We start from the raw sequence: 57,671 nt of genomic DNA, 5'->3' as shown, positions 1-57,671 counted from the left end.
ATAAGAAAACTGACTACTAAAATAGTGCAATAGAAAGCTGGATAGTGAGTACAACATGAGTAAATGCAACAGGTATAATGAAAAGGATACCTCTCCTAAGAACAAACAAATGCGACTACTAAGTATTTTCTTTAAATACACTGAATTTAAGGCACAAATTAATAGCAAGAAAACTCCCGGGGTATAATAAAATTCATAGTAAGAATCAACCTTTAAGAAATTCAATTTTTAATAACCATATAAGCTTGTGGGCACACCAAATTGTTCCCGCCAAGGAAATGATCCAAAAATAATGCTAACAGAAAAATCACTTCTATGAAGATCACTTAATAGTAGACCCAAGAAAAAAGAAAGGTAGTAACTGTTCCAGAAAAAAAATAAAAAAACAAAGGATATATAATATAATGAAGTCTTGTTTTTCTAAATACAAGCATAAATGTATAAATTATAATTGAACCGAAAAACTCATATTTCAAATTCCACAAAATCAAATTATAATTTTGTTTACCCTGAAAGACAACTCCATACAATGCTTTTTTTGACGCTTGAAAGAAATCTGTATATTCCTTTTAACCAACCAAGTGAATTTGTTATTTCATTTGCATGTGAATTATAAAATAATCCTAGAGCAAGAAAGCAGAATGCTAATAAAATTGAGCCTGCTATGGGAATGTTCAAGCGAATGTATCTTTTTATACTGGACAGTGAAAAGTTCTTGTCGAAAAATCGACGCATAGAAAAATAACCCAATTGAGCGAATTATGGTATCCTTTAGTTCTCACACGAAAGGAATAATCGCCAAATGGGTTACAACAAGCAGTTTGCCCTATTTGTAGGCGATTGAACATACCAATGCTCAAATATATGAACAATCTATTACTTCCCTTCCGTTCGTGCTTCTCCAGACAAGCCACGTTCGAATGGTTTGTTGTTATCGTTGTGGGTTTCATGCTACGTTCCGACCATTTGGGTGTGACTTCCTTGATTCGGGATCTCTCGCTGAATAGTCGCTGCTACGAGATCCTAATTCACTTCTTCCGTTCGTCCGCTGGTCCAACTCGTCGCTTCGGCAGAGATGGCTTCAGGTCGTGCGACAGCATGCGCCTTTGCTGTTGATTCAGAATCGCGTGGTCCTCGTGGGGGACGGCATGAAACAAGCCAAGGAAGGCCGCCGGATGCCAGGGGTCAAGAAACTCCATCAGGAATCCGAAAATATCTCCAAGGGTGACTAAGTCCAAGGGCTAAGGTAAGACGCCGTCCCATGTCGTTCAGATGATTGAACAAGGCTTCGAGGCTGCGGAAGGTTTTGGTCAAGCGCTGCTGCTCCTGGATCGTTACTTCTTGTCGGTTCCAGCCTTAGAACAGTTGAAGTCTTGCCACCAAGCTTCCGAAGCCCGCATGCACCTGGTAAGGAAAGCCAAATCTAATGCGTTCGCCTACGAACTCCCCCCTGCGAAGAAGCCCGGGCGTGGCCGACTGCCGAAAAACGGCCCTGCGGTCAAACTCAAGGAGTTATTCGTGACTCGCGCTGCCGAATTTCAAACCACAACCCTTGTGCTGTACGGCAAAGAAGAGACGGTTCAATTTCTGTGCCTGGAGCTGCTTTGGGGCCAGGGCTTGTATCAGGAATTGCGCTTTGTACTGGTGGTGCATGAGGGCCGCCGCTCCATTTTGGTTAGTACCGATTTGAGCCTGGCGGCCCCCGACATTATCCGCTTGTACGGTTATCGCTTCAAAATTGAGTGTACATTTCGTGAAATGAAGCAAGTCACTCACGCCTTTGGCTACCGCTTCTGGAGCAAGTCCATGCCGAAGTTGAACCGGTTTTTGAAAAAAGAGGAAACACATCCGCTCGAAGCCGTAAAAAACGAACAGAACCGGCAGCGCATCCAGAAAACGATCCAGGAGATCGAAGGCTTTGTGATGTGCCAGTGCATTTCGATGGGACTGCTTCAGTTGATCGCCTTGCGTTTTTCAGGCCGAACATTGGGGTTGTTTTTCCGCTATCTACGAACGCCCTCCCATGCTGTGGTCTCAGAGGCCAACGTTGCCGCTTATTTACGCAAGTCTATTTTTCGCCTGTTTGCTCAAAATCCTCACTTATCCATAACGAAAATAATTAAATTCTAAACAGGAAAATGCTGATGTGGAGCACGATTCGTTGGTTTCTTAGCGCTATAGAACTTTTGACTGTCCAGTTTTTATAATATTCCCTAAGAAATCATTGAATTTATAGTTCTCAACACCCCAATATTTGTAACTCAAAACAAAGCCACTAAGTATGAAAAAAATAAAAACAGCAAAGCTTCCATTATAAAAGACATTTAACGGTGATCCAGACACGAATAGCTCGAAAGAATTATACACATCACTCGTATTTCCTGTATGCAGGGCTGGGAAGAAACTTAGAGTATAATGAGAAAATACAACTACTAATGCAGCCACACCACGGAGGCCATTTAAATAAAGCAGTTTGCTATCGGACATTTCGGCCTCCAGTAATTAATAATATAACAAAATTTCTATTCATCCCTTCATTATCCTGATACTATTTATCAAGATTATCCAAAATATCATTCAAACCACTCTCGATACTATATTGTGGAGACCATCCTAATTCCCTTAACTTGCCATTATCTAAATAACTATGTAGAATATCTCCTTTTCTTGGACGTTCATATTTAGGAGAAATGTTAGTATTTAAACCTTTATTCATTAAGTCATAAAGGTTATTTAAAGAAACTCCACTACCTGTACTTACATTAAACACTTCATTGTCACCATTATTTATTACAAACAAATTTGCATTAACAATATCCTTCACATAAATGAAATCTCTAGTTTGTTCACCATCACCAAAGAATATTGGAACTTCTTTATTGAGCAGTCGGTCCAAGAATATTGCTATTACACCGCCTTCACCTGTAGAATCTTGTCTCTTCCCATATACGTTAGCATAACGTAGTATGGTGAAAGAAAGTTCCTTAGTGCTGCAGAAAGTTTTTATATATTGCTCAGGAGTATGTTTCGATATTCCGTAATATGATACAGGACGGATTGGATGCTCCTCATCTATTGGTAGATAATTAGGGTTACCATAAGCGGCAGCTGAGGACGCATAGATTATTTTCTTTACACCTGCATTGCTACAGTATTCGAGAAGTTTTATAGTACCTAGTATGTTGGTTGTAGCATCATCAATAGGATTAAACATAGATTTTTGTACACTTACTTGAGCTGCATGATGGAAAACTATTTCGGGTTGGAACTCAATTATTAATCGTTCTGCTTCTGATGTCATAAAATCCACTTCACAAAAATAAGCAGATTTATTTAAATTCGTGATTAACCCGGTCGATAAATTATCAATTACCATAACTTCATGACCATTACTTATCAATTCATCTACTATATGTGACCCAATAAACCCACAACCGCCGGTTACTAATATTTTCATAGTTATCCACCCTTATTATTTATTACGATTCGACAATACTATTCTTCTAAAAAAGGATAATGCTATTAGTAAACTTATAGAAAGTAGAGCGATAGAAATTATATATGCTATTAACTTTGGTAAGTTACTTTTCAATCTATTCGATTTTGTTATTCTAATAATTTCCTCAGAAGGAGTCTTAGAGTTCAGATTAATTGTATGAGGAACTCCATTATTTATTTCAACCTTACCAGACCATTCATGCTTCCCGAAGATTAGTTGGACATCCTTCTTGAAAGATAGATTTAACATTTGAGGATTGTGGTTGCCACCAGTGGATACAATAGATCCCTCTTTATAAATCCATCCATTTGAAACATTAATTTTCTGAATATTAATATCATTATCATCAATAATGATTCTCTTTAACCAAACCTCATTTCTATTAGTTTGAATAGTTGTACTTTTGGGGTTCAAGGTTATACTTGTATATTTCATTGGGTCAAAGAAGCTTTGTGGAATAATTACAATTAGAGTGAAAAAACTAATTAAAACAACTAAAAGTAATTTAAGTACTTTTTTAAAAGTTTGATTATTCGTCATAGAGTTTATACTTTTTCTTATTAAGTAACCAATAACAAAAAAACTAAAAACAATAAGATAACTATAAACAAAGATAATATACCCGATCTCTTTATTGTGAATTGGTATAAATATCTCACTAAACGAATAAGAAAATAAAAGAGCTAACAATAACGTTGCTGTTTTTTTGATTTTCGCCTTCATTCTTGTAACAACTCCAGTTTTTATTTAAACCACCTATTCAGATTCAACTTCAAAAACAGTTTTATAAGTAATTTCCCCTTTTTGGTGTTAAAAATTCTCATCAATTCATACTTTAGATTATTATCGATCTCCTGGTCCTGTGAATACCCCAATTCAGGGTATGAGACAGCAGGGTTATTCCACATATACCCGGGACCATTCATATAGAGCAAATTAAATATCTCATTCCCGTACTGCTTATAAATTTCTATATGAAACTGGCTTATCTTATAATATAGATCATTTACAATTTCCCGATTGAATTGTCTAGACATTGAATTATTCCGAATCCGATAATAAACCAGTGCTTCAGGTATACTGATCCCCGCACATCCATTTTCACTCATATTTATCCACGACTCATGATCTTCCATGCCCTTTTCCATTTCCAATTTGTTAATCCCATACTTTAAAAAATGTTCTTTTTTAATTACCGCAAAAGCACTAAGCATATTGGTCAACAAAAGTAACGGGAGTTCAGTGTCAAAAGTAACCCAAACGTCCTCTCGTAAACCAAAGAAACGCACCCACGAGTAAACAAAAGAAACATTTCTATAACTTTCAAGGATTGTAATACATCTTTGGTAATATTCAGGTGCGATCAAATCATCTGAATCTAAGAAAGTTATAAAATCACTCTTTGCAGCATGAGCCCCAACATTACGGGCATTAGAAAGTCCTCCATTAGTAATATGAAGAACTCTTACAAAAGGCATCGACGATTCAATTTTCCGCAACACATCGATACTTTCTACATCATCACTACCATCATTTACAATGATAATTTCTATTTCATTGTAAGTACTCTCAGTTACACTGTGAATAGTCTCTAATATCATTGACCCCATATTGTAAAACGGGATAATTACAGATAGCCCACCCTTTTCATCTATCCCAATATTCTTCCACTTCATAGAGGGAATGCTTGAGTTAATTGGATATTCTACATTTTGATTTCTTATATTTTTCTCGATATAACGGTCCAAATCTATCTTGACATCATTATCCTTCTCAATGTAAAGCACATTCATTGATTTCTGTAGTACATCACGTACTGTTCTATCCCACGTCAAGATAAAATGCGACGCATCAATTGAGAATTGATTCTTTCTGTTCACCCAATATTCTGGAAATCTATATAAACTAGCGTTAAAGGAAGAAGGGTTTATTGAATTTTGTATTGTAACTATAGTTGCTGTAATTAATGCAGGATGTTTACACCAAAAATTTTGCACCAGAAAATACGGAAGTGCTCTATTATTATTATTGATTAGGATACATACTGGTTCTTTGTTGAATTTCCGCTGTTCGATAATAGTATTAGATAAATTTAAAGAACAAGAAAAGTCTTCGTTTAATTCTATATCTGATGGAATTAAATTAGAAAACACAACCATATCCTTTGAATCAAACCATTTTCTCTTCAAAACACCATCTTGTACAAATATTTTATGGGCATGCTCACACAGCCAGTCTTCAAATGGTTGTGGTAACTTTTGGCTCAATCTACTTTCAATATACCAAATTTCCATTTAAACACCGCCATAATATTAGAATCTTCTTTTAAACTCTCTATGCAAACGCTCTAGCACCTTAACCAGCATTTTCCCTCTTCTCCCACTAACTGCATCAACTTTATATTTGAGTCGCTGGTATATTTTTCTCGCAGCATCATGATTTTGTTGTCCCATGTTGGAATAAATCGAAGAATTGGAATGAATTAGGTAAGGATATAACACATAAGGATTCCATTCATTATTTCGTGTTGAATAATGAGTGCTGTAAATGTATTGTTCTTCTTTGACATTAAGGATTCCCGCTTCACCTTGTGTAATATATTCCTTTGGTAGAATATAGCCTGTCATTCGGAGAAACCTTTTTTCGCCTAATTCTTTTAATCTGATATCGTATATATCTCTAAGAGATTTACTAAACTCATCAAGCCTAAAAACAGCTCTTGTTAATCTATTATAGTCACTATAAGTATTAGGTTCTAGTAGGCTATACTGTTCATAATGATCAGTGTTTTTATATTGTGCACCCACATATTGTACAGAATCATTTGCATCTAAGATATCTAAAGATGCTGTGATGTATTCAGTATCAATAAAATCATTAGCATAACAAGTTAGGATGTATTTATTTACTGGCAGTAAATCATCAGAATTGCCATCAATCTTTGAAGCATATCTTAGTTTTCCAAGATAATGAACCGGCGTACCATAAGAATTATTTTTAAGAATATAACTTTTATCTTTATCCACCCTTGGGTGAGTCATTAATGAAATGGATCGCTGCTCACTAATTTCCCCTTCATCCAAAATTATTATAGATAACTTACTCTCCTCTAATACTTTTACCTTATCAGCAGGCTGATTAAAAGCAAACAAGCCCTCATAAATAACATTGAATTCCTGATTGTTAATCACCCTATAAGGTATACTAATGCGATGCCTTATTTCGTCATTATCCAACAAACATTCCATTTGTTTAACGAGGTCACTAGATGTACCATGATATAACAATGCATTTTTTTGATGGTTAAAATAATCTCTAAAAGCAGGAATATCATTAGCAATTATTGGAACCCCAACATTATATAATTCATGGATACTATAACAAAAAGATTCAACATAGTTTGGAAAAACAGCAAATCGTACATTTACCAATAGTTGTTCTAATTCCTTATGATTAAGTTGTCCTGTAAAAACAAACCTATGTTTCAAATGATTTGGTATCCGCAAAAGAAGTTGTTCTTTGTAGGGTTTTCCATTTAAATCCAATCCATCATATCCAATAAGATAAAAAACACTATCATTTTCAGGTCGTTTTATCATCAATGCTATTGCAGCATCAACAAAAAGATCCACTCCTTTTAACTGAAATATACGTCCGTAAAATATAACATTTTTCTGATTCTCATAAGTATTATATTTCACATCATCCCACAATTCTACGGGAGGAGGAGAAACAACAACTCTTTCCGGATTTACAGCGTAACGCTGAATATATATTTCCCCCCAAGAATTAGACGGTACCAGTAAAACATCAGCATCTTGCATAACTTCTTTTTCCATTTGATACATTTGAAGTTTATTTAAATCAAAACTATTAGGTACCTGTTCTAGATCCATTAAGTCAATTGTGCAATGTGCTCTTGCTGCAAGAACAGTTTTTGAAAATAAACCCTCAAATCGTTTTGCTTTAACTGAGAAATAGCCGATACCTACATAATCAAAAAATTCAATGTAATCTATTTGCTGGAGGAGACTTAACTTATTGAGCCCTCTAAAAAAACGGTAACTTTTTTGCAAAAATACATTAGAAAATTTTTCTCCATAAGCTTCATCTTGTATCCACTCAGACAAACATATTATTCTTAAATTATCGCTATTTGGTAGACTCGGCTGAAAATCCTTAGTAAATAATTCACATTCATGTTTTGGCATATCTAATAGTAGAACTACCCGGTTATCTGAGTTTTTAAGCAACTGGTGCATAGCATTATAAATGAATACACCGCACCCACCGGCATTAATGGGGTAAAGTTCATAGGAAGTAAAGACATATGTTCTAACCATATATTATTTCTCCTCAAGAAATCTTTGGACACTTGACTCTGATTCAATATCATTCTCCGCTTTCCACACACCATACAAATCCATTATTTCCCTCTTATTTTTCAGTGCGTACTCAGCTTTCTTAGCAATTTCAATTGGATCATCAGGTCTATTAACAATGAGATAATCTTTCAAAGGGCTACCCTCAAAATAATGATGATTCGGCCCTGTTAAACAAGGAATGCCTAAGTTCATACTCTCCAATGGAAGTAGAGGAGCACATTCAGAAAACGTTACATAAAAGTTGATATCGTTAGATGCCAGAGCAGCTAAAAGCTCCTCCCTAGGAACTGCCACGTCAGCCCCCTCCATCTTCACATTTAATTGCTGAGCAAAAGACTTCATTCTATTATTATATGGAATGGCATTTATACTCGCATTTTTAATTAGACTTACTGCTGCAATTTGAGTATATGCATTTTTATTCCAAGTATTTCCTGATGCATATATACCAATTCTCACATCTTCACCACGAATTATTTCTTTATTTTTCAGAAAATTGAAATTTTCATCTTTCACAGTATTCTTCACAAAGAAACTTGGAAATCCATTGTCTTCATACAGATCAGCCATACTTTTCTTTGCAAATCCCCAACCACTTACTATACCTTCATTACAGAGTTGAATAATCTCTTGGTACCGACTCCATGAGTAGTCTTCATACATATGAGTTGTATTGCCATGCCAGTAAATTTTTATTTGTATGGTAGAGTCTACACTCTTAATGTATTTCGCTAAATCATAATAACCAATAGCAAAACCACTAAAAATAATCACTTTTGGTTTACGTTTACTAATTAAATTCCCTATATCCATTATTTCATTTGCATCAAATAACTCTTTAATGGGGAGCGTAAACGGAAATAGTTCTTGAGTAGAATGCGAGACTCCTAACCATTCGGGCTGATGAATGGCAACACTCGTCCCTTCAGGAATCAGTGCCAGTTTATTCTCAAGAAAATTATAACGGCTATTACTTCTCTCGCTTTGCTTATTACTAGGCCAGGTCACTTCATTAGTGCTATTCGCCTTATCATATTGTTTTTTAGATTTCATACGATGTTTGCGGATAATATTAAGCATCTTTCTAACTGGCTTCGAAAGTCTATAAACACGGTCTAAACTTCGTAACTTGGTAATAGATCTCCATGCAAGCGAAGACTCTATTTCGTATAGTCGAGACTCTAAAAGGACTTTATATGAGTTTAAATGTGTTACTTCCATAAATTTACTTTCAAGTTCCTCGGTTTGAGAATTAAAACTTAATGAGAGACTCTGATAAAGTTGGTTTAACTCGGAGTACTTACTACTAAGTTTATTCTTTTCGTCATTAAGTAAATAAATTTCTGATGTTTGTTCATCTATCCTTTTCTTATTTTTATCATTCTCATTTTTTTCACTTAATAATTCTTGTTCTAAAAAAGTCAATTCTCTTTGCATTTGGGATTCTTTCTCTATTCGTTCCTTTAACTCTAGTCCCCTCCAACCTATTTCACCTTCAAATTTCGCTATAGTTGGTCGAATCTTATCATCCATTAATTGAAGGCGTGAGAACATCACTTTATTCTCTATATCATCTACACTCCAACTGTCTGATAATTTTATATAGTATATATCTTGTTCAGAGGCCACTTTTGTTAATACTGAACAAAGTAAATTCAATTTCGAGTAATCATGGACTAATGAGTGCTGCCAACATCCATTATGGTCCATAAACTTCAATTCTGAACTTTCAGTAAAGTTATTTTCGAAATGAATAACTCCATGTTTGGCAACTCGAATAAGTTCCAATAATATTCCCTCTATATCAGCAGGATTAATATGAATAAGTACAGATACTGTATAAACAAAATCAAAATAATTATCAGGGTAAGGAAGCTTCGTTCTCGGCTCAATTAGGGTAATATTTTTTATTAAATCCTGCTTATGAGAGAGTCGATTCTTTAAACTCTCTAACATTGTAGGGCTTTGATCAACCCCATAGACTTCTATATTGGGTATATCACTCAAATAATCCACATGTCTTCCAAATCCTACTCCGAACTCTAAAACTTTAGTATCTTTAGGCATTTTAGAGAAAATATGTGTCAAAACCACTTCCTGAATTCCATATAGAGGTTGTAATGAACGTCTTTTCTCAACCTCATCCGCCCATCCCATTCCATTATTTTGCCACCATGCTTCATTTTCGAATACGTTATTCTTCATATAATCCACCCTCTGTTTCAATTCTAATTGGAACATGAACCTTATAATGAACAGGCCGATCAATTTTCCTTATAACCTCGAAAGAACTAGCTCCATCAATTTGCTCAAATAAAAAAACGTCAGAATAGTCACGATCCGTTACACTATTTACAGCAACCGATACGGAATAACTACCTTGTCTAAGCCATATAGGAAAATTAAATTTCACTATTTTTTTTTCATGTTTTTCTAAAGAAATTAAAATAACATGTTCATCAAACATGGTTGTTCCAAATAAATCTATCCCTGTGATGTCCCTGATTAAAAAGGATACATTGATATCTTGCACTTTTTCTTTAGAGTACAAAGAACATATCAAAGAGGCTTGCTCACCAAATTCATACGCTTTAGTTGGTTCTCCAAGTTGATTGGCCATGTATACATCTCTAAAGGATACAAGTCCTGAACCATATCTGAACCCTGAATTTAATTGAATATTAGGAACTTCTTCTGTACTTTCATTATTTTGAAATGAATCATTACTGTTGTATTGATTCATTTCATCTCGAATCATGGCCAGATAATGATTCGTAATCTTTTCCGAAGTTCCTTCATCTACTAAATTCCCATGTGATATTAGTATTGCCGAATGACACATCGACTTTATTGCATCCACAGAATGACTAACAAACAGCAAGCTGACCCCGTTATCTTTTAGTTGGCGCATTTTAGAAACACATTTTGCTTGAAATGCAGCATCTCCAACCGCCAGAATCTCATCAATAATTAATATGTCGGGTTCCATATGAATAGCTACAGAGAAAGCTAATCTAGCAAACATACCACTAGAATAGGTCTTAACTGGTTGGTCAATATGCTCTCCAATATCTGCAAAACTTTCTATTTCAGAGAACTTTCCCTCTATAGTTTCTCTGCTAATCCCAAACATAGTAGCATTCAAATAAACATTCTCCCTACCTGTAAATTCAGGATTAAAACCAGAGCCCAACTCGAGAAGTGCAACAACTTTCCCGAATACCTCTACTGTCCCTGTAGTCGGAGTTACTGTCCCAGCAATAATCTGCAATAAGGTAGACTTCCCTGAACCATTTTTCCCTACAATTCCTACTGTGTCTCCTTTTTTAACCTCAAACGTTATGGAATTAAGTGCAGAAAATGCTTGATGTCTTTTCTGTTTTTTTGAAATATTAAAGAGATCCTTCAATCTATCAGCAGGTGTATTATACATTTTGTACACTTTAGATACGTTACTCACTTTTATTGCGACTTCATCAAATGACATCTGCAAATCCCTTCCTTAAATAATTGAAAATCGTTAGTCCAAGAATAAAAATAATAAACGAAATAAAAAATGATGTTATATAACTCGAAATTGAAAATAACTCCCCGTTTATGAATACATCTCTAAAGTGATTAATTATTGGAGCAATGGGATTCAAATGAATTAAGAACCTAAACCTTGCTGGAAGTGAATCAGCGGAATAAAATATTGGTGACATATAAAATAGAATATTCACAAGGAGACCTACTACATAAACTAAGTCTTTTATATATATACCAAACGCTGCAACAATCAGAGCAAATCCAAGTGACAGAAGCATAATTGGAATTAAAACCAAAGGAACGAATATAAGAGTCCAGTTAGGCGTATTTAAAAAAAGTAATTTCCCCAGTATTAAAAGTCCAACTGAAAAAAAACTGTTAATTACAGTGGAAAGAACTATACTAGTAGGAAGTATCTCAATCGGAATTACAACCTTTTTTATATAGTTTGCACTTTGACCTAATAGACTTACAGACCGGTTAACTGATTCAGAGAAAATTTGAAATGGGACAAGTCCTGCGAAAATCATCATAGTGTAGAGCATTTTTCCATCTTGCTGAATTGATGAGCTCCCCCATTTCGATTTAAATACACTAACAAAAATAAAACTATACACTCCCAACATTAATAGAGGAGATAGTAATGCCCATATTACACCAAGGAGTGACCCTTTATATCTTTGTTGAAAATCTCTTTTTGTAAACTCAAAGAGTAAATCTTTTGATTTAAATAGACTTACCAGGTAGTTCTGTGTCCTTTTATAAAAATTCATTTTCATCGCCTTATCTTTTTTTGATTTTTATAACTCCAATGAATTAATAATTTATTGTTAGTTATTGTTGAAACATATTATATCACCTCAAAATCCCGCTATACGCTATATGCGTATCTAATCTGAAAGGCTGTTACTTAAGATAATAAACCAGCTAGCTCTGTCATTGTACTATATGCTAAAATATTGACGTACCTACAGGAAAAGGAGATTATAACGTGTCGAAACCAGTATACGGTAAAAATGCTGCTCAGTCGAGAAATGTTGAAAAGATATCCAGCCCGGTGTGGGCATTGGTTGTTGCTTTCATTATGTTTTTGGTGTGGACCCCGTTTCAAGTAGGATTGTTTAATGGACAGCAGATTGATTTTGAAAGGCCGATCTACGTAGCGTCGTTGCTCAGCGGCCTGCTGCTGCTAGTCTGGATGGGCTTGTTCTATAAGAAGTTCAAGCTGGAGGAGCAGAGCGACTTGCTGGCTGTGGCTTCGATATTGCTGCCCATAACATATGCGCTATCGTTATTTGGTGCGGTTTCACATTATATGGCGATGAACATGCTCTTTGTTCAGAGTATGTATATTGCAATATTCATTATAGCGTTATATCTCTTGAAGCAAAAGCAACTAAATGTTGTCATTCAAAATGCCGTACTGGCGATTGCTTATTTCATTGTGGGCTTTGGACTGGTGAACTGGCTGGGCGGCTCGAAATTTGCCGCTGCGCTGGTGGGATGGTTCTCGAGCACAGTGCGCGGCGGTAAATACTTGGATGCGGTAATGACAGACTCGAACGGTCTGCGGCTTACGTCTGTTTTCCAATATGCGAATACATATGCAGCCTTTCTGATGGCATTTTTATTCGTAGCCGTTTTTGCTTTGGTTCGTTCTAAAAAATGGTACGGTACACTGACTCACGGATTTATGCTCGTGCCTATCATCGTGTCCCTGCTGCTAACCTTGTCCCGCGGCGGACTTGTCATGCTGCCCGTGGTTTTTATATTGTTGCTGTTATCCTTGAAGCCTACTAAGCAGATTCTCTGGATCATCCACCTTGGTATTGCCGGAGTTGCCTCCTTGGCCATTGCCAGCCCTCTGACGAATATCGGCACAGAGCTGAGCACCGCCTTCACTTCTGCCGCTGCATTTAAAGGCTGGGCTTATCTGATAGGAGCCTCCGCTGTTGTTGCCGGACTCGGCTGGGTAGTTCAACGTTTTGTGGCACCTTGGCTGGAGAACAAGCTCGGGGGCTGGGAATCCCGCAAGCTTTCGGGGATGTGGCTTCCGATGCTGTCCGTAGTGCTGGTCGCCGTTATTGCTTTTCTGCTGATCGGAACAAGTGTGCGCAGCATTCTGCCTGCCAATATGGAAACGCGTCTGGAGAACATCAACTTCAAGCAGCACAGTGTACTGGAGCGGATCACTTTCTACAAGGATGCTATGAAGGTCGTTAAGGATTATCCGATTATTGGCGCCGGGGGCGGCGGCTGGGCTTCGCTCTATGAGCACTACCAGAACAACCCGTATACAAGCCGTCAGGTGCACAACTTCTTCCTGCAATATTTGATTGAAGTCGGCATTGTCGGATTCATTGTGTTCATGGGCTTTATTGGCTATATCTTCTATAAATATGTGCGTGGATATCTCAAACGTGACAAAGATGAATTTCATAATGGATTCTTTTTCTACATCATTGCATTATCAATTCTTCTCCACAGCTTACTGGACTTTAACCTTAGCTATGCCTTTATGGGGATTCTAGTCTTTATCGGTCTTGCCGGAATGGGCGTTACAATGGACAGCAAGCCGCTGCGCCGCAACTGGAATAAAACAGGCATGCGTTTCGGTTACCTTGGAATCCTGGCGGTGGGCACAGTCTTCATGCTGTTCCTGTCGATCACAGCCATCAGCTCCAGCAGTTCGGCCATGAAGTTCAAACAAATCATGGGCGTGAGCCAGTCCTATGAGGAGCTTAAAGCACCTTTGATTGCAACCTTAAAGGACCGTCCGTATCATCCGGAAGCCGTCATCTACCTCTCTTCTATGGATCAGCAGGTGTACGGCCAGACCAAAGATGAGCAATACCTTAACGAAGATTACAGTATATTATCTCGTGCGCTAAAAGACGAGCCTTACAATAAGGATATATTAAAGCAATTAGCCGCTTATTATGATTTGAAGGGTCAGAGCGACCTCGCGTTCGCCATCTACCGGGATAATGCGGATAAGTTCAACTGGGATATTAAATGGTACGATGAGCTCATCAGACGTGCCCAGACTTTGGCAAGCGCCGCGAATGCCCAGAAAGACAAAACCAAAACTCAGGAATACGTGACAACAGGACTGAATGCATACAAGCATGTGACTGACGGTGTAGAACATCTGAAAACCCTGCCTAAAGAGCAGTTGCAAGGACGTCCGTTCTCGGTAACGCCAAGCATTGCCCTGAATGCCGGTAAACTTCAGGTACTAAATGGACAAAATGATGAAGCTGCGGCAACCTTAAAGCTTGGACTTGGCGACAATTATGCGGATGTCTTGAGCAGCGGCAACCTTTGGGATACGAATTGGTACAGTTCATTCATTGCCCGCTCTTATGATCTGGCTCAGCAAGCTTTCACACAGCAGGATGTTGACGGTAAAACAGCGTATCTGGATGCTGGCCTTAATGCTTATAATCAGGTCCTTGGAGACTTGAAAAGCCAGTCGCTCGCTGTCACTCCGGCGATTGTGCTGAATACAGGCAAAATCCAGCTAATGGCGGGTCAGATCCAGGCAGCCTCAGAGACCTTGAAGGCTGGACTGAGCGATAATTATAGTGATGCCACTAACCGCGAGATTGCCCGTTGGTACCTGGCAGCATTAAAGAAAGCTAACCTTGATCAGGATCAACCGATCTATGACAAGCTGATTGCTGCAGACGCTGCAGAAGCCGCGAAGATTGACGAAATTGTAAATACGCAGTACTAGACAATTTTGGAGTATAAACACAAACGGGTGTCGTCCTTAACTGAGGACAACACCCGTTTTTTCGTGTACTTTTGATATGCATAATTAAAGAGCGCTCTGCTGACTGAGTTCAGCGGAGCGCTCTTTTGAATATAAGAGATATATGTGTGCGGATTAGTTCGCCGCTTTCTGTGCTTCGCTGCTGATTACCTCTTTGAGGTAGTCTAGCAGGCCATCTTTAAGTTCTTCATGCTGAAGCGCATAGTGGATGGTTGTCTGGATGAAGCCCATTTTCTCGCCGACGTCATGACGTTTGCCTTCGAAATCGTAAGCAATGATCCGCTCCACTTCGCTTAAGCGAGCGATTGCATCCGTAAGCTGAATTTCCCCGCCTACACCTACCTGCTGTTCGCCAAGCATGTCGAAGATTCGCGGAGTCAGAATATAGCGGCCCAGAATCGCGAGATTGGACGGAGCCTCTTCTCTCTTCGGCTTTTCCACCAGACGGTTGGCTTTGTAGACCCTCTCGGCCAGCTCCGTGCCATCTACCAGACCATACCGTGAGACCTCGTCCCAGGGCACCGGCTGAACGCCGACAATGGAAGACTTGTATTGTTCATAGACTTCAATCATCTGCTTAAGGCAGGGCTTGTCTGCTTGGACGATATCATCTCCCAGCAGGACGGCAAACGGCTCATTTCCGATGAATTTGCGGGCACACCAGATGGCATGTCCGAGGCCTCTCGGTTCCTTTTGACGGATATAGTGTATGTCGGCCATTTCAGAGGATTTACGGACAGATTCCAGAAGCCCCCATTTTTGTTTCTCGGCCAAGTTAAACTCCAGCTCAAACGAATTGTCAAAATGGTCTTCAATTGCACGTTTGCCTTTCCCGGTTACAATAATGATATCCTCAATGCCGGAAGCAACAGCCTCTTCAACAATATATTGGATCGTTGGCTTATCTACTATGGGCAGCATTTCTTTGGGCATTGCTTTGGTCGCAGGCAGGAAGCGGGTGCCGAGACCGGCAGCGGGAATAATAGCCTTACGGATCTTCATGACATGACTCCTTCTATAATTTTCTCTTCAAATCCTGTTCAGACCTATTAGGAAAATAACATAATTACTTTAATTATAGCAGTTATGGGGGATTATTGGCAGTGAGGCTCTAGTGAATGCTGGAAAAAAAGGACCAGTGTGCCGGGAGTTTGTCTCTATCAACAAAACTCTCCTGACTCACTGGCCCTGAATTGATTCTTTAGGTTATTTGGCGTTTACCAATTGTCCGCGCGTTACTCCAAGCTGGTTGGTGGCCTTCAGGCTTTTCCATACCTGTGTGCCGGAAATTTCTCCGCGCAGTGCACGGCTGTAGAGGCTGATGACCTCTGCCACCTGCTCTGGCGTTTCTTCCAGAAACTCGACACGGAATGAGGAAACGCCCAGCTCGCGGAAATTGTTCAGGTATTCCGCGCCGGACTGCTCAACCGCATTGTAGACAGTGTTGCGGCAGCCTTCGTCCACGCGGACAGGATGCGACATGCCAATCCGGTCCTGGAGGGAAGCGCGCTGCTCCTCGCAGGGACGTCCGCAGTTGGTGTAGTCTGTGCCTTCGCTCATGAAGGTACAATAGACACAATGCTCTGTATGGAACATCGGCAAGTGCTGATGAATCACGACCTCCATGCGCGAAGTGTCGCTGCGTTCCAGGAGGTCAACCATCTGCTGGATGTTCAGATCGTAAGAAGGCGTGATTCTATCGCAGCCTGCCTCCAGGAACAGATCCACCGCTCTGTGATTGGCGATATTCAGCGAGAAATCGCCGATCAGGCGCGGATGCACAGCATCCGGCTGTTCCATGCGGCGCTTCAGGTAGTAATAAAGCGCGCCTGTGTTGCGCACCAGGACAGCATCCGGCTGCAAGCGCAGAATGTTGGCGTGGTAGCCGTTCTCGCCGGGCATATGAATGCGCGGCGTGGCCAGCGCGATGCTGGCCCCAGCAGCCCGTACAGCGTCCACCGCTGCCGGGAACTGCTTGATGAACTCGAAGTCGGCGTAAATGCTGGTTACGCCGGCCTCGAGGGCAGCCTGCACCTGCGGCAGGCTGCGGCACAGCGCGGTGAGCTCCGCTTCACCGCGAACGCCGGCGCCGCTGCGGGCAGCGCCGCCGTAGACCGCTACCTCCCGTTTCACGTATACGGGAGGTTTCGGGCGCTCGCCCGCAAGCAGTTCCACCGCGCGGCGGCGGATGCTGTTCAGCTCGCGCATAGGCACGATCACGTCGCCTTCCAGATGCGACTCCAATGCCTCAAGCTGGAACATGGTCCCGCCCAGGCGGCCGAATTGTTCTTCCAGCAGGGCGGCATCCATCGGACGCTTCTGCGCGGTCTCCAGCAGCAGCTCCGAATCCACACGGACGGTGACGTTCTTCTGCACGTCCGTCCACCAGGTGGCCAGCGGCTCTCCTGCGCGGCCCTCCACCTTGACCTGCACCGGGAATACCCGGTACGGCTTCTCGGTTTCGTAGGTCTGACGCAGCGTCTTGTCAAGCGCAGGGTCATTCGTCTTCCAGATGCGGTCGCCGACATGCAGACGGCGCAGGTCAACGTCATTTCTGCCCGGCACAATGTCGATAATCCAGCCTTCTCCGGCTTCGCCTTCCAGCTTCACGCCTTTGCGGCGCAGATCGTAGACGCGTCCGCCTTCTTCTTTTTGGGTCGGATCGCCCGCATCGAACACAATGCCGTCCCCCCGCTTAAGCGGGGCATGGATACGGCAGACCACGCCATCGCGGAGAATCTGTTCGACCGTTCCCATGTAGACGCCCCGGCTTTTCGGAAAGGTCCCGTCAACCAGCTTCTTATTGTTCGTTCCCTCCAGAAAGCCGTGCGTGAAGCCGCGTGAGAAGCTCTGCTGCAGCTCGCGTAAATCCTCCTTGGAGGTCTTGGACCAGTTCCCGTCAAAATACCGGTCAATCGCCTTACGGTATTTGCCGACCACATTCGCTACATATTCGGGGCTTTTGAGACGGCCTTCGATTTTGAAGGAGGTGACTCCCGCCTCGATCAGCTCCGGCATCAGATCAATCGCCGCGAGATCCTTGGGCGACAGCAAATAGGTCACATCGCCCATCGGCTTGACTTCCCCATCCACCATCAGATCATACGGCAGACGGCAGGCTTGGGCGCATTCACCGCGGTTCGCGGAGCGGCCGCCCCACATTTCCGAGGTCAGGCATTGGCCTGAATAGGAGACACACAGCGCACCGTGCACAAACACTTCCATCGGCAGACGGGCCTGCTCCCCAATCGTGCGGATCTGCTTCAGATTATTCTCGCGGCCGAGCACTACGCGCTCCAGCCCCCAAGGCTTCGTAAACTCCACCGCTTCCGGTGAAGTTATCGTCATTTGCGTGGAACCATGAATCGGAAAATCCGGCGTAATCTCGCGGATCAGCTTAACCAGCCCAAGATCCTGCACAATTACCGCGTCCACCCCGGCATCGACACAGGCGTCAATCAGCTCCTTGGCCTCTGCCAGCTCATTTTCAAACACCAGTATATTAAAGGTCAGAAAGCCTTTCACGCCATAGCTGTGCAGGAACGCCATAATTTCCGGCAGCTCGTCCATGCGGAAGTTATTGGCTCTCGCCCGTGCATTAAACTTTTCTACGCCAAAAAAGACAGCGTCCGCCCCATTCGCCACCGCCGCACGCATACAGTCCCAGTCACCCGCCGGAGCCAGCAGCTCCACGTCTTCTCTGCGTATTCCTTGCTCGTTCATTTATATCCTCCCAAACCGCCTTGCAGGCAGATCATTTATAGCTTTTTAACTTATTAATTGTATCAAAGATCACACCTGCGCGCCATCGGTTTACCAGGATTTATATAGATTTAAAAGCAACAAAGTCCTAGTATACTCGAGCATTCATCGTATCTTGTTATAAATTCCTTATATTCAGCTTATACGGCCTTAAGAGTGTTGTATAGAATACAGCATTCCCGCAGATCTCAGGCCGCAAATTGAGAATTGTTGCATGAAAGGCAGCATCTATCTATCTTCAACATGGATAAAGGGACAATAATTTGTATTTCGTGCAACAATCTACTGAAGACCGCCTAATTCAGCGCCAAAAGTTGTAAATCTTACATTATTTCATAAAACTCTCTGAGATCATACCTGTGGAAAGCCTTCAACTGGCTCATAGTAGCAAATATACGCATTTTTCAGTATCGGACGCAGCATTCCTTTTTCGGCCAATCCTTGCAGCCATTTCCGGGCTGTTCGAAAGTTAACATTATACTTGATCATGATATCCTTAGGGCGGATCCCCTTCTCAGTGCACCAAGCCATTCTTAGCACTTCTCTTTCCTGCGGGGAGATCGAAGGTGCGGATGCGTTTCTGATTAGTGTTGGTCCGATGACCATTTGCAGCAGCATGCGGCAAACTTCTGGACGCCTTTGTACATCATCGAATGAAAAATGAACGATCCTCCATCCCATGCCTGTCAGAAATGTATCCCGGTTCAAGGAGTAACTGAACTTTTCTCTGTCCATGTCTTTAACATGGCTCTGATAGCCGTCACATTCCAGTCCGAATTTCCCATAAGGCGGAAGAAAAGCAAGGTCTAGAAATTGCGATTTACGGTTCCAGTCGTACACTTCATACTCTGGATGCAGATGATCCAGGTTGCCGAATAAGGGCCACCATACATTTTGCAGCAGCAGCTTCTCAGCATATTGATGCCCTCTGGCCAACCGTCCCCTCCGCTCCCCTGTTCGTACATTTAAATGGCGCTCTACCAATGCTTCATGTTCCATTTCAAAACTTCCAACCACTATCCTCTTCACCTCTTTCCAAGTAGAAACGTCTGCGCCGTTCATAGAAGGATGGTATCCGTTTCAGCGAGAAATATAAGTATAGCGTGAAACCTATACTTTCTTATACTTGCAAAAAAAAGAACGCCCAAGCTGCCAAAAATGGCAATTGGACGTTCTTCGTCTGACCCTATTATACTGCTGCTCAGAGAGCGGCTGCAATGGTTTTAAGACAGCCGGAAAGATTTCAAAGTTTGCTCCACAGCAGCCTGCTGTGCAGGGGTCGCATTAGCGTCGTTCAGTGTAACCGTAAGGGTGTAGACCAGATCGTTTTTAGCAAAAATAATTTGCTGTGTCCGACTGGGAATGCCTTTTTTGGTCTGCTGCACCGTGAGTAGGGTGGCCGGAACTCCGGCAAAGGTGGATTCTTCCACACTGATTACGCGTGGGCCTTTGGGGTCGTTTTTGCTGTTCTTGTAGTAGCTTTGCAGCAAATTCACGGCGTACTCCACGGAGCCCTCAGGATTTACATTGATCAGGAAACGCCCGCCGGTGAAGCGGTATTCCACAGTCTGGGTTTCAAAAACATCCTGATAAGGTGTCCACAGCCGCGGAATATCGACGCTGTAAGCATAGGCTTTGGAGCTTTTGGTTACGGTCTTGCTGCGGAGCGCCGCGTAATCCTCCGTCTCCAGACGGCCGAAATTCTCCTTGATCGTGGTGAAATCAATATCTATGGCTTTCAAAATCGTCTGGAATTCCGCCTTGTCCTCCTCCTGTCCCGGAGCGGCCAAATACTCCACGAAGTAACGGTAGCCTGCCTTCTGCAGCAGAACCTGGTACTCCGTGCTCCAGCCGCTGCCGGAATTAAGCTCTGTCTCCTTCACCAACACTGGCTCACCGGAGATTTTTGCCGGCACATCCTCATGCAACACATAGGCATCCGTCACATAGCTGTCCTGTATCTGCGAATCCAGCTCTTTGCTCCAGCTCTCCAGCGTCGAGCCTACCGGTGCCGATGACACTTTTACACGCAGATAACTTCCTTGCTTGCTCTCATAATATAAATGCTGGTCATCCACGCTCCAATCGGCCGGGACCTGCAGCGTTATGCCATAATCATCGTTGTAGCCAACGCGCAGGCCGTTGTCCACGGTAGAGAGATCACGGATGCTTTTATCGTTGACATCGAATGAAGGCTTGAAGGAGTTCAGCAGCAGGGCATATTTATTTAAGTCCTTATAGTTGGCCGCTTTGTCGTCAGTCAAATACAGCTCATATAATTTCCCGCCGGCATAATATTGTCTGCCCTCCCACAGAGCACCGCTGGAATCCTTGCTCACAATCCGCGCGTAGGGTACTGCTGCATCTGCAAAGGTCTCACGGTCCAGTATCGTTTCTCCGCCTTCTTCCGCCGCACGGACCAATCTATCCAGCAGCCCTTCGGCGTCCGGCGCCGTCTCCAGCAGCGAGGCATGAATCTCCAGATAATATAGATTTTCTGCGCTGGTAAAGGTGGCTACACTTTCGTTGCCGCCATTGTCGCCGGCAATGAGACCAGCAGGGTAGTTCAGGCTCCATTGATAGTAGCTGTTGCCTATGCGCGTCTTGCCGACGTCGCTGTCGATACCGCCAGTCTCCCCCATCTCTTCTTGATTCACTGAAGGCGCAAGCGTCAGCAGCAGCCCGCCGCCGCTGTCCGGCAGAACCCGCGCTCCAAGAACTCCGGCCACAAAACGCAGCGGCACCATCAGCGTTCCCGAAACCATGCGCGGGGCAGCGGGAAGCACGATTTTCACTCCATCCTTCCAGGCCGTATTGCTCCCGATAGTCATTGCTCCGGTATGCGGCCCGTACATCACCTTAACCACATCATTCCCTTCCAGGGAGACAGTGCTGGCAAAGGTCTTTTTGAAGACACCCAGCGGCACCAGGACCATCCCGTTGTCTACAAAAGGTTTTTGAATCGTTATTTCCTCGCCATTAACGATGGCAGTGTTACTGCCGACCTTGAGGCTGAGCTGCAGCAGCTTTTGGTCCGCGGCCTGCACTTCCTTGACCGGCAGTATTGTCAGCAGCAACAACACCGCCAGTAAGGTGCAAAGTCCACGCCATACAGGTACACCACCTGACTTGCATCCTTCTGCACTTGGCAGTCTGTTATTCATCCGCTTGTGCGCCAGCATCTTCATCGCCTCCCGCTTCCTCCCCGCCGATTAGGGGATCGCCTTGACTGAGCACCAGCTTGCGGTTAACGATATCCCCGCCGCTTTGCATCAGCAGCTTTACTGCCGTTCCCGGCTTGTAGCTTTTGAACCATTCGTTAATATCCACCAGTGAAGCGACACGGTGCCCGTCAATTGCGTACAGAACATCGCCAGCGGCGATGCCCGCCTTTTGGGCCTCTGGAGACACCACCTTCGTTACAGTTAACGGGTCCTGAGCCGGCAACCCGACAATGGCGGACCAGCTCTCCTCCAGCTCCAGCCCCAGACTAGGGCGCTTAACTTCCCCGTATTTGAACAGTTGACCGATGATGTACTGCACCGTATCTATAGGAATAGAAAAGCCCATATTTTCCACACCGACTGCAGCATATTTCAGGCTGTTCACACCGAGCACCTCCCCCTTCATGCTGACCAGCGGCCCGCCGCTGTTGCCGGGGTTAATCGCCGTATCACTCTGAATCAGCCGGTAAGATGACTCTACTGTACGGTTAATTCCGCTGACCACCCCTACCGTTGCCGAATTCCGCAGCGAAAAAGAGACCGGAGTTCCAATGGCTATCACCTTCTCGCCCACCTGGATGGCGGATTTTACCCCGGCGAATTTGGCGGGCTTCAGAGACTTGGCGTTGATCTTGATCAATGCCAGATCGCTAACCTCATCGAGGTAGGAGGCGGTTATGTTATAGGTTTTTGCATCTGCTGTCACAACAACGGCATTCTGTAATCCCTGCATGACATGGGCATTGGTTATGATCCAGCCGTCCGCTTTGACGATGATGCCGGAGCCGTGGGTCAGATTGTAACGGTCATCCGGTCCGCTGTTGCGGCTTTCGGTATTTTTGCCGATAATGCCCACCACAGACGGTGAGACCTCTTTGATAATCTGCGGTACGGGGTCAGCCGTGGTAGCTGCATTTTTTTGACTAACCGCTCCAGCACGTCCAACTTGCCTAATTGCTCCGTCCTTAGTTATATCTGCCGCCGCACTTTTGCTGCCTTCCGCGAACGGCCCGGCCAGAGCAGAATTCGTTCCGCCCGCCGCTCCCGACAGCAGCACTCCGCACAGCAGCAAGCCAAGGCTCTTTCGAAACATGCTCCCCCACTTCATCCGCCTTCACCGGCCCTCTCCATAATATCCTAATGAAAAAGACTCCTTTAGGTGCGCCGATGGCGGTTAAAGGTGTCTTTGGAAAACATCTGGCTCTATAATTGTATCCCGCCCTATCAGGGTCAGCTCACAGTGGCGTCACGGCGCGTACTAACTTAACCAATGCATCACCATTGCATAGTCCGAAACGGCAAACACAAGAAGCTTACCACTCCGAAGGCGATAGCGAATTTGTTCATCTGCGGCGCTCTAAGCAAACGGAAGAGACCCCTGAGGATTAGGATCGTGAACAAAATCATAAATACAGCAAAGATATGTTATGACTCCAGTGACGCAACCGAAAATCCCTTAAAATTTATGTAATGGTCACGGAAAATATTTTTTGCAACGATTATCTGTAACTCTATAAAGGAATTTGTCATTGACCTTACGTTCAAGCATTCTTTTGTCAAAGAACAATTCACTTGCAGCGGCTTGGATAGCTTAATAAGTATTCAACGAAAATACCACTCTTTGAATCTTACTGCGGACATGCTCTGTATATGCCTGGCCGAACTATCAGCCGCTCCTTATTTTTGCATAAATAATCGTTATAGCTGTTGCTACAAGCCTCACTGCCAGAGATCGGCGGCCTGTGCTACCATCGGGCATATGAATAGAATAGAGAGGGTGCTAAGCATGGCTTACGAACCGCATTGGAGTGCTGAACCGGAGAAGCTGAACAAGTTCGAATTCGTCAAACTGCAGAAAGACGGCCTGGACGTGATCCGCACCATTATTGAAAAATATGCCCTTGAGGGCTTCGACTCGATCCCGGCAGATGATCTGGATCTGTTCAAGTGGGCTGGTGTATACCAGCAAAAGCCGCGTGACGGACATTTCATGATGCGCGTGCGCATCAACACCGGCATTATGACCACAGTTCAGGCCAAGGCACTAGCCGAAATCGCCAGATTGTACGGGCGGGATCTGGTTGATATCACCACACGCCAGGCTATCCAGTTCCACTGGCTGACTGTTGAGAATCTGCCGGATATTTTCAGACGACTGGAAGCTGCCGGACTGTATTCTTTTGAAGCCTGCGGCGACTGCCCGCGGACTATTGTCGGCAACCCGCTGGCAGGGATCGACAAGGATGAACTGTTCGATACTACAGCTATCGTGGAGCAGTTGAATGATTTTTTTATGCTGAACCGTGATTTCTCCAATCTTCCTCGTAAATTTAAAATTTCCGTATCCGCTAACCGCTACAACAATGCGCAGGCGGAAATCAACGATCTGGCCTACACACCGGCGGTAAAAGTCATCAATGGCGTTGAGATCCCCGGTTTTCATGTGATGGTGGGCGGCGGTCTATCGGCCAAACCCCATTTGGCGCAAAAGCTGGATGTCTTCGTGAAGCCCGAAGAGGCGCTTAAGGTGGCCGCCGGTATAGTCACGCTGTTCCGGGATTACGGCTACCGCGAGAAACGCCATCATGCCCGCCTGAAATTTCTTGTTGCCGACTGGGGTGTGGAGAAATTCCGAGAAAAGCTTATAGAAGTTGTAGGTGAGCTGCCGACGCGCGGTGAGGATCAGACGATTGGCTGGCAGGCGGCTTATTTTGACGGAGTCCATCCCCAGTCCCGGGAAGGTCTTAACTACGTAGGCCTTAATGTTCCTGTTGGACGGCTGAACAGCAATGAACTGGTACAGCTTGCAGAACTGGCCGACACCTGCGGCGAAAGCAAGCTCCGCACCACCATGACGCAAAACATCATCATCAGCGGTGTGCCGGATGCGAAGCTCCAAGCTCTTCTGGAAGCGCCGGTCCTGCAGCGGCTGTCGCCAACGGCCAAAAACTTCATCAGCCGCACTGTTGCCTGCACAGGCAATGAATTCTGCAACCTGGCTATCGTGGAAACCAAGCAGCGGGCCATCAGTGTTGCCGAATACTTGGACGAACATGTCCAGCTTGACGAAAAGCTGCGCCTCCATTTCATCGGCTGTCCCAATGCCTGCGGACAAAAGCATGTTGCCGATATCGGCCTGCAAGGCACGCTGATCAAAACCCCTGACGGCATGGTCGATGCATTCGATATCGCCGTCGGCGGTACACTGGGCAGCGGAGACCGCGGCCCCGAAGCTGAATTCGCGCAACCTCTGAAGGGCCGCGTGAAAGGCGACCGGATCGGCCCGGTTCTCGAACAGCTAATTACCTACTATTCAGCGCAGCGGAAGGAGCAGGAGAACTTCCACACCTTCACCCGGCGTGTTGGCGTACCTGCATTGCAGGATCAGCTTACCGCCATTCTTGCTACTGAGGTTCTGTAGTTGTGGAGTTTAAGTAGAGAGGTTGGGTTGGGTTGGGTTGGGTTGGGTTGGGTTGGGTTGGGTTGGGAGATTGAGTTGAGTTTAGGTTAGGGCAAGTGAAGTGGTGGGAGCCCCACCCTTTGGTTCGATTGCACTTTGTGCAGCAGAATCCCTCAAAAAAAGCGACGCACCTCCATTCTGTTGCAGTTCATACAATCAAAAGAAGTAAAATGCCCTCAAAACCGGAAAATCTCTGAATTCTGTTGTAGTAACTACAACAGATCGTTTATTTTAGCTGAAACAAGGCGATTCCATTGCAGAAAGTGCAATTGAATCGCCTTGTTTCTTGCTCAGGCTTCATATACGCCTGAGCATCTCTATTCATTGTTTCAATTGCAAAATTTCGGGTTGCAACTCGCTACTACTCAAGCTCAAATGTACATCATCTGAGCCGGCAAAATATTCGTCATTAGACCGTTTCCGTAGTCTGCAACTGCAGAGCCTTCGTCCGCTCTGTGTCGCGGAGCAGAATTGGCTTCAGATATTTGCCCGTATAGGATTCTTCCACCTTGATCAGCTTCTCCGGGGTCCCGGTGGCGAGAACAGTACCTCCGCCGCTGCCGCCCTCAGGTCCCATATCAATGATATAGTCGGCGGTCTTGATTACATCAAGGTTATGCTCAATGACGAGTACGGATTCGCCGGAGTCCACCAGACGGTGCAGCACCTCCAGCAGACGCCCGATGTCATCCACATGCAGACCCGTTGTCGGCTCATCCAGAATGTACAGCGTCTTGCCGGTGCTGCGGCGATACAGCTCAGAAGCCAGCTTCACGCGCTGGGCCTCGCCGCCCGACAGCGTTGTTCCCGGCTGGCCAATGTTGATATAGCCCAGGCCGACATCCAGCAGAGTCTGCATTTTGCGGTGAATTCTCGGGATATTTTTGAAGAATTCCGTAGCATCTTCTACAGTCATCTCCAGCACATCGGCGATGCTTTTGCCTTTATATTTCACTTCCAGCGTTTCCCGGTTATAGCGTTTGCCTTTGCAGACCTCGCACGGAACATAAACGTCCGGCAGGAAGTGCATCTCGATCTTGATAATACCGTCACCGCGGCAGGCCTCACAGCGGCCGCCCTTGACATTGAAGCTGAAACGGCCCTTCTGGAAGCCGCGCACCTTCGCTTCGTTGGTCTTGGCAAAAAGATCACGGATATCATCGAATACACCGGTATACGTGGCCGGATTGGAACGCGGTGTGCGGCCGATTGGCGACTGGTCGATTTCGATCACCTTATCCAGATTCTCCAGTCCGCGAATTTCCTTGTGCTCACCCGGACGTACCTTGACAGCCCTATTTAACTGGCGGGCCAAACTTTTGTAGAGAATCTCATTGACCAGCGAGGACTTACCTGAACCGGATACACCCGTGACGGCTGTAAAGACGCCGAGCGGGATTTTGACATTGACGTTCTTGAGGTTGTTCTCTTTGGCCCCGCGGATTTCAATCCAGCGTTCATCTGTAGACCGCCGATTGCCGGTAACCGGGATGAACTTGCGGCCGCTCAGGTACTCCCCGGTCAAAGAATTCGGGTCATTCATAATTTCCTGCGGTGTACCCTGCGCCATCACCTTACCGCCGTGAATGCCGGCACCCGGCCCAATATCAATAATATAGTCAGCAGCCATCATTGTATCCTCATCATGCTCAACCACGATCAGTGTGTTGCCCAGATCACGCATGTGCCCAAGCGTTGAGATCAAACGGTCATTATCCCGTTGGTGCAGGCCGATACTAGGCTCATCCAGAATGTACAGCACACCCATCAGACTGGAACCGATCTGGGTTGCCAGCCTGATGCGCTGCGCTTCACCGCCGGAGAGCGAGCCTGCCGCACGGCTAAGGGTCAAATAATTCAATCCCACATTGACCAGGAAGCCCAGACGGCTGCTGATTTCCTTGAGGATCAGATGGGCAATGGCCGTTTCCTTCTCACTCAAGGCGAGGGTCTCAAAGAAGTCCATGCAATCGCCAATCGACAGGTCGGTAACATCGGCAACATTACGCTCGTTGATCGTTACCGCAAGAATCTCCTTCTTCAATCTTTTGCCCTTGCACACATGGCAAGGCTTGGCGCTCATAAAGCCCTCAATAAATTCACGGATGCCATCCGAAGCTGTCTCACGATAGCGCCGCTCCAGATTGGGAATAATCCCTTCAAAAGCAACCATTGCATCCTTCCGCTGGCCAAAATCGTTCTCATAGCGGAAACGGATCTTCTCACTGCCTGTCCCATACAGCAGCTTGTTCATATGCTCGGCGGACAGGCTGTTTACGGGAACATTCTGAGGAATATTGAAATGCTCGCATACCGATTTCAAAAATTGCGGGTAATAATTCGATGTGCTTCCCGTCCAGGCCAGAAAAGCTCCTTCTTCAATCGTCTTCTCCTGATCAGGAATCAGCAGATCCGGATCGACAACCATATTCATGCCCAGACCATCGCATTCCGGGCAAGCGCCGAAGGGGCTGTTGAAGGAGAACATGCGCGGCGCCAGCTCTTCAATGCTGAACCCGCATACCGGACAGGCAAAGCTTGAACTGAACAGCAGCTCCTCCTGTCCCATCACGTCAACCAGAATCTTTCCGCCGGACAGCTTCAGCGCAGTCTCAATTGAATCCGTCAGCCGGGTCTGTACATCATCCTTAATGACGATACGATCGACCACGACCTCAATTGTATGCTTCTTGTTCTTCTCCAGTTCGATATCTTCAGTAACCTCACGCAGCTCACCGTCCACGCGTACACGCACAAAACCCTGCTTGGAAATATCGCTGAACAGACCTTTGTGTTCACCCTTGCGGCCAGAAATCACCGGAGCCAGAATCTGCAGCCGGGTCTTCTCGGGATACTGCATAATCCGGTCCACCATCTGCTCAACAGTCTGTGAAGTAATCTCTATGCCATGGTCCGGGCAATGCGGATGCCCTACACGGGCGAACAACAGCCGCAGATAATCGTAAATTTCCGTTACCGTACCCACCGTAGAACGCGGGTTGCGGCTCGTGGTCTTCTGGTCGATGGAGATCGCCGGGGATAACCCGTCGATGGAATCAACATCCGGCTTCTCCATCTGGCCGAGGAACTGGCGGGCATACGCCGACAGGGATTCCACATAACGCCGCTGACCTTCAGCGTAGATTGTGTCGAACGCCAGCGACGATTTGCCGGAGCCGCTAAGTCCCGTCAGCACGACGAAGCGGTCACGCGGAATCGTCACGTCGATGTTCTTGAGATTGTGCGCTCGTGCGCCTTTAATTACAATATTTTCGTTCGCCAACGGTACCTCTCCTTTATACAAACCTATTTCAATGCTATTTCAAAATATTTTCGATCCCTCCCAAACCCTCCCTTAGCCAAGGGAGGGCCCCAAGGGTTGCACCCTCTGGACACCCGCAAGGTTGCTGCCGAAGGAGCGGGGGAGATGGACCTAGTAAATGTGGTGCAAGGAGCGCTTGTCCCTAAAGGGACCGCTGCAATCCGGCGTACTGGCGGAAAACCGCTGTCCCTTCGGGATGCGCCAAATGCGCAATGCAGGCTGTCCCTTCGGGATGCGCCAAATGCCAAATGCAGGCTGTTCCTTCGGAATGCGCAAGATGCTTATTTAAAAAGAACGGCTGAGTAAAGCCGCTCTGTGTATTCTTCAAAAAACAGGGACTCGCAAAAGAAGGCTACTCGGCCCGCAGCTCCAGGAGGGCGTCACGCAGCTCGGCGGCGCGCTCAAATTGCAGGTTCTTGGCGGCGTCCTTCATCTCGGCCTCCAGACGCTGCATCAGGCTGTTGCGGTCCTTCTTGCTCATCTTGCCGCCTGCGCCGGTAAGATAATCGGCCTTGGACTCGGCTACCTTCGTGGCCTCGATGATATCGCGCACTTTCTTGTTGATTGTTGTTGGGGTAATACCATGCTGCTCATTGTAGGCAATCTGAATTTCCCGGCGGCGCTGAGTTTCGGTCATAGCCTTTTCCATCGAATCTGTGATACGGTCACCATACATGACAACACGGCCGCCGGAGTTACGGGCGGCGCGGCCGATGGTCTGGATCAGCGAACGCTCTGAGCGGAGGAAACCTTCCTTGTCGGCATCGAGAATCGCAACCAGCGAAACTTCCGGCAAATCCAGACCTTCTCTTAGCAAGTTGATCCCGACGAGAACATGAAATGTCCCGAGCCGGAGGTCACGCAGGATCGCCATCCGCTCCAGTGTTTTGATGTCGGAGTGCATGTAGCGCACTTTAATACCGATTTCCTTGAAGTAATCGGTCAGGTCCTCGGACATTTTCTTCGTGAGGGTTGTAACCAGCACACGCTCGTCGCGCTCCACCCGCTCACGGATTTCACTGATCAGATCGTCAATCTGCCCTTCAGTCGGACGCACCTCGATGATCGGGTCCAAAAGACCGGTAGGACGGATAATCTGCTGTACCGTAGTGTCGCAGTGTTCCATTTCGTAAGGCCCTGGTGTTGCAGACACATATACGATCTGATTGACCTTGTCTTCAAATTCTTCGAACTGGAGCGGCCGGTTATCCAGCGCGGACGGCAGGCGGAAGCCATGCTCCACAAGCACCGTCTTGCGAGCTCGGTCACCATTGTACATCGCCCGGATTTGCGGCAGCGTCACATGGGATTCGTCAATTACAATCAGCATGTCATCCGGAAAATAATCCATAAGTGTATACGGGGTTGCTCCAGACTCACGGAAGGTCAGCGGCCCGGAATAGTTCTCGATCCCGGAGCAGAAGCCGACTTCCTTCATCATTTCAATATCGTAGCGGGTCCGCTGCTCCAGCCGCTGGGCTTCCAGCAGCTTGCCTGCATCCCGCAGCACAGTCAGCCGTTCTTCCAGCTCCCGCTCAATATTGACCAGAGCCACGCGCATCGTCTCTTCCTGGGTCACAAAGTGCGATGCCGGAAAAATCGCCACATGATCGCGTTCCCCGATCAATTCGCCGGTCAGCACATCAATTTCGGTAATCCGCTCGACCTCATCGCCGAACAGCTCTACACGAATCGCATGCTCGCCTTGTGAAGCCGGAAAGATCTCTATCACATCACCGCGCACCCGAAACGTGCCGCGCACAAAGTTAATGTCATTGCGCTGATACTGGATATCCACGAGCCGGCTCAAAATCTGGTTCCGCGGCTTCTCCATTCCCACACGCAGCGACAGCAGCAGACTTCCATATTCCTTAGGCGAGCCGAGACCGTAAATACAGGACACACTGGCTACAATAATCACATCACGCCGTTCAAACAAGGAGCTGGTCGCAGAGTGGCGAAGCTTATCAATCTCTTCATTAATGCTGGAGTCTTTCTCAATGTAGGTATCGGAGGAGGGAATGTACGCCTCTGGCTGGTAATAATCGTAGTAGCTGACGAAGTAGTCTACCGAATTGCTTGGAAAAAACTCTTTGAATTCACTTGCAAGCTGTGCGGCCAGCGTCTTGTTGTGCGCAATAACCAGCGTGGGCCGGTTCAGCTTGGAAATCATTTGTGCGATGGTAAAGGTCTTGCCCGTACCCGTCGCTCCCAGCAGCGTCTGGTGCTTCTTGCCCTGCCGGATGCCGTCCACTAACTCTTCTATGGCATGAGGCTGATCGCCCTGGGGTGTATACTCGGACTCCAGTTCAAAAGTCTTCGTGCTGACGACAATATCACTCATTTGCCCGTCTCCCCTCTATCGTCTAAAATATATGAATATATATAATTGTGGCCCTGTTTATTCTCTCTCCATACCTTACTCAAAAAAATGGAAGATAAGAATACTTGTTCCCGTTTATTATACAGTGTTGCCTAGATTGTTGCAAACCATAATATATAGAAATTTAAGGAGCCTGAACTCATGGATATCACTTCAATTATCGGCCTGCTGGCCGGAATCGCGGCACTGATCGGAGGTTTCTTTTGGGAAGGCGGGAGCCTTACCGGCCTGCTGCAGTTGAATGCAGCGCTGATTGTATTCGGAGGCACGTTCGCCGCTGTGCTCATCAGCTTTCCTGCCTCCAAGCTGCGCCGGGTACCGGCCGCGCTTCGCGTGGCCTTTGGCAAACAATCTGACAGGCCGGAAGAAAAAGCCGAGGAGCTCATCTCCATGGCTGCCATTATGCGGCGGGGCGGCTTACTTGCGCTGGAAAAAAGAGCGGAGGAGCATCCCGATCCCTATACCCGCGAAGGGCTGATGCTGATTGTCGATGGAACAGACCCTGTGCAGGTGCGGCAGATTCTGGAGCTGGAAATGGATGCCAAAGAGCTGAAGTACGAAGGCTATGCCAAAATTTTTGAAGCGGCAGGCGGCTATGCCCCTACTATGGGTATCATTGGTACAGTGATGGGACTGATCCGCGTGCTCAGCAGTCTTACCGATCCCTCCAACCTGGGAGCGTCCATTGCTGTAGCTTTTACAGCTACGCTGTACGGTGTAGCCAGTGCCAATCTAATATTTTTACCCATTGCCTCCAAAATCAAATCCCGCTGCCAAAGCGAGCTGGCAACTATGGAAATGCTGCTGGTCGGCATTCTCGGTCTGCAGAACGGGGACCATCCGCAGCTTGTGCGCAGGAAGCTGAGTCCCTTCATTGAAGATTATGCCGGAGAGCGCAGCACCGAAAGTGCAAGAGGCCCGCTATGAGGCAGAGAAACCGGAGGCGCCGGCATACGGGCGGGCCGGAAAGCCGCGACCGCTGGATGATCACCTATGCGGACCTCATCACGCTTTTGCTGATCTTTTTTGTGGTATTGTATGCCATGAGCAGTCTGGATGCCCATAAATTCAGTATTGTAACCAGCTCCTTATCGGACACCTTTAAGAGCGGCAACCCTGTACTGGATGGCGGCGATGGCGTTCTGGATGGAGAACAAGGGACCAAGCCCGGAGGTTCGGGGAATGGCCAGAAGAATGCAGACAGCGGCAATGCCGGAAAGGGACCGTCCCAAGGACAGGGAAGTCCCGCTGGCGGACCATCGGCCACCCCAACCCCTTCGGACCCGGCAGGTGACCACCAGCCATCGGAGCGTGAGCTGGCCTTCCGCGAGCAGGAAGCGAAGCTGGCCGACCTTATGGGCGTCATCACCCAATATGTCAAAGACAATAACCTGGGGGACCAGATTTTTGTTGCGGATAAGCCGCAAGGCATATTGATTACGCTCAGCAACCGTTTTCTGTTCGATGTCGGCAGAGCTGAGCTGAAGCCGCCCGCGCTTCCCGCGCTGCGGCAGCTTTCCGGTCTCTTCCGCGGCATTGGAGCTACCATCAGCATCGAAGGCCATACGGACAACACGCCTGTATCGGCAGGCTCGCGGTATAATGACAACTGGGAGCTGTCCGGCGCCCGCGCCCTCTCCGTACTGCGCTTCTTTCTCGACAGCGAGAAGCTGGACCCTGGTACTTTTCAATATGCCGGTTATGCCGATACCCGCCCTGCCGCCAGCAATGCTACCGCAGAGGGACGGCAGAAGAACCGCCGCGTTGAGATTACGGTGCTGCGGCAGCTTCAAGAGGGGAATTAGCTTTTTCACCATTCAACTCAGAGACCGGCAGATGCTCCAAATTACATTTGTCTGGAAGGGAGTCTGGATCTCTAATGCAGGCCATTAACGGAGCAACGCCAGATCCCGCCCGCTTTTTGAAGAATTTGCGGCTTCTGGTATCACTGATGGTTACGGCTTTTTTCCAAGTCTTCTCTTCCTTCCTGGCTGGGGGAATATCTTCGATCCTGCTGTTATTCACGACAAACTCCATCTTCTGGGGGGAACACGCAGACACGTATACATTTACGGAACTGCTCTGGATCGGAGGGGATTTTCTATTTGCAGGAGGCGCGTTTGCTCTGCCCTGGTTCGGATTCTGGTGGATGCTTCATGGGCTGGCGGAGGACAAGCGCATCCGGTTGTTCCCGCTGCATGTGCTCTTTGCCTACGTGCCGCTTGTGGTGATGTTTCTCCAAGTCGATCCCCAGTATAATCCCAACGCGATGATCGTGGGCTCTGCGGGTGAATCAACCTTGTTCGTTTGCATGACAATGGCTGCCGTGCTTTTATACCCATTTTATTCGGTCGGCATATACTATTTCGTACTCAGACCCACCGCTCATCCGCGGAAAAGATACCGTTTCATTCTGCTCTGTATGTTGTTTGCCGTGATCGCCATCACTCTTTTGCCGTTTTTGTGGCATCTGGCCCCACGGATTTACCCCGGAATATTGGAATTCCCCTCCTAATTCAGCACAACAATCCAGCCTAAATAAACGCACAAAAAGACAGACCTCACACATTCGTAACATTCAATGTGATGTGAGAGATCTGTCTTTGCTATAAGCCGAAAAATGGCACAGTGCCCGTTTTTTTTATTCTCCAACCAGTTCGCGGTAAGCCGCCGCATTCAGCAGACCGGATGCCGCATCTGCGAATTCTCCAGTAAGCTCCAGTTCAAAAATCCATCCGCCGCCGTACGGCTGGTCATTGATCAGCTCCGGGCTTTCTTCCAGCGCGTCGTTGATCTTGGTGACAGTCCCCGACACCGGAGAGTATAGCTCGGACACCGTCTTGACGGATTCAATGCTGCCTACGCTGTCGCCTGCCGAAATTGCTGTGCCAACCTCAGGGAATTCCACAAATACAATATCGCCGAGCAGATGCTGGGCATGATCCGTAATCCCAACACGCACTACACGCCCTTCACCCTGCTGCGCCCATTCATGCTCTTCGCTGTACAGCAGGTTATCTAGCACTTCACTCATTCCTAGCCGCCTCTTTTCCAAATTTGGAGTTGCAAATTTAGTTATAGACTAAGTTATCGCGCTGCTCAATGTCAATATAACTGACAGGAAAATAAATTTTGTCATCTTTTTGACGTTTTTTTATTGACAGCAGAGTTGTATACCCGGTTTAATGGAGTCAGTAGAACACAATACGGTTTGCGAATGATGGCATAGGGAGAGACTGTCTCACAGGAGGACAGCGCCGAAGGAGTAAGCCCGGGAGGGTGAATCTCTCAGGCAAAAGGACCTTTGCCGGACGCATCTCTGGAGAGCTATCCGGACCTGCCTGGCAGTGTCACGGATCACCAACGGGGAAACCTGCAAGCAAGTGCAGCAGGGTAACTCTCAGGTACAAGGGACAGAGCAGAAGGCTATTTATGCGGGTGCGCATATTTTGTCTTCCGTCTGTCCTTTTTTGCAATATAAGACACCCATGCCGCTGCGCGGCATCACTGAGGAATGAAAATATTGTCTATACTGGTTACTGGGCTGGCGAAGGTAGGTCGGAACTTCTTGGTGTTACGAACCCGAATATAAGACGGACCCCAACGACCCGGTGCATCACAGATTGTTGCTCCCTCCGGGGAAGCACGCAGGGCAGAATAACCTTAGCATTGGTCTTTGCACCAGCCTTAATAAGCGCCAGCAGGCAGGAGACAGAAAAGATGGAGATCCTCATTGAACGTTGTTGTGGATTAGATGTACACAAGAAGAGTATCACAGCCTGTATCATCACCCCGAAAGGAAAGGAGATTCGAAGCTTTGAAACGCTGACTCGCCGGCTAGTCGATTTAGTGGATTGGATTAAAAGCGAGCGGTGCACCCATGTCGCGATGGAGAGCACCGGAGATTACTGGAAACCGATTTATAACCTGCTTGAACTGGAAGACGTCAAGCCGGTTGTCGTGAATGCGCAGCATATCAAAGCCGTGCCCGGACGCAAAACAGATGTGAAAGATGCGGAATGGATTGCGAAATTACTCCGGCATGGGCTGGTGCAAGGGAGCTATATTCCGAATCGGGAGCAGCGGGAACTTCGGGAAGTGATCCGGTATCGGCGAAGTATCATCGAAGAGCGAAGCCGGGAAGTGAACCGATTGCAAAAGGTGCTGGAAGGAGGCAATATCAAGCTCTCGTCCGTGGCATCCAATGTGCTTGGAGTGTCAGGACGAAACATGTTGGAAGCGATGATTCAGGGCGAAACGGATCCTTCGATTCTAGCGGACTTTGCGCAAAAGAAGCTGAAAGCCAAGAAAGAACAATTAAAGCTGGCACTAGAGGGAAGCCTAGGTCCTCATCAGTTGCTCATGCTGGAGAAACAATTAGGACATATTGACCAGTTGAATGGGTTGATCACTGAACTGGATGAAGAGATTGAGCGCCGAATGGCCCCTTTTGCAGAGGACCTGAAGTTAGTGGATACCATTCCCGGTGTCGGTAAACGAACCGCCGAACAAATTCTGGCGGAAATTGGGACCGACATGACACGGTTTCCGAGCGCAGGGCATTTATGCTCTTGGGCAGGTATGACTCCAGGTCACAATGAAAGCGCGGGGAAAAAACGATCAGCAAGGACACGAAAAGGGAATAAAAAGCTGCGAAGTGCACTGGTGGAATCGGCGCGAGCGGCAGGACGAAAAAAGAACACCTACCTGTCGGCCCAATATCACCGGATCGCAGGCAGGCGAGGGAAAAACAGAGCAGCCGTAGCCGTCGGGCACAGCATTTTAGCGATAGTCTATGTCTTGTTAACGCGAAGACAAGCATATAAAGAATTAGGGTTTGACTACTTCGACCAACGAAACCGCGAGATGGTAATGAACCGATCCATAAAACGCTTGGAATCGCTCGGGTATCAAGTAAACCTGAGTGAACAATCGGCCTAACGGCCAATTTCAAAAAAATAAAAACATGGGGTTTGTTTTGGTATGCGCACTTTTGGTTCCTTAGAGCAACTTTATTTTCAGGGCAGAAAGTTTAAGTTTCACACTATACTTTATCCTTATATTTCTCGCTGAAGCGGATACCGTCCTTTTATGGACGGCACAGCCGTTTCTGCTTGATGTAATCCAACAAGGGAGTGAGCACATGGATGGTTTGAAAAGAACGCCTTTTTACGATCTCTACTCCGCCTATGCGGAATCCAGATGCATTGATTTCGGCGGCTGGGAGCTGCCGGTGCAGTTCACGGGAATCGTGAAGGAGCATGAGGCGGTCCGCCAGCAGGCCGGCCTGTTCGATGTGTCGCATATGGGTGAATTTATGGTCAGCGGCAGCGGCTCGGAAGCCTATCTGCAGCAGATGACCACGAATGATGTCAGCCGTCTCGCGGATGGCGCTGCACAGTACACGCTGATGCTCTACCCGAGCGGCGGGGTTGTCGATGATTTGCTGGTATACCGTCTTGGCGAGGAGCGTTACATGCTGGTCGTGAACGCCTCTAATATCGACAAGGATTACCAGTGGCTGCAGGAGCATCTCACCGCTGAATTCAGCGGAGTGACCCTGAGCAATGTCTCGGATGAGACGCTGCTGCTCGCGCTGCAGGGACCGCTCGCCGAAACGATTCTTGCTGAAGTGACCTCTGCTCCCCTGGCTGAGCTTAAGCCCTTCCACTTCATCGAACGTGCTGAAGTATGCGGCGTAGAGGTGCTGCTCTCCCGCACCGGCTATACCGGCGAGGATGGTTTCGAGCTGTACGCCCCGGTGGACACGGCGGCTGCGCTATGGAACGGCCTGCTGGCGGCAGGTGCTCCGCACGGCCTGACCCCCGCAGGGCTTGGCGCACGCGACACGCTTCGTTTCGAAGCGAAGCTTCCCTTGTACGGCCAGGAGCTGGCGGCGGACATTACGCCGCTCGAAGCCGGCGTCCAGTTCTTCGTGAAGCTGGACAAAGCCGGTTTTATCGGCAAGGACGCGCTGCTGAAGCAGAAGGAAGCCGGGCTGCCCCGCCGCCTTGTCGGCCTGGAAATGCTCGACCGCGGCATTCCGCGCTCGCATTACCCCGTCTATTCGGGCGGGGTGAAGATCGGAGAAGTCACCACAGGCACACAGTCGCCGACGCTGAAGCGCAATCTGGGCCTGGCCCTGCTGGATGCCGCCTATACAGAAATTGGAACAGAGGTATACGTGGAGATCCGCGGCAAGCAGCTTAAGGCTGCCGTGGTCAAAGCGCCATTTTATAAAAAGAGCCAAGGAGGGAAGCCGCAATGAAGCACCGTTATCTGCCGATGACCGGGCAGGACCGCAAGGAGATGATGGAGACTGTCGGGATTCAGTCCGTGGAGGAGCTGTTCGCCGATATTCCGCAAGCTGTCCGTTATGAGGGAACACTGCCGATGTCAGAGGCGCTGGATGAATACGCGCTGCTGCGCCATATGAAAGAGCTGTCCGACAAGAATGCCAGCTCCGACACCCACACCAGCTTCCTTGGCGCAGGGCTGTATGACCACCATATTCCCGTTGTCATTAATCATGTGATTTCCCGTTCTGAATTTTATACCGCCTACACGCCTTACCAGCCGGAAATCAGCCAGGGCGAGCTACAGGCGATCTTCGAATTTCAGTCCTATATCTGCGAATTAACCGGCATGAAGGTGGCAAATGCCAGCATGTACGATGGCGCCACCGCCCTCTCCGAAGCCGCCGTTCTGGCTGTCGGGGCGACCAAACGCAAAAAACTGGTCGTCTCCCGCACCATTCACCCGGAAGCACGGCAGGTGCTGCGCACCACTGCGGGCGCCTGGGGCCTTGATGTCGTAGAGGTTGACTACCAAGACGGCGTAACGGACCAGGCCAAGCTCGCCGCCGCAATTGATAGCGATACTGCCGCCGTTCTGGTGCAGTCGCCGAACTTCTTCGGCGCGATTGAAGACCTTGGGTCAATGGAACCGCTGATCCATGCCGTCAAAGGCCTGCTCGTGGTCAGTGCCAATCCGCTGGCGCTCGGCATTCTCGAAACGCCGGGCAAGCTCGGCGCCGACATCGTAGTCGGTGACGCCCAGCCGCTGGGCATTCCTGCTTCGCTTGGCGGTCCAACCTGCGGCTTCTTCGCCGTAGCCGAGCACCTGATGCGCCGCATGCCGGGCCGGATCGTCGGCCAGACCGTAGACCGCAGCGGCAAACGCGGCTTCGTGCTGACCTTGCAAGCCCGTGAACAGCATATCCGCCGCGAGAAGGCCACCTCGAACATTTGCTCCAACCAGGCGTTGCTGGCGCTGTGCGCATCCGTCTATCTGTCGGTCATGGGCAAAGAAGGCATGCGCGAGGTTGGCGAACTGAATGTACGCAAGAGCCATTATGCCGCAGGCAGGCTCGGGGAATTAACCGGTGCAGCTCCTGCCTTCACCGCACCGTTCTTCAATGAATTTGTCCTGAAGCTGCCGGAGGGCAGCAATGTCAGCAAGATCAACTCCAGGCTGCTCAAGGAAGGCTACCTTGGCGGTTATGATCTGGGCCGGGATTATCCCGAGTTGGCCGGACATATGCTGGTTGCCGTAACGGAGAAAAAAAGCAAAACAGAAATCGACCAATTCGCCAGCGTACTGGAGGGCTGTATATGAAACCGGAACAAAGTCTGATCTTTGAGCTTAGCCGCCCCGGCCGCTCAGCCTATTCCCTGCCGCAGTGCGATGTTCCTCAGGAAGAGAGCATGGACTCCCTGATTCCCGCCAGCCTGCTGCGCAGCGAGCCGGTGATCTTGCCGGAGGTATCCGAAGTGGATGTAATCCGCCATTACACTGCACTCTCCCGCCGGAACTTCGGCGTAGACAACGGCTTCTATCCGCTCGGCTCCTGTACGATGAAATACAATCCGAAGATTAACGAGGATGTTGCCCGCTTCCCCGGCCTGGCGAAGATTCACCCGTACCAGCCGGAAGAGAGCATTCAGGGAGCGCTCGAGCTGATGCATACGCTGCAAAAGGACCTGGCCGCCCTGACCGGCATGGATGCCGTATCCCTGCAGCCTGCTGCCGGCGCCCACGGCGAATGGACCGGACTGATGATGATCCGCGCCTATCATGAGAGCCGCGGGGAATCCCGCTCCAAGGTAATCGTGCCCGATTCCTCGCACGGCACGAACCCCGCCAGCGCTTCCGCAGCCGGACTGGAGACGGTAACCATCCCCTCGAACGATAAAGGGATGGTAGATCTTGAAGCCCTGAAAGCGGCTGTCGGCGGCGACACCGCCGCCCTCATGCTGACGAACCCGAGCACGCTCGGATTATTCGAGACACAAATCGTCGAAATCGCCGAGATTGTACACGAAGCAGGCGGCCTGCTCTATTATGACGGAGCGAACTCCAACGCGATTATGGGGATTACCCGCCCTGGCGACATGGGCTTTGACGTGGTGCATTTGAATCTGCACAAAACAATGAGCACCCCGCACGGCGGCGGCGGTCCGGGAGCCGGACCGGTTGGCGTGAAGGCGAAGCTGATTCCGTTCCTGCCACAGCCAACCGTGGTCCAGAACGAAGACAGCAGCTTCTCGCTGAGCTACGGCGGACCGGAATCCATCGGCCGGGTCAAAGCCTTTTATGGCAACTTCGGTATCCTGGTCCGTGCCTATGCGTATATCCGCACCTATGGACCGGAAGGTTTGCGCGAGGTGTCCGAGAACGCTGTGCTGAACGCCAACTATATGATGCACCGGCTGGCGCCGTATTTTGAAATCCCGTATCCGGGGGTCTGCAAGCATGAATTCGTCATGTCCGGCAAAAACCTTAAGCAGTACGGTGTGCGCACACTGGACGTCGCCAAACGGCTGCTCGACTTCGGCTACCACCCGCCAACCGTCTACTTCCCCCTCACTGTGGAGGAGTGCATGATGATTGAGCCGACCGAAACCGAAAGCAAGGAAACGCTCGACGGCTTCATCGAAACGATGATTCAAATCGTGAAGGAAGCCCGGGAAACGCCGGAGATTGTGATCAATGCGCCGCACACTACGGAGATCAGCCGTCTCGACGAGACCCAGGCTGCCCGCAAGCCGGTATTGAATTGCTCCTGCGGTTAAGCATATTGTTCAAAGCGGCTAATCCGTAAGTCACTCTGACTTCGCGGGTTAGCCTTTTTTTATACTTACATCAGCTTCCTGGCAAATTGTGAGCGGTCATTGACGTTCATTTTAATATAAATACTCTTTACCACATTGCGGACCGAACCCTCGCTGATGCCGAGCGCACTCGAAATATGCAGCGCGCTTTTGCCCGACAGCCACAGCGAAGCCACCTCCTTCTCCCGCGCCGTCAGCTTGTATTCACCGAGCACCGCATCCCGTCTGTACTTCTGCAGGCCTTTATTATTGACCATTCGTTTGTATGCCACGTTCTCGGCCAATTGCTGCACGAACGGAATCGCAAAATCAATGTGCTGATCTACATGGAAAGAAATATCCACATAACCCTGTGTGCCTCCATCCAGAACGAGGGGCGCGCATACGCAGTTCCAGTTCCAGAAAGCGGCGTCGCTATGCTCCTCTCCACGCACTACTCCTATACGGTTCATCTCCATAGCCAGCGAGACTGCATTGAGTCCCGAATACCGTTTGGACAGATTGATCCCCCTGCTCAGCCCGGCCAGATCCATCGTCTCCTGAAGCTTGCGGGAGGAGCAGATCAGGTCCAGAATCCACCCCTCTTCATCTGCCAGAAACACAATATAAGGAATTGGAATGAAGCGGTTGATCTCCAGTATTTCTTCACGTAGGGACATAACCATAGCTTCACTATAGATCGCTTTGTTCTCTTGTACACAGGAGGTCTTTGAGGGCCGCAGCGGTTTGCGTGTATCCGAAGAAATCATTTGGCGAAAAGATGCAGCTTGATCTGCTGGAAGATCCCCCGGCGAACACCACATTTTTGTCTTGGAATTGATGGTTGTCAACACATTCGCCTCCTGAATTCGTTTCGTTAGTTCATTCAGAATAATGTGAATTAATTCACTAATAACAATTTTTTGACATTTGCTACTGCAATTCTCCTAGTAAATTTATCATAGGATATTTAGGGATTAATTTACAGGGGGCTATTTTACGAATGACAGTTGAAAAATTTCGTTTCGACCTAAACCGATAGTTTTCGACATTAGCCTAGTGCTATATTTGTTTATGCGTCTTTCGATATCAGCAATGAAGGAGGTCTATTCTTGAGTATTATTGAAGCCCGCGGGCTGTCAAAGTCTTTCATGCAGGCGGTGAAGGAACCGGGTCTGGGGGGAGCCGTCAAGCATTTGTTCGTCCCGAAGCATATTGAGAAGGTTGCGGTAAAACCGCTCAATCTGAGTGTGGAAGCCGGAGAGACGGTGGCCTACGTGGGTCCAAACGGTGCAGGCAAATCCACCACAATCAAGATGCTGACAGGCATCCTCATGCCGTCTGCGGGCAGTATTTCTGTAAACGGTATCAATCCTTATAAGAAAAGAATGGAAAACGCCGCCCAGATTGGAGCGGTGTTCGGGCAGCGCACACAGCTCTGGTGGGATATCCCGATTGTCGAATCCTTTTCGCTGCTGAAGGATATTTACCAGATTCCGGGGCCTGTCTACAAGGCTAATCTGGAGCAATTCACCGAGCTGCTCGGCATGAATGAATTCATTCACCTGTCCGCGCGCAAGCTCTCCCTGGGTCAACGCATGCGTGCGGACCTGGCGGCTGCCCTATTACATAACCCTCCGATCCTGTATCTCGATGAGCCTACCATTGGACTCGACGTCTCCGTGAAGCAAAAAATCCGCGAATTCATCAAAAAAATCAATCAGGAGCAGATGACCACCATCATGCTGACCACCCATGATCTGGGAGACATTGAGGATCTGTGCAGACGTCTGATTATTATCGACCACGGCTCGATCATCTACGACGGGAGTCTCAGCGAGGTCAAATCCCGTTTTGCCAGAGACCGGGTGATCTTCTTCCAGGTAGGAGCGCCGATGCCGGAGCTGATCTCGGAGCTGTCCCAGACTCCTAGAATGAAGCTGGAGCTGCAGAATGACCAGGAATTCTCCATTTCCTTCGACCGGTACGAATATACGGCCAGCGAGGTCGTCAGCCAGGTGATGAAGCACGGGGAAGTCATCGACTTCCGCATGGAGGATGCCAATATCGAGCAGGTCATCAAAGCCGTATATGACGGGAATCTGAACCTGAACCAAGACGGAAAATGAGGAGGTGCAAAGGCAGCCATGCCTGCAATGAAGCTTAAGAAATACCGCAGTATTGCCAACCGTTCTTTGCAAAATGTTCTCTCCTACCGAATTTCATATGCCGTCACTTTTCTCTCTAATATAATCAATTTGCTGGCAATCTACTTTTTGTGGGCGGGGATTTACAATGGCCGGGATGTGGTCGGCGGATATACCTGGGATGAGATGAAAACCTATCTGCTGGTTACCTTTCTGGCCAACTCTGTGCTCTCCTGGTATTCCGAAACGGCGATATCCGGTAAAATCCTCGACGGCAGCGTCGCTGTGGATTTGCTGAAGCCGATTGATTTTCAAACTGCCCGATTCTCTGAAACGCTGGGCACAAGCCTGCTGGAAGGGGGAATGAGCCTGATTCTGCTCGTAAGCTTCTCATTCTTCGTTTCCGGTGTAGCCCTTCCCCATTCGCTGCTGGTCTACGTGCTGTTCGCCTTCAGTCTGCTTGGGGCCATCGTAGTGAAATTCGGTATTGTGTATCTGGCAGCTCTGCTGTGCTTCTGGTCTACCGGCTCGATGGGTATTGTCTGGACCCGGATCGCCGTGACCAACCTGCTGTCCGGGGCTTTGGTTCCCTTGGCCTTTTTCCCGGACTGGCTGGAGCGGTCGGCCTTGCTGCTGCCGTTCCAGAGCATTATCCACACGCCGACGATGATTTTTCTGGAGCAGACAGGCACAATGGAGAGCCTGAAGCTGATCGGCATTCAATGCTTCTGGGGAGTGGTGCTGTGGCTGGCCGGAAAAGCGATGTGGAACTGGGCGGTCCGTCAGGTGACGATCCATGGCGGCTAGGCGGAAGGAGACGATACAATGAGCTTGTCACGGATGTTCTACTTATATAAAAGATTCTACGTCCAGCAGTTGAAGGCGATTCTGGAATACAACAAGGACTTCTATATCTTAATGTGTTCTGCCGCTCTGACGCAGGTGCTGGGATTTGTGTTCCTCTGGGTGATCTATGACCGGATTCCCGACATTAACGGCTGGCAGTTCTGGGAGGTCACCTTCATGTATGCGATGATCTTCCTGACGGAAGGCATCGGGTCTTTGTTCTTCGAAGGAACCTGGCGGCTTGGAAGGCTGGTCAATCAGGGGGAGCTGGACCGTTATCTGCTGCGGCCGGTGCCTGTTGTGCTGCAGGTGTTCTGTACAGGCATTGGAATCAACGGCCTCGGCAATCTGCTGATCGGCGGAGTGATTGTGTGGCAATCGCTTGTGCACAGCCCTATTCACTGGACGCTGGGCAAAATCGCCATCCTTCTGCTGCTGTTCGCCACTGCGGTCATTATCCGCGTGTCGATCAATCTGGCCGGGAACTCAGCGGCTTTCTGGATTCGCAATGCCGGGAACGCCTTCCCGCTGATGGTCCATAATTTGGCCGACCTAGCCAAATATCCGATTACCCTGTTCCCGCAGGCGGTACGGGTGCTGATCTCCACCGTTCTGCCGTATGCATTCATCAGCTTCTATCCGGCAACCTACATTTTCGGCAAAAGCGAATGGTCCGGCTGGTGGATGCTGGCCCCTTTAGCTGCGGTACTCATTGCGGCTGCAGCCTACGGCATCTTCCGCTACGGGCTTTCGAAGTATGAAAGCACGGGGAATTAAATCGTGCGTAAGTAAAGAGCAGTGCGAAAATTCGCACTGCTCTTATAGTTAGCTCTTTGCTTACCCCTGTCCGGCTTTGCACACCTGCTTATGCCGATGCAGCAGCCTTCGCTTGCTTGCGTTCCTTAGCGGATTTGCGGAAATACAGCAGCTCGTAGATTGCCGGTACAACCACCAGCGTCAGCAGTGTGGCCGCAATCAAGCCCCCGATAACCACAATGGCAAGACTCTGCGAGACGATGCTGCCCTGCTCGGAATGACCGAACAGCAGCGGAAGCATGGCGCATACGGTGGCAATGGCTGTCATTAGAATCGGACGCATCCGTGTTCCGGCTGCTTCGATAATCGCCTCGCGTACGGTCATATGCTCTTCGTTCTGCTTAATGCGGTCGATCAGCACAATGGCATTCGTGACAACAATACCGATCAGCATCAGTGCGCCGAACAGAGCGGTGAAGTCAGGGGTCACACCGGAAATAATCAGTGCAACAACCGCTCCGATTGCCGCAAGCGGCAGGGAGAACATAATCGCCAGCGGCGCGCGCAGCGTCTTGAAGGTCAGGACCATGATCAGGTATACCAGACCAATGGAGACCAGCGCCGTCATGCCAAGATCATTGAAATCTCCGGCCTGATCCGCCGAAGCTCCGCCTGCGAATAACGTTACCCCTTCGGGAAGCGTAATGCTGTCTGTCTGTTTTTTAATATCTGCCCCAATTTCCGATACTTTCTTCGGATCAACCTCAGCGGAAATACGTACATACGGTTTGCCGTCTTTATGATAGAGCATGGCCGGTTGATCTTTGACTTCAAGGGTAGCGAGCTGCGAGAGCGGCTGTGGACCTCCGGCAGTCATAATCGTTATTCCCTGCAATTCCTGCTGCGATTTCGGCTGCAGCACCGGCTCCAGCACCACTGCCGCCGTGGAACCGTCAAGTTCCATTTGGCCCAGAGGGAGTTTATTCAGCATTGCTGACAGTTGCATGCTGATTTCCTGCGCATTGGCTGTTTCAGGGTTCACCTTAAAAGAAAACACCGGCTTGGTATCCTCCATATTGCTGGAAACTTTTTGTACCCCGTCCACTGCTTTCAATTTCGCAGTTACCGCCTGGGCGACTGAATTGATCGAATTCAGGTCTTCCCCGACGATATCGACGTACTCACTCGTCGAGCCTCCACCCATCATGCTCGATTCATTCGCAGTCAATGTTGCTCCCGCATAGGTATCCTGAAGGCTGCGGATATGGTCCAGGAACGCCTGCGCGTCGGCATCCTCTTTCATCATTACGGTATAATCGACCTGAGTCAGTGAAGTCACATTGCCCCACTGCGCCGAATCTGCGCTGTTGCCAGTCATCATAATGACCGTCTTCGCCTGCGGCTGCTTCATCATCTCATCTTCGAGCTGCTTGCCCTTCTCCAGCACTTCCTTGACCGGAACGTCATTCGGATAGACCAATTGAACAGTCACCATACTGGCATCCGAAGCATCCAGCGCGCCTTTGGGCATGGTAACATAGGCGGCAACAGAACCAACCAGCAGCACCAGACCCAGAGTCAGGGCAACCCACTTATGGCGCAGATTCCAGCCCAGGAAACGGCTGAACCGCTTAGACGGCTCATGCTCCTTCAGAGAGGAGCTGCGCAGCAGCCATGAGCTTAACAGCGGAACTACGGTCAGCGCTACTACCAGCGAAGTCAGCAGGGAATAGGTAACTGTCAGCGCAAACGGCAGCAGGAAGGCTTGCAGCGCGCCATCGAGCAGACCCATAGGCAGGAACACAGCAACCGTGGCTATGGTGGAGGTAGTAATTGCTCTTGCTACCTCGCGGGTTGCGCTGATAAGCATGTCGCGGGAGAAAGGCTCCTTCTGCATCCGGCGGTGAATGTTCTCAATGACGACAATGCTGTCATCCACCAGCCGCCCGACCGCAACGGCCACACCGCCCAGCGTTACAATGTTCAGCGTAATGCCGGAAATGTTCAGCAGATATAAAGTAACCGCCAGCGACAGCGGAATGGATACCGCAGTAATCAGGGTAGCACGCACATTGCGCAGGAAGATCAGAATGACAATCGTCGCGAACAAAGCGCCGAGCAGCACTTCACGCATCATGCTGTTGACTGAAGTAACCACCATATCCGAAGTGCTGAATATGACGGCGACCTCAGCGTTTTTAACCGTTGTGGTAAGGCTCTCCGCAGCAGCCTGCACCTTGTCGCCCACATCGACCGCATTGGCATTGGCCTCCTTGGTAATGACGGCGAACAATACATCCTTGCCGTTCGAGCGGCTGACGCTCTCCTGATCTGTCACCGCCTGTACAGAAGCTATATCCTTAAGCGTTACCCCGGGTATAACCGGCAGCTTCTTCAGGGTATCCATACTGTCTATCGAGGAAACAACATTCACATTCCCCGTCTTCCCGCCGATGGTCTGCTCGCCAATCGAGGCCGACACATTCCGCCCCTGAAGCACTCCCAGCACCTGCGCTGTAGCTACGCCTTTTGCAGCCATCGCCTGCGGATCAAGCTTTACCTTGACCTGGGGAGCCGATTTGCCGTACAGCGCCACGCTCGCTACGCCATCAATTTTTTGCAGTTCGGGAATGATCGTGTCTTCGGCAAGCTTCAGATTCTCCTTCGTAATCCCATCATCGAAGGCGATCGTAAGCTGGGAGATGGGAATCATCGAGGTGTTCAACTGGACGATGAAAGGGTCCATGACCCCCTCGGGGAATTTCAGCGTGCGGACAGCCTTTTCGACCTCCTGTGCCGCATCCTTCATTTTGGTTTTGCCGTCAAAATATATATCCACCTTGGCATAGCTGTCTCCGGAAGTGGACATTTGCTCTGTTTTTCCTTTTATAGCTGAAGTAGCTGCCTCAATTGGCTTCGTCACATTCGTTTCCATCGAATGCGCATCCTGCCCCGGTCCGAGCACCGTAACCGTAACTTGAGGCTGATCGGCCTCAGGCATGAACTCCATAGGCAATGAGGTGTAGCTGAGTATCCCCACCACAAGCGCCATGACAACCAGAAGCCCGAGCGCCCCCTTATTGCCAAACGACCATTTTGTTAACCATGTCATTTCTCTTTTCCCCTTCCATTTGGTTATGTTTGGTTTCTGTATGCCTGATCCTTATGTATTGCTGTCTCCGCTTAAGTGTAGGGCCTGACGGCTATCTCCAAAACCTACCGGGGAATGGTTCTGCTCTCGGTCTTAAGGCGGGGCGCTTCCCCTGCCCGGGATAGAGGACACCGGCATGCGGGAACGCCGCCCTGCTCTGGACAGCACAAAAAACCCTGCCTTGTTGAAAGGCAGAGCGTTCAGGCACTACTTATGGATGCTTAAGCTTAATGACAGTGAGCTCAGCGAAAGCCAGGGGCTACTCCAGATAAAAGACCTCGCGAAGCGGGATCACCGGCGTCTCCTCATTAAAGTCAAAGGAGCCTTCAACCATCTTCGACGTAATCGCATTCCATCTGTTGCAGGCATCACTCTGGGCAATGTATGCAAAAGCCGCGTCCGGGTCGCTGCATTCAAAGCAATAGAAAAATTGATTGCCGTTCTGAAAAATCGAGTAATTCTTAATTCCGGCTTTGGAATGCTCCTCGAGGATTTCCGGCCAGGGGTTAAGATGCATCTGCACGTACTCCTCCAGACATTCCTCTTTGACCCGCCAGGTCCAAGCCAATTTATTGCCGCTCATCCGCTCATCCTCCTGCAAGTTTTATAGAGCTAGTACCCGCTTCACAAGCACCAGCTACAAATGTTATCGCTTACATTTTATGTATATAATAGATTCCCCAAGACATTTTTGCAAGCCTAATCGCTTCATTTTCTCATTGCTGACACAAATCCTAATTCAACAATAGATCAGCCTGCCGTATCCGGCTTATAGCCGGATACGGCAGGCTGGCCCTCTATCTACCTCACCGCAGTTGCAAGCTACGCGCTGATCCCGGCCTCATTCGGACGCAGAATGGCGGAACCAATTGCCAGCAGCACTGCCGCCATGAGCAGCAGGATCGCAAAGGGGAGCCACAGCTCATCCCAGCCGCCGCCGGCTGCCGCGATGTCCACCGCCTGGATCGCCCATTTCTGCGGCACGAAGTTGGCCGCTTTTTGCATATAATCGGGCATGAGGTAGAGCGGCCAGAAGCAGCCGCCGAGCATACAGGTCGGGGTAAGGATGAGCGCGTTGAGCATGCCTGCATTTCTCGGATTGCGGACCAGTCCCGCTACCGTGCTGGCAATTCCCATGGACACGAGCATAAATGCGGCAAGCACAAGGAAATAGAGATATGCAGGGACCCCATAGTCATAACGCAGCACCCATTTCCCGAGCGTCAGCACAATGATAATCTGAATAACCCCTACCATAAAGCTGCCCAGGAAATTACCAAACGCAATTTCGGAGGAACGGACCGGAGCGCTGAACATCCGCATCATGGTCCGCCCCCGGCGGTCATCCATAATCAGGGATACCGAACTGGTAACAAGTCCCATGAGGAACATTAACGTCAAGCCGGTGATGATTCCAAGCGTTTGCCGGGGATACAAGTCATAGTCCGTACGTGTGCTTCCCACATTATGCTGTTCCGCCTGCTTCAGGATCGCGCCAAGCTGAGCTTCGGCATCTCCCGTCCCGCCGCCGCCGGCTTTTACCGTTTGAGCGGTTTCGAGCATTTCATCCGCTATCGCATTCACTTTCATTTTGAGCATAACCGAGTTTTCCGAAGTTTTAAGCTCATACAGGCTGAGACTCGGCTGTTGCCCGGCCGCAAGCTGAGACGTATACGCTGCCGGAATCCATATTCCCGCCGTACCCTCCTGCAGCGTAACCCCTTCCTTAAGCGAAGCCTCGTTACTGCGCTGAACAAGCTTGTAATCTCCGGAGTTCTTCAGCTCCGCGATCAGATGCGCTCCGGCTGCGCCTTTGTCCATATTGGCATACAAAATGGTTGGCGGGCTATCCTCCATGCCTCCGGTCAAGGAAATAATGGCAGCGACCACAATGCCCGGCAGCAAAATATACGTAATGAACCCTTTGCGGGAACCGATCGTCCGTTTGATCATATTCCAGGCTATTGTCAGTATTTTATCCATGGTAACCCACCTTCCGGTATGAGACAATCGCTGCGCCGAACAGCACTAGACAGATGATGGCTATGATCCACAGATTCGGCAAAAGCTGCGGCAGACTCGAATGCAGCATCATGCGGATCATCGACTGCAGCACCCAATGATTAATCGTAAAAGCACCGATGGTGTTCACCCAGGAATCGGGCAGCGGAGCCATTCCGCCGCTAAGGAAAGTCATGCACACCGTAATTACACTAATGATGCTGCTTGCGCTTGCCGCAGTTTTACTGAACATACACACCACAATCGACAGCGTCATTGAGGCTATAATCATCAGCAGGCAGAACAGCATCAGAAGGCCCGGCCGATTCCCCCAGTAAACACCGAACAGCCAGCCGGTAAGCAGAACTATCGCCAGACATTGAATAATGGACACGATGCCTACGCCCAGCATTTTGCCGATAAATAGCTCTGAGCCCTTGACCGGCATCGAATTGATGCGGAAGAGGGTATGGTTATCCTTCTCACTAAAAAGTGATGTCGTAACCGTTATTCCGCTGTACAGCAGAAACATCACCAGCATGGACGCCGCGTAGAATTGGGAGGCGCTGTAGGTTCTCCCTCCATTGCTAAGATCGCCCATTTTAACCGTCTCCCGGTCTCCCGGAACTGTAGCTGCCGCCTGAAGCGCCTGCGGTCCAAGCGTTGCCGCCGTAGCCTGTTTATAATTGATCCTGCTGAGAAAATTGTCAAAAACCGTCGCGGCAACCAGATTATCATTGTGGCTCTTCCCGAGTATTAATTCCAGCCGCGCCTGCCCTCCGCTCTGAACCTCGCTGTCAAAGCCGGTTGGCACAATTACCGCATAGCCGTATTTTCCGGTGCGCAGCCCTTTCTCCGCTGCCTCGCGGCTGCCCGCTTCTTGCGGAGCAATCACATTCTGAACCTCCGGCGACTTCAGAAAGGCCGCAATCATCGCCGTTGGCCCCTTTCCTTCACCCGAAAGATTGACTACCGCCACCCGCACAGGATTTATCTTGGAGGCAGCTTTGACACCGACCACTCCGGACAGCGAAGTCCCCAGGAGAAAGATCAGCACGATCGGCAGCAGAAACATATTAATCAGCAGCGAGCGTGAGCGGAATAATCTGCGCAGCTCATAGATCATAATTGTCCAAGTGTTCATTTCCGCTTTCTCCCTCCTCTAATCCCTCAAGGTCCGTCCGGTCAGGCTGAGGAACAGAGTCTCCAGATCCGGCTCTTCAATTTTCAGTGAAGCAATAACCCCTTCATGCTTGGCAAAAATAAATAGAATATCCTGCAGCTCATTTTGCGAAGAAGGCAGGTACAACTCTACCGTATCTCCGTTAAGCTCTACCCGGCTGATCCGCGGATGATGATTCAGTTCATCCATCAAGGCGGGAGTCATCTTGGCAGCCTTCACGACAATCCGTTCTTCATGGGACACCCGTTCCCGCAGCTCCTGCTCGGTTCCGCAGGCAATGATATGGCCTTTATCCATAATCGCTACCCGGTCGCAAATGGCGGCTACTTCCTCCATATAATGGCTTGTATAGATAACCGCTGAGCCCAGCTTGTTCAGCGCCTTAACCGATTCCAGAATATGATTGCGCGACTGGGGATCAATCCCGACGGTCGGTTCATCCATAATGATCAGCTTGGGGTGATGCATAATTGCACAGGCGATATTCAGCCGTCTTTTCATTCCGCCGGAGAAGGTGGACGGTTTGTCCTTGGACCGGTCGCTAAGTCCGGTGAAATCCAGCGCCTCCTCAACCCGCTCTTTCAGCAGCCTGCCGCGCAGGCCGTACAGCTTGCCGAAGAAGCTTACATTTTCCGCCGCTGTCATATTTTCATATAAGGCCAAATCCTGGGGGACAAGCCCGATTTTCTTTTTCACCTCAAGCGGTTTATCCTTTACCGACAGTCCGTCGATTACGATATCCCCGCCATCGACCTTCAGCAAGCCGCAGATCATACTGATCGTAGTGCTCTTCCCCGCCCCATTCGGACCGAGCAGACCAAAGATTTCCCCCTCCTGTATGCTGAAATTCACGTGATCCACCGTTAATTTTTGATCATACCTTTTCACTACATCCGTTAATACCGCAAGCGTCATGCCTCATCTCTCCTGTTCCTCAAGCCTTATGCTGTAATTGTAGCGCATTACGGTGGCCGGCATAGGTACGAAAGGTCATGACCTTGAGGTGACTTAAGTCATCTCCTGGGCAGGGGGCTTCTTATGCTAAGATGAATATACCAACCCTAAAAAGGATGACCCCACTTGAACAGAGGAATAAAAAATCTGCGCTACGCGCTCATTATCATCCCTGCACTGATTGCCATATATGTCTATAGCTATGCCGACTATGAGCTGTTCACTCTGCATTTTCTGCTGCTGCTGCTGATCGTGACACTGAGCGAGCGGCTTTCCGGGCCCCTGCAGGCACTTGCTGGCGGAATTGAATTACTCTACACCGCCTGGCTGTTTTACCAATACGGTAATTTAATGATTTTCCCGGCGATTTCCGCGCTGCTCTATTATTCCAGACTGGAGCGGAGATTCGTGTCACTCCTGTTCTTCTGCGCTCACGTGGCCGCTTTGAATATTGCCCTTAGCGGCTTCGAGCCGCTTGCAAGGGTGTACATCAATCTTACCTTCCTGCTGTCCGCCTATCTGAACGAGCTGCTGTACAGATCAGGGCGCGGACGTGACGACACGCTGTTCCTCTACGACGAGCTGCGCAAAAAACATTTCGAGCTGGAGGAAGCCCGCAGCCGCCTGCAGCAGTTCGCCTCCCAGGTCGAGAGTACCGCACAGGCGGAGGAACGGGTAAGGATCGCGCGCCAATTGCATGATGATATCGGCCACCGGCTGATCCGGGTTAAAATGATGACAGAGGCGGCCATTCATACCCTGCCGCATTCTCCGGAAACCGGGATGGGCATGATGAGCCAGATCCGCGACCAGCTCTCAGCCAGTATGGATGAAATGCGCGCCGCAGTCAGACAGATCAGCTACGCTCCCCAGCTTGAAGGCGCCTATGCACTGGACCGGCTGCTGGAGGAACTGGGCCGCGATACCGGCATTGAAACCTCCTATAATGTGCAGGGTCAGCCATATCCGCTGTACCCCAGTATCCAGGTTGTCCTCTACAAAAATGCCCGGGAGGCCATTACCAATGCCCTTCGACATGGCAAAGCAACCGCGGTCTGGATTACACTGTCGTATAGCGGGCATGAGATCGTTATGGAGGTCGGCAACAATGGCGCGCGTCCCGAAACCGACCCACTGTCCAGAGTACAAGGTGCGGGCGGGATGGGCCTTAAAGGAATGGATGAGCGGACGAGTCTGATCGGCGGAACGCTTGCGCTGCGGCTTGAACCGGAGTTCACGATGATTACGAGGCTGCCTGTTTACCGGCAGGGAGGATAGACTGTATAAGCTTATATATAAGTTGACCTAAAGAAAATATATAAGGGGCAGAAGTGACGGAGGGGAAGTTTGGATACTTACGGAGCGAACGCGTCCGCCTTTGTCTGCGGATTTCAACCGCGAACAGCGGTATAAATCAAGAAATCTGCAGGCGGGCAGCGGCCGGAAGTCCAAACATTCCCCGCAGTTACGACCAGACCCCAATATGAAAATCTATAGGTCCATTTAAACAGCTTGTGAAGCGCATCTATAAATTCGTGCTAAAGGAGACAGACCCTTTATGATCAAAGTAGTAATCGTAGACGACGACCCTTTTATCCGCGAAAGTCTGAAGGTATTGGTCGCTCTCGACCCGGAAATCGAGGTTGTCGGCGCGGCAGGGGATGGCAATGAAGCCTTGGCCCTGCTGAAGCAGCTCCCCCACGCCGATGTCGTACTGATGGATATCCGCATGCCGAACTGTGGCGGGGTAGAAGGTACCCAACATATCAAAGCAGCCTTCCCCCGGATTTCCGTGCTGATGCTGACCACCTTCGATGACGACGAATACATTATTGAAGCGCTGCGGAACGGGGCCAGCGGATACCTGCTGAAGAATATTCCGCCGGACCGGATTATTCAGGGCATCAAAACCGTACATGAAGGCAACATGCTTATCCATCCCGACATCGCCCGCAAGCTGGCAGGGCTGCTGCAGCCGACCCCGCGTCCGAAGGACACCCCGGCACAGACGCTGGAAGCGTATGGACTGACCAAAGCCGAGCAGGCTGTGGTGGCCTCTATCGCAGAAGGCTATACCAATAAAGAAATCGCTGCCGCGCTGTTCTTAAGCGAAGGTACGGTCAAAAACTACATCACCGATATCCTCAGCAAGCTCGGACTGCGCGACCGGACGCAAATTGCCATCTTTTACTTAAAAAACGGCAGCTAAGCGGAGTCAACTTCAGCATCCGCTCTCCCTGCACGGTGAACCCAAAATTACAATTAAGTTGTCGGAAATTGGCACTTCCCTCTTAAGCTGCGGTATGATATTTGACATTTTCGTTATCCTTTCGACACCGTCCAACAATTTGTTGAGTATTTGTTCAGTGCATTCTGCTACTATGGGTCTAAAATATTTTAGCAGAAAGGATTGTTGGAATGAAGAAAGTTATATCTTATAGAACAATGTCCCTAGTTGTCGTTCTAAGTATGCTGACTGCTTTGCTGGCCCCGCTGGGCCGTGTACAAGCTGCTACAGACACAAGTGCTTATGGCGAGGTTCTTGTAAGCGATCAGAATACGAACTGGACGATCGCGCCGGGCAACACCTCCAGAAACCTTGCTGTGGCACCTGACGGCTCCATCTATGCCGTCTATAACGGCAACAACCAGATCCGTGTAGCCAAAAGCATCACTGGAGGTCAGACCTTCCTCCCGAGTGTGCTCGTTTTCAATGCCAGCTTTGAGCCTGAGGTTGCAGTTTCTGCAGCCGGTACCGTATATGTAGGATGGGTAAAGACTGGTAAAGCCTATATCTCCAAGAGCACAGACAGCGGTCAAACCTTCTCCGTTCCAATTGAATTGGGGGCAGTGTCAGGAGCTTCTATCCACTTGGCGGTGGATGGAAATTATGTATACGCTACTGATCCAAATGGAAATGTTTTCTATTACAGCAGTGACCAAGGCAGTTCCTTCAATGTGCATCAGTTTGGCGAAAGTTATGTATTTACAGATATCCATGTTGACCCGGAAACGGGAAATGTGATTGTGCAGAAGGATAATCCATCCCTGAAGTACTATATCAGCACAGATCATGGACAAAGCTTCGGAACAGGTGTCATTCCTGGTGCGAGTGTTTACTATTCAGTAGGCTCCTTATCCTCTGGACAGCTCGGCAAATATTTGTTCGTTGCCGGTCAAGGCACTGTTCTGACACGCATGAACCTGGGAGACAAAACAGTCGCTAACCTTAATGTTAGTAATAACATGAGCAGCACTGCGCGTTCCCTTAGTGCTGACCGGTATGGGAATGTAGTCACCGGCTTCAGCGATTCAACCAAGGTATATTTCGAAGTCAGTCAGAACCTGGGAGCTAACTTCGCTACTCCCGTTGACGTTGCGACTACAACTGTCGCTAACGCGGCGATCAACTCTACCAATGGCGACGTAATGTTCTTGTATGAGAACTCCGGGAAGATCTATTTGAAGGTATACAAAAAGCTCCTTACCGGATATAAGCTCTATATTTCCAATACCAGCGTCTTCTTCCCGGATGGTGGAACCAAAGAAGCTGTCATTACCGTGACTAACACATCAGACGAGCCTTTGGGTATAGAAGATGTGAAGATTTCCGGTGATTTTGAAATTGTGAAGAACACGACGACCGAGGTCCTTCAGCCAGGGGAGAGCGGAGAAATCACAATCCGTTTTGTACCTAAAACTATTGGTGATTCTACAGGTGAAGTCGTGATTCAAATCCCGGATGAGCCTGACCGGGTAATCAAGCTGAACGGAACAGCGAGTACACTTGTTCAGACTTCCGATTCCCCGAAAGCTTCTGACATTACCGCTGACGCAACAACCGATACTGTAACCGTCAAGAGCGTGCCTGCTGGCGCTACCGTCAAGGTGTATGCCGCAGATGGCGTCACCGTCATTGGCACGGCCACCAACAATGGAGCCGATGCAGGCGATGTTAAAGTCGTGATTGCTGGCGGACTTGACGATGCAGAGGCTATCAAGGTCAGTCTCACTGAGACTGACAAAACCGAGAGCCCGCTGGTAGCCGTCACTGCTGCCAAAGAAGTCAGTGCCGCACCAAAAGCTTCTGACATTACCGCTAACGCAACATCTGATACTGTAACCGTCAAGAACGTGCCTGCTGGCGCTACCGTCAACGTGTATGCCGCAGATGGCGTAACCGTCATTGGCACGGCCACCAACAATGGAACCGATGCGGGCGATGTTAGCGTTGTGATTGCTGCCGGACTTAACGATGCTGAGGCTATCAAGGTCAGTCTTACTGAGACTGACAAAACCGAGAGCCCGCTGGTAGCCGTCACTGCTGCCAAAGAAGTCAGTGCCGCACCAAAGGCTTCTGACATTACCGCTAACGCAACAACCGATACTGTAACCGTCAAGAACGTGCCTGCTGGCGTCACCGTCAACGTGTATGCCGCAGATGGCGTAACGCTGCTGGGAACAGCGATTAATACAGGAACTACACCGGGTGATGTGACGGTTACCATTCCAGATGAAGGTCTACTGGAAGGACAAATCGTTAAAGTCAGTCTGACTGAAGGGAACAAGTCTGGAAGTCCGCTGACTGAAGTCCCTGCTGCCACTGACCCATCAGAGGCACCAGATGCGGCTGCAGTTACAGCTAATGCCACAACCGATACAATTACAGTAGCAAACGTACGGCCTGGTGTGACAGTGGCTGTCTATCAACAGGATGGAGTTACCCTGATTGGTACCGTTACTAACAACACCCAAAGCCCTGCTGACCTGAAACTTCTTGTCGAGGACGGGGGACTAACGGACGGACAAGTCATTAAAGTAAGCTTCACAGAAGCTAACAAGTCCGAAAGCGCCAAGGTTGAAGTGACTGCCAAAGATGCACAATCCGCTCAACCAGGGTCTGCGAACATCGTTGTTGAAGAAACCGAAGGAACTATTACAGTAACCGAAGTTCCGGCAGGAGCCACTGTAAAAATTTACAATGATGAAGGTATCGTTATTGGAACCAAGACCAACACCGGTACAACTGCAGGAACAATCACGCTCGACGGACTTGATCTGGAAGGTCTCAAAACAGTTAAGGTTACCCTGACCGAGCCGATGAAGTCAGAAAGCCCTGCTACTACAGTTGCTGTTGCTTCTTCCGATGAACAGTCCGTTAATGCCGCAGCCAAGCTGCTATCGGTAGGATTCACAGAGGGAGACACCTGGGAAAGTGTTACAGGTCCTGTATATGTAGTTTCAACCGGTAATTTCGGTACGAACGTAGAATGGAAATCAAGCAAGACGAATGTCATTGAATTGGGTACACCCGTTAAGAATCTTATTACCGGCAAAATCACTCCACAATCCGACAATGAAAGTGTTATTCTGACAGCTACGGTAAGCAAAGGTGCGATCTCAAAAACACGTACCTTCCTGGTCATTGTGAAGTCGAAAGGCTCCACAAGAACCGTAGATACCGGATATAGCCGCAATGTCATTGTAAAAGATCCGGATAGTGCTTCTGCGAACATTCCGATTACACGTATCAATGTGGTGAATTCTGCAGGTCAATCCTCCACTATTGATAAAGTTGTGTTCTCGCCTTCCAAAGCAGAAGAAATCGTTGCAAATGGCAAGAAGGGAAGCTCAGCCACAGTTGTCATCGACGAGGTAGCCGGCGATGTGCCTGATGAGTTGGCTGTAGAAGTTCCTGCTGCTTCCCTGAATGCACTGGCAGGAAGCTCCTACCAGCTTAATCTTCAAAGCGAATATGCCACCATCACCCTTGGGGCAGGAGTTTTACAGAACATGCAGAACAATAACCTGGATTTGTTCTTCCACCTTGTTCCGCTCAGAAACACAGCATTGCAAGCAAAAATCAATGGAGAAATCCCTGCTCAATTTAATTCCCAGCAGGTCAATATCCTGGGCAAATCACTTGAAATTGAAACGAACTACAGCGGTTATGATACCGAGGTATACGTTCCTTTCGCTAAAAATGGCATTACTCCGGATACATCCAACCTTGACTCTCTTCGCGTTTTTGTAATACACAGCGACGGTGAAAAGGTGATGCAGCAAGGAACCCTGGTGCTGGATAACAACAAAAACGCTACCGGAATTTCGTTCCGGGTAAGCAAGTTCAGTACATTCACAGTTGTACAGTTGGCTAAGGCTGATACATCAAGCCCTGCCGCTCCAACAGAAGAAACCAT

General features: G+C 48.6%; 39 protein-coding genes and 1 riboswitch (1 of these 40 running past the window's edge). Of the genes, 17 read left to right on the top strand and 22 right to left on the bottom strand.

The window, feature by feature from the left end; all coding sequences use genetic code 11:
* Positions 1 to 1,272 precede the first annotated feature (1,272 nt).
* Entirely contained in the window at positions 1,273 to 2,130 is an 858-nt protein-coding gene (locus B212_RS32875; RefSeq protein WP_019915139.1) for a hypothetical protein, read from the top strand.
* A gap of 45 nt (positions 2,131 to 2,175) precedes the next feature.
* On the opposite strand, the gene B212_RS0130320 is transcribed toward B212_RS32875, so the two are convergent.
* The 8 genes from B212_RS0130320 to B212_RS0130285 all read right to left on the bottom strand — a co-directional run bounded on the left by B212_RS0130320 (position 2,176) and on the right by B212_RS0130285 (position 12,185).
* Positions 2,176 to 2,487, bottom strand: coding sequence for an acyltransferase family protein (locus B212_RS0130320; protein WP_019915138.1), 312 nt, complete (start codon positions 2,485 to 2,487; stop codon positions 2,176 to 2,178).
* A gap of 61 nt (positions 2,488 to 2,548) precedes the next feature.
* Positions 2,549 to 3,457 carry an NAD-dependent epimerase/dehydratase family protein gene (locus B212_RS0130315; RefSeq protein WP_019915137.1) on the bottom strand — a complete coding sequence of 303 codons (909 nt, stop codon included), beginning with the start codon at positions 3,455 to 3,457 and terminating at the stop codon, positions 2,549 to 2,551.
* A gap of 15 nt (positions 3,458 to 3,472) precedes the next feature.
* Positions 3,473 to 4,222, bottom strand: a complete 750-nt coding sequence (locus tag B212_RS0130310) for a hypothetical protein (protein ID WP_019915136.1) — start codon at positions 4,220 to 4,222, stop codon at positions 3,473 to 3,475.
* A 20-nt stretch (positions 4,223 to 4,242) separates the two neighbouring features.
* Entirely contained in the window at positions 4,243 to 5,793 is a 1,551-nt protein-coding gene (locus tag B212_RS33550; RefSeq protein WP_019915135.1) for a glycosyltransferase family 2 protein, read from the bottom strand.
* A gap of 18 nt (positions 5,794 to 5,811) precedes the next feature.
* Positions 5,812 to 7,842: a glycosyltransferase family 4 protein gene (locus B212_RS0130300; RefSeq protein WP_019915134.1), complete on the bottom strand. Its 2,031-nt coding sequence runs from the start codon at positions 7,840 to 7,842 to the stop codon at positions 5,812 to 5,814.
* A gap of 3 nt (positions 7,843 to 7,845) precedes the next feature.
* Positions 7,846 to 10,089, bottom strand: coding sequence for a methyltransferase domain-containing protein (locus tag B212_RS0130295; RefSeq protein WP_019915132.1), 2,244 nt, complete (start codon positions 10,087 to 10,089; stop codon positions 7,846 to 7,848).
* The gene (locus B212_RS0130290; protein WP_019915131.1) at positions 10,079 to 11,371 is read right to left on the bottom strand and encodes an ABC transporter ATP-binding protein; all 1,293 of its coding nucleotides are present in this window, start codon (positions 11,369 to 11,371) and stop codon (positions 10,079 to 10,081) included. The genes B212_RS0130295 and B212_RS0130290 overlap by 11 nt, the downstream gene beginning before the upstream one ends.
* Entirely contained in the window at positions 11,361 to 12,185 is an 825-nt protein-coding gene (locus B212_RS0130285; protein ID WP_028531125.1) for an ABC transporter permease, read from the bottom strand. The genes B212_RS0130290 and B212_RS0130285 overlap by 11 nt, the downstream gene beginning before the upstream one ends.
* A 218-nt stretch (positions 12,186 to 12,403) precedes the next feature.
* On the opposite strand from B212_RS0130285, the gene B212_RS0130280 reads away from it, so the two are divergent.
* A complete protein-coding gene (locus B212_RS0130280; RefSeq protein ID WP_019915127.1) occupies positions 12,404 to 15,151 on the top strand; it encodes an O-antigen ligase family protein in 2,748 nt (915 codons plus the stop codon).
* Positions 15,152 to 15,304: 153 nt separating this feature from the next.
* Here the strand turns inward: B212_RS0130280 and galU are convergent, their stop codons facing one another.
* The 5 genes from galU to B212_RS32865 all read right to left on the bottom strand — a co-directional run bounded on the left by galU (position 15,305) and on the right by B212_RS32865 (position 23,269).
* On the bottom strand, positions 15,305 to 16,192 hold the full coding sequence (galU, locus tag B212_RS0130275; RefSeq protein WP_019915126.1) for a UTP--glucose-1-phosphate uridylyltransferase GalU: 888 nt from the start codon (positions 16,190 to 16,192) through the stop codon (positions 15,305 to 15,307).
* 204 nt (positions 16,193 to 16,396) lie between these two features.
* A complete protein-coding gene (locus tag B212_RS0130270; RefSeq protein WP_019915125.1) occupies positions 16,397 to 18,913 on the bottom strand; it encodes a DUF3656 domain-containing U32 family peptidase in 2,517 nt (838 codons plus the stop codon).
* Between the two features lie 390 nt (positions 18,914 to 19,303).
* Complete coding sequence (locus tag B212_RS0130265; RefSeq protein ID WP_442950105.1) at positions 19,304 to 20,014, bottom strand: hypothetical protein; 711 nt, start codon at positions 20,012 to 20,014, stop codon at positions 19,304 to 19,306.
* Positions 20,015 to 20,175: 161 nt separating this feature from the next.
* A complete protein-coding gene (locus tag B212_RS0130260; protein ID WP_019915123.1) occupies positions 20,176 to 22,134 on the bottom strand; it encodes a stalk domain-containing protein in 1,959 nt (652 codons plus the stop codon).
* Positions 22,109 to 23,269, bottom strand: coding sequence for a S1C family serine protease (locus B212_RS32865; protein WP_036668646.1), 1,161 nt, complete (start codon positions 23,267 to 23,269; stop codon positions 22,109 to 22,111). Before B212_RS32865 ends, B212_RS0130260 begins: the two co-directional genes overlap by 26 nt.
* Positions 23,270 to 23,962: 693 nt before the next feature.
* Here B212_RS32865 and B212_RS0130250 point away from each other — a divergent pair.
* Complete coding sequence (locus tag B212_RS0130250; RefSeq protein WP_019915121.1) at positions 23,963 to 25,597, top strand: nitrite/sulfite reductase; 1,635 nt, start codon at positions 23,963 to 23,965, stop codon at positions 25,595 to 25,597.
* A gap of 448 nt (positions 25,598 to 26,045) precedes the next feature.
* On the opposite strand, the gene uvrA is transcribed toward B212_RS0130250, so the two are convergent.
* A complete protein-coding gene (uvrA, locus tag B212_RS0130245) occupies positions 26,046 to 28,919 on the bottom strand; it encodes an excinuclease ABC subunit UvrA (protein WP_019915120.1) in 2,874 nt (957 codons plus the stop codon).
* 96 nt (positions 28,920 to 29,015) lie between these two features.
* Here uvrA and B212_RS0130240 point away from each other — a divergent pair, with 96 nt between their 5' ends.
* Positions 29,016 to 29,264, top strand: coding sequence for a hypothetical protein (locus B212_RS0130240; protein WP_019915119.1), 249 nt, complete (start codon positions 29,016 to 29,018; stop codon positions 29,262 to 29,264).
* 46 nt (positions 29,265 to 29,310) lie between these two features.
* On the opposite strand, the gene uvrB is transcribed toward B212_RS0130240, so the two are convergent.
* Positions 29,311 to 31,302, bottom strand: coding sequence for an excinuclease ABC subunit UvrB (gene uvrB, locus B212_RS0130235; RefSeq protein ID WP_019915117.1), 1,992 nt, complete (start codon positions 31,300 to 31,302; stop codon positions 29,311 to 29,313).
* Positions 31,303 to 31,482: 180 nt separating this feature from the next.
* Here uvrB and B212_RS0130230 point away from each other — a divergent pair, with 180 nt between their 5' ends.
* The 3 genes from B212_RS0130230 to B212_RS0130220 all read left to right on the top strand — a co-directional run bounded on the left by B212_RS0130230 (position 31,483) and on the right by B212_RS0130220 (position 33,856).
* Positions 31,483 to 32,268 carry a flagellar motor protein gene (locus B212_RS0130230; protein ID WP_019915116.1) on the top strand — a complete coding sequence of 262 codons (786 nt, stop codon included), beginning with the start codon at positions 31,483 to 31,485 and terminating at the stop codon, positions 32,266 to 32,268.
* Complete coding sequence (locus B212_RS0130225; RefSeq protein ID WP_019915115.1) at positions 32,265 to 33,146, top strand: OmpA/MotB family protein; 882 nt, start codon at positions 32,265 to 32,267, stop codon at positions 33,144 to 33,146. Before B212_RS0130230 ends, B212_RS0130225 begins: the two co-directional genes overlap by 4 nt.
* A 74-nt stretch (positions 33,147 to 33,220) precedes the next feature.
* Positions 33,221 to 33,856, top strand: coding sequence for a hypothetical protein (locus B212_RS0130220; RefSeq protein WP_019915114.1), 636 nt, complete (start codon positions 33,221 to 33,223; stop codon positions 33,854 to 33,856).
* 126 nt (positions 33,857 to 33,982) lie between these two features.
* Here B212_RS0130220 and gcvH read toward each other — a convergent pair whose 3' ends face one another.
* Positions 33,983 to 34,375, bottom strand: coding sequence for a glycine cleavage system protein GcvH (gcvH, locus tag B212_RS0130215; protein ID WP_019915113.1), 393 nt, complete (start codon positions 34,373 to 34,375; stop codon positions 33,983 to 33,985).
* A 183-nt stretch (positions 34,376 to 34,558) separates the two neighbouring features.
* Positions 34,559 to 34,655, top strand: a riboswitch (glycine riboswitch).
* 406 nt (positions 34,656 to 35,061) lie between these two features.
* Here gcvH and B212_RS0130205 point away from each other — a divergent pair.
* The 4 genes from B212_RS0130205 (at position 35,062) to gcvPB (ending at position 40,415) form a co-directional block, all read left to right on the top strand.
* Positions 35,062 to 36,282: an IS110 family transposase gene (locus B212_RS0130205; protein WP_019909933.1), complete on the top strand. Its 1,221-nt coding sequence runs from the start codon at positions 35,062 to 35,064 to the stop codon at positions 36,280 to 36,282.
* Positions 36,283 to 36,484: 202 nt separating this feature from the next.
* Positions 36,485 to 37,609, top strand: a complete 1,125-nt coding sequence (gcvT, locus tag B212_RS0130200) for a glycine cleavage system aminomethyltransferase GcvT (RefSeq protein WP_019915111.1) — start codon at positions 36,485 to 36,487, stop codon at positions 37,607 to 37,609.
* A complete protein-coding gene (gcvPA, locus tag B212_RS0130195) occupies positions 37,606 to 38,958 on the top strand; it encodes an aminomethyl-transferring glycine dehydrogenase subunit GcvPA (RefSeq protein WP_019915110.1) in 1,353 nt (450 codons plus the stop codon). The genes gcvT and gcvPA overlap by 4 nt, the downstream gene beginning before the upstream one ends.
* Positions 38,955 to 40,415, top strand: coding sequence for an aminomethyl-transferring glycine dehydrogenase subunit GcvPB (gene gcvPB, locus B212_RS0130190; protein WP_019915109.1), 1,461 nt, complete (start codon positions 38,955 to 38,957; stop codon positions 40,413 to 40,415). The genes gcvPA and gcvPB overlap by 4 nt, the downstream gene beginning before the upstream one ends.
* A 65-nt stretch (positions 40,416 to 40,480) precedes the next feature.
* Here gcvPB and B212_RS0130185 read toward each other — a convergent pair whose 3' ends face one another.
* A complete protein-coding gene (locus B212_RS0130185; RefSeq protein ID WP_019915108.1) occupies positions 40,481 to 41,284 on the bottom strand; it encodes a helix-turn-helix domain-containing protein in 804 nt (267 codons plus the stop codon).
* 261 nt (positions 41,285 to 41,545) lie between these two features.
* Here B212_RS0130185 and B212_RS0130180 point away from each other — a divergent pair, with 261 nt between their 5' ends.
* Genes B212_RS0130180 through B212_RS0130170 form a run of 3 tightly spaced genes read left to right on the top strand, consistent with a single transcriptional unit; the run spans position 41,546 to position 44,203 of the window.
* Complete coding sequence (locus B212_RS0130180) at positions 41,546 to 42,562, top strand: ABC transporter ATP-binding protein (RefSeq protein ID WP_019915107.1); 1,017 nt, start codon at positions 41,546 to 41,548, stop codon at positions 42,560 to 42,562.
* An 18-nt stretch (positions 42,563 to 42,580) separates the two neighbouring features.
* Entirely contained in the window at positions 42,581 to 43,387 is an 807-nt protein-coding gene (locus B212_RS0130175) for an ABC transporter permease (protein ID WP_019915104.1), read from the top strand.
* 18 nt (positions 43,388 to 43,405) lie between these two features.
* Positions 43,406 to 44,203: an ABC transporter permease gene (locus tag B212_RS0130170; protein ID WP_019915102.1), complete on the top strand. Its 798-nt coding sequence runs from the start codon at positions 43,406 to 43,408 to the stop codon at positions 44,201 to 44,203.
* A gap of 88 nt (positions 44,204 to 44,291) precedes the next feature.
* Here B212_RS0130170 and B212_RS0130165 read toward each other — a convergent pair whose 3' ends face one another.
* The 5 genes from B212_RS0130165 to B212_RS0130145 form a co-directional block, all read right to left on the bottom strand.
* A complete protein-coding gene (locus tag B212_RS0130165; RefSeq protein ID WP_019915101.1) occupies positions 44,292 to 47,294 on the bottom strand; it encodes an efflux RND transporter permease subunit in 3,003 nt (1,000 codons plus the stop codon).
* 298 nt (positions 47,295 to 47,592) lie between these two features.
* Entirely contained in the window at positions 47,593 to 47,916 is a 324-nt protein-coding gene (locus B212_RS0130160) for an L-rhamnose mutarotase (protein ID WP_019915100.1), read from the bottom strand.
* 239 nt (positions 47,917 to 48,155) lie between these two features.
* Entirely contained in the window at positions 48,156 to 49,316 is a 1,161-nt protein-coding gene (locus B212_RS0130155; protein WP_019915098.1) for an ABC transporter permease, read from the bottom strand.
* Positions 49,309 to 50,478, bottom strand: coding sequence for an ABC transporter permease (locus B212_RS0130150; protein ID WP_019915097.1), 1,170 nt, complete (start codon positions 50,476 to 50,478; stop codon positions 49,309 to 49,311). Before B212_RS0130150 ends, B212_RS0130155 begins: the two co-directional genes overlap by 8 nt.
* 18 nt (positions 50,479 to 50,496) lie before the next feature.
* On the bottom strand, positions 50,497 to 51,432 hold the full coding sequence (locus tag B212_RS0130145; protein ID WP_019915096.1) for an ABC transporter ATP-binding protein: 936 nt from the start codon (positions 51,430 to 51,432) through the stop codon (positions 50,497 to 50,499).
* Positions 51,433 to 51,597: 165 nt separating this feature from the next.
* Between B212_RS0130145 and B212_RS0130140 the strand changes: the two genes are divergently transcribed.
* The 3 genes from B212_RS0130140 to B212_RS33545 form a co-directional block, all read left to right on the top strand.
* The gene (locus B212_RS0130140; RefSeq protein WP_019915095.1) at positions 51,598 to 52,749 is read left to right on the top strand and encodes a sensor histidine kinase; all 1,152 of its coding nucleotides are present in this window, start codon (positions 51,598 to 51,600) and stop codon (positions 52,747 to 52,749) included.
* A gap of 280 nt (positions 52,750 to 53,029) precedes the next feature.
* Positions 53,030 to 53,680 (top strand): response regulator, encoded by a 651-nt coding sequence (locus B212_RS0130135; RefSeq protein ID WP_019915094.1) that lies wholly within the window; start codon positions 53,030 to 53,032, stop codon positions 53,678 to 53,680.
* A 209-nt stretch (positions 53,681 to 53,889) separates the two neighbouring features.
* Positions 53,890 to 57,671: the 5' portion of an S-layer homology domain-containing protein gene (locus tag B212_RS33545; RefSeq protein ID WP_019915093.1), read on the top strand. The gene runs 1,339 nt beyond the window's last position; 3,782 of the gene's 5,121 nt are visible here — the first part of the coding sequence; it begins with the start codon at positions 53,890 to 53,892; the stop codon falls past the right edge of the window.

This window comes from Paenibacillus sp. HW567 (genome assembly GCF_000374185.1).
Classification (GTDB): Bacteria; Bacillota; Bacilli; order Paenibacillales; family Paenibacillaceae; genus Paenibacillus_AQ.
This window is presented reverse-complemented; position numbering and strand designations above follow the sequence as displayed.

Coding starts and splice junctions, on each gene's coding strand:
- B212_RS32875 (WP_019915139.1), top strand. CDS start 1,273: ATGATTGAACAAGGCTTCGAGGCTGCGGAAGGTTTTGGTCAAGCGCTG.
- B212_RS0130320 (WP_019915138.1), bottom strand. CDS start 2,487: ATGTCCGATAGCAAACTGCTTTATTTAAATGGCCTCCGTGGTGTGGCT.
- B212_RS0130315 (WP_019915137.1), bottom strand. CDS start 3,457: ATGAAAATATTAGTAACCGGCGGTTGTGGGTTTATTGGGTCACATATA.
- B212_RS0130310 (WP_019915136.1), bottom strand. CDS start 4,222: ATGAAGGCGAAAATCAAAAAAACAGCAACGTTATTGTTAGCTCTTTTA.
- B212_RS33550 (WP_019915135.1), bottom strand. CDS start 5,793: ATGGAAATTTGGTATATTGAAAGTAGATTGAGCCAAAAGTTACCACAA.
- B212_RS0130300 (WP_019915134.1), bottom strand. CDS start 7,842: ATGGTTAGAACATATGTCTTTACTTCCTATGAACTTTACCCCATTAAT.
- B212_RS0130295 (WP_019915132.1), bottom strand. CDS start 10,089: ATGAAGAATAACGTATTCGAAAATGAAGCATGGTGGCAAAATAATGGA.
- B212_RS0130290 (WP_019915131.1), bottom strand. CDS start 11,371: ATGTCATTTGATGAAGTCGCAATAAAAGTGAGTAACGTATCTAAAGTG.
- B212_RS0130285 (WP_028531125.1), bottom strand. CDS start 12,185: ATGAATTTTTATAAAAGGACACAGAACTACCTGGTAAGTCTATTTAAA.
- galU (WP_019915126.1), bottom strand. CDS start 16,192: ATGAAGATCCGTAAGGCTATTATTCCCGCTGCCGGTCTCGGCACCCGC.
- B212_RS0130270 (WP_019915125.1), bottom strand. CDS start 18,913: ATGAACGAGCAAGGAATACGCAGAGAAGACGTGGAGCTGCTGGCTCCG.
- B212_RS0130265 (WP_442950105.1), bottom strand. CDS start 20,014: ATGAACGGCGCAGACGTTTCTACTTGGAAAGAGGTGAAGAGGATAGTG.
- B212_RS0130260 (WP_019915123.1), bottom strand. CDS start 22,134: ATGCTGGCGCACAAGCGGATGAATAACAGACTGCCAAGTGCAGAAGGA.
- B212_RS32865 (WP_036668646.1), bottom strand. CDS start 23,269: ATGTTTCGAAAGAGCCTTGGCTTGCTGCTGTGCGGAGTGCTGCTGTCG.
- B212_RS0130250 (WP_019915121.1), top strand. CDS start 23,963: ATGGCTTACGAACCGCATTGGAGTGCTGAACCGGAGAAGCTGAACAAG.
- uvrB (WP_019915117.1), bottom strand. CDS start 31,302: ATGAGTGATATTGTCGTCAGCACGAAGACTTTTGAACTGGAGTCCGAG.
- B212_RS0130230 (WP_019915116.1), top strand. CDS start 31,483: ATGGATATCACTTCAATTATCGGCCTGCTGGCCGGAATCGCGGCACTG.
- B212_RS0130225 (WP_019915115.1), top strand. CDS start 32,265: ATGAGGCAGAGAAACCGGAGGCGCCGGCATACGGGCGGGCCGGAAAGC.
- B212_RS0130220 (WP_019915114.1), top strand. CDS start 33,221: ATGCAGGCCATTAACGGAGCAACGCCAGATCCCGCCCGCTTTTTGAAG.
- gcvH (WP_019915113.1), bottom strand. CDS start 34,375: ATGAGTGAAGTGCTAGATAACCTGCTGTACAGCGAAGAGCATGAATGG.
- B212_RS0130205 (WP_019909933.1), top strand. CDS start 35,062: ATGGAGATCCTCATTGAACGTTGTTGTGGATTAGATGTACACAAGAAG.
- gcvT (WP_019915111.1), top strand. CDS start 36,485: ATGGATGGTTTGAAAAGAACGCCTTTTTACGATCTCTACTCCGCCTAT.
- gcvPA (WP_019915110.1), top strand. CDS start 37,606: ATGAAGCACCGTTATCTGCCGATGACCGGGCAGGACCGCAAGGAGATG.
- gcvPB (WP_019915109.1), top strand. CDS start 38,955: ATGAAACCGGAACAAAGTCTGATCTTTGAGCTTAGCCGCCCCGGCCGC.
- B212_RS0130175 (WP_019915104.1), top strand. CDS start 42,581: ATGCCTGCAATGAAGCTTAAGAAATACCGCAGTATTGCCAACCGTTCT.
- B212_RS0130170 (WP_019915102.1), top strand. CDS start 43,406: ATGAGCTTGTCACGGATGTTCTACTTATATAAAAGATTCTACGTCCAG.
- B212_RS0130165 (WP_019915101.1), bottom strand. CDS start 47,294: ATGACATGGTTAACAAAATGGTCGTTTGGCAATAAGGGGGCGCTCGGG.
- B212_RS0130160 (WP_019915100.1), bottom strand. CDS start 47,916: ATGAGCGGCAATAAATTGGCTTGGACCTGGCGGGTCAAAGAGGAATGT.
- B212_RS0130155 (WP_019915098.1), bottom strand. CDS start 49,316: ATGGATAAAATACTGACAATAGCCTGGAATATGATCAAACGGACGATC.
- B212_RS0130150 (WP_019915097.1), bottom strand. CDS start 50,478: ATGAACACTTGGACAATTATGATCTATGAGCTGCGCAGATTATTCCGC.
- B212_RS0130145 (WP_019915096.1), bottom strand. CDS start 51,432: ATGACGCTTGCGGTATTAACGGATGTAGTGAAAAGGTATGATCAAAAA.
- B212_RS0130135 (WP_019915094.1), top strand. CDS start 53,030: ATGATCAAAGTAGTAATCGTAGACGACGACCCTTTTATCCGCGAAAGT.